This is a genomic window from Robbsia andropogonis (assembly GCF_034047095.1).
GTDB classification, from domain to species: domain Bacteria; phylum Pseudomonadota; class Gammaproteobacteria; order Burkholderiales; family Burkholderiaceae; genus Robbsia; species Robbsia andropogonis.
In genome coordinates this window covers 1211100-1268770 of sequence record NZ_CP139166.1, presented here as the reverse complement: position 1 = coordinate 1268770, position 57671 = coordinate 1211100, and the positions used below count along the sequence as shown (strand labels likewise).

The 57671-nt window shown below is 55.9% G+C and carries 43 protein-coding genes and 15 pseudogenes (1 of these 58 only partly in view); 28 read left to right on the top strand and 30 right to left on the bottom strand.

Features of this window, described 5'->3' with window-relative positions:
- Together xopAD and SJQ66_RS10380 are read left to right on the top strand one after the other, a co-directional pair.
- Positions 1-1922 (top strand): annotated as a pseudogene (gene xopAD / locus SJQ66_RS10385) (XopAD/skwp family type III secretion system effector) (it extends 5200 nt beyond the left edge of the window).
- A gap of 368 nt (positions 1923-2290) precedes the next feature.
- A complete protein-coding gene (locus SJQ66_RS10380) occupies positions 2291-2737 on the top strand; it encodes a GNAT family N-acetyltransferase (RefSeq protein WP_046153771.1) in 447 nt (148 codons plus the stop codon).
- A 262-nt stretch (positions 2738-2999) separates the two neighbouring features.
- Here the strand turns inward: SJQ66_RS10380 and SJQ66_RS29880 are convergent.
- A pseudogene (locus SJQ66_RS29880) lies at positions 3000-3121 on the bottom strand (IS6 family transposase); the annotation flags it as partial.
- 313 nt (positions 3122-3434) lie between these two features.
- Here SJQ66_RS29880 and SJQ66_RS10370 point away from each other — a divergent pair.
- A complete protein-coding gene (locus SJQ66_RS10370) occupies positions 3435-4304 on the top strand; it encodes a lipid-binding SYLF domain-containing protein (protein ID WP_320534024.1) in 870 nt (289 codons plus the stop codon).
- Between the two features lie 187 nt (positions 4305-4491).
- On the opposite strand, the pseudogene SJQ66_RS10365 reads toward SJQ66_RS10370, so the two are convergent.
- A pseudogene (locus SJQ66_RS10365) lies at positions 4492-4710 on the bottom strand (hypothetical protein); the annotation flags it as partial.
- A gap of 165 nt (positions 4711-4875) precedes the next feature.
- Positions 4876-6420: a methyl-accepting chemotaxis protein gene (locus SJQ66_RS10360; RefSeq protein WP_320534023.1), complete on the bottom strand. Its 1545-nt coding sequence runs from the start codon at positions 6418-6420 to the stop codon at positions 4876-4878.
- 317 nt (positions 6421-6737) lie between these two features.
- On the opposite strand from SJQ66_RS10360, the pseudogene SJQ66_RS29650 reads away from it, so the two are divergent.
- Positions 6738-7027 (top strand): annotated as a pseudogene (locus SJQ66_RS29650) (hypothetical protein); the annotation flags it as partial.
- A gap of 160 nt (positions 7028-7187) precedes the next feature.
- On the opposite strand, the gene SJQ66_RS10350 reads toward SJQ66_RS29650, so the two are convergent.
- Positions 7188-7856 carry an SDR family oxidoreductase gene (locus SJQ66_RS10350; protein ID WP_320534022.1) on the bottom strand — a complete coding sequence of 223 codons (669 nt, stop codon included), beginning with the start codon at positions 7854-7856 and terminating at the stop codon, positions 7188-7190.
- Between the two features lie 335 nt (positions 7857-8191).
- On the opposite strand from SJQ66_RS10350, the pseudogene SJQ66_RS10345 reads away from it, so the two are divergent.
- The 4 genes and pseudogenes from SJQ66_RS10345 to SJQ66_RS10330 form a co-directional block, all read left to right on the top strand.
- Positions 8192-8296 (top strand): annotated as a pseudogene (locus SJQ66_RS10345) (LysR family transcriptional regulator); the annotation flags it as partial.
- Positions 8297-8314: 18 nt separating this feature from the next.
- Positions 8315-8656 carry a LysR substrate-binding domain-containing protein gene (locus tag SJQ66_RS10340; RefSeq protein ID WP_320534189.1) on the top strand — a complete coding sequence of 114 codons (342 nt, stop codon included), beginning with the start codon at positions 8315-8317 and terminating at the stop codon, positions 8654-8656.
- Positions 8657-8667: 11 nt separating this feature from the next.
- Positions 8668-9744, top strand: a pseudogene (locus tag SJQ66_RS10335) (IS256 family transposase); the annotation flags it as partial.
- 59 nt (positions 9745-9803) lie between these two features.
- Positions 9804-9974, top strand: a pseudogene (locus SJQ66_RS10330) (LysR substrate-binding domain-containing protein); the annotation flags it as partial.
- 175 nt (positions 9975-10149) lie between these two features.
- Here the strand turns inward: SJQ66_RS10330 and SJQ66_RS10325 are convergent.
- The 3 genes from SJQ66_RS10325 to SJQ66_RS10315 form a co-directional block, all read right to left on the bottom strand.
- Positions 10150-11493, bottom strand: coding sequence for an RNA polymerase sigma factor (locus SJQ66_RS10325; protein WP_051504713.1), 1344 nt, complete (start codon positions 11491-11493; stop codon positions 10150-10152).
- 507 nt (positions 11494-12000) lie between these two features.
- Positions 12001-14550, bottom strand: coding sequence for a YbcC family protein (locus tag SJQ66_RS10320; protein ID WP_320534021.1), 2550 nt, complete (start codon positions 14548-14550; stop codon positions 12001-12003).
- 18 nt (positions 14551-14568) lie between these two features.
- Entirely contained in the window at positions 14569-16146 is a 1578-nt protein-coding gene (locus tag SJQ66_RS10315) for an NADH-quinone oxidoreductase subunit L (RefSeq protein ID WP_320534020.1), read from the bottom strand.
- Positions 16147-16245: 99 nt separating this feature from the next.
- Here SJQ66_RS10315 and SJQ66_RS10310 point away from each other — a divergent pair, with 99 nt between their 5' ends.
- The gene (locus SJQ66_RS10310; protein ID WP_024905995.1) at positions 16246-17163 is read left to right on the top strand and encodes a LysR family transcriptional regulator; all 918 of its coding nucleotides are present in this window, start codon (positions 16246-16248) and stop codon (positions 17161-17163) included.
- Between the two features lie 484 nt (positions 17164-17647).
- On the opposite strand, the pseudogene SJQ66_RS10305 reads toward SJQ66_RS10310, so the two are convergent.
- Positions 17648-19320 (bottom strand): annotated as a pseudogene (locus tag SJQ66_RS10305) (methyl-accepting chemotaxis protein).
- A 684-nt stretch (positions 19321-20004) separates the two neighbouring features.
- Here SJQ66_RS10305 and SJQ66_RS10300 point away from each other — a divergent pair.
- Positions 20005-20115: pseudogene (locus SJQ66_RS10300) on the top strand (IS5/IS1182 family transposase); the annotation flags it as partial.
- A gap of 74 nt (positions 20116-20189) precedes the next feature.
- On the opposite strand, the gene SJQ66_RS10295 reads toward SJQ66_RS10300, so the two are convergent.
- From SJQ66_RS10295 to SJQ66_RS10285, 3 genes are read right to left on the bottom strand one after another with little or no spacing between them, the layout of a single operon-like run.
- Positions 20190-21020 (bottom strand): SDR family NAD(P)-dependent oxidoreductase, encoded by an 831-nt coding sequence (locus SJQ66_RS10295; RefSeq protein WP_024905992.1) that lies wholly within the window; start codon positions 21018-21020, stop codon positions 20190-20192.
- Positions 21021-21067: 47 nt separating this feature from the next.
- A complete protein-coding gene (locus tag SJQ66_RS10290; RefSeq protein ID WP_320534019.1) occupies positions 21068-21868 on the bottom strand; it encodes a glucose 1-dehydrogenase in 801 nt (266 codons plus the stop codon).
- A gap of 18 nt (positions 21869-21886) precedes the next feature.
- Positions 21887-23026, bottom strand: a complete 1140-nt coding sequence (locus SJQ66_RS10285) for an alkene reductase (RefSeq protein ID WP_024905990.1) — start codon at positions 23024-23026, stop codon at positions 21887-21889.
- Between the two features lie 97 nt (positions 23027-23123).
- Here SJQ66_RS10285 and SJQ66_RS10280 point away from each other — a divergent pair, with 97 nt between their 5' ends.
- A complete protein-coding gene (locus SJQ66_RS10280) occupies positions 23124-24023 on the top strand; it encodes a LysR family transcriptional regulator (RefSeq protein ID WP_301291126.1) in 900 nt (299 codons plus the stop codon).
- A gap of 196 nt (positions 24024-24219) precedes the next feature.
- Here SJQ66_RS10280 and SJQ66_RS10275 read toward each other — a convergent pair whose 3' ends face one another.
- From SJQ66_RS10275 to ltnD, 8 genes and pseudogenes are all read right to left on the bottom strand, one after another.
- A complete protein-coding gene (locus SJQ66_RS10275; protein ID WP_320534188.1) occupies positions 24220-24783 on the bottom strand; it encodes an Hsp20/alpha crystallin family protein in 564 nt (187 codons plus the stop codon).
- A gap of 172 nt (positions 24784-24955) precedes the next feature.
- A complete protein-coding gene (locus SJQ66_RS10270; protein WP_046153780.1) occupies positions 24956-25363 on the bottom strand; it encodes an Hsp20/alpha crystallin family protein in 408 nt (135 codons plus the stop codon).
- A 27-nt stretch (positions 25364-25390) separates the two neighbouring features.
- A pseudogene (locus SJQ66_RS10265) lies at positions 25391-25833 on the bottom strand (Hsp20/alpha crystallin family protein).
- 252 nt (positions 25834-26085) lie between these two features.
- Positions 26086-26949 (bottom strand): 2-oxo-tetronate isomerase, encoded by an 864-nt coding sequence (gene otnI / locus SJQ66_RS10260; protein WP_024905986.1) that lies wholly within the window; start codon positions 26947-26949, stop codon positions 26086-26088.
- Between the two features lie 57 nt (positions 26950-27006).
- Positions 27007-28464: a GntT/GntP/DsdX family permease gene (locus SJQ66_RS10255; RefSeq protein ID WP_024905985.1), complete on the bottom strand. Its 1458-nt coding sequence runs from the start codon at positions 28462-28464 to the stop codon at positions 27007-27009.
- 177 nt (positions 28465-28641) lie between these two features.
- The gene (otnC, locus tag SJQ66_RS10250) at positions 28642-29289 is read right to left on the bottom strand and encodes a 3-oxo-tetronate 4-phosphate decarboxylase (RefSeq protein WP_320534018.1); all 648 of its coding nucleotides are present in this window, start codon (positions 29287-29289) and stop codon (positions 28642-28644) included.
- 4 nt (positions 29290-29293) lie between these two features.
- Positions 29294-30613, bottom strand: coding sequence for a 3-oxo-tetronate kinase (gene otnK / locus SJQ66_RS10245; RefSeq protein WP_024905983.1), 1320 nt, complete (start codon positions 30611-30613; stop codon positions 29294-29296).
- A gap of 133 nt (positions 30614-30746) precedes the next feature.
- Entirely contained in the window at positions 30747-31727 is a 981-nt protein-coding gene (gene ltnD, locus SJQ66_RS10240) for an L-threonate dehydrogenase (RefSeq protein ID WP_236693614.1), read from the bottom strand.
- 230 nt (positions 31728-31957) lie between these two features.
- Between ltnD and SJQ66_RS10235 the strand changes: the two genes are divergently transcribed.
- Complete coding sequence (locus SJQ66_RS10235; protein WP_046153793.1) at positions 31958-32782, top strand: DeoR/GlpR family DNA-binding transcription regulator; 825 nt, start codon at positions 31958-31960, stop codon at positions 32780-32782.
- 95 nt (positions 32783-32877) lie between these two features.
- On the opposite strand, the pseudogene SJQ66_RS10230 reads toward SJQ66_RS10235, so the two are convergent.
- A pseudogene (locus SJQ66_RS10230) lies at positions 32878-33761 on the bottom strand (IS3 family transposase).
- A 225-nt stretch (positions 33762-33986) separates the two neighbouring features.
- Here SJQ66_RS10230 and SJQ66_RS10225 point away from each other — a divergent pair.
- The 4 genes and pseudogenes from SJQ66_RS10225 to SJQ66_RS10205 all read left to right on the top strand — a co-directional run.
- Positions 33987-34553, top strand: coding sequence for a TetR/AcrR family transcriptional regulator (locus SJQ66_RS10225; protein WP_024905978.1), 567 nt, complete (start codon positions 33987-33989; stop codon positions 34551-34553).
- A 400-nt stretch (positions 34554-34953) separates the two neighbouring features.
- The gene (locus SJQ66_RS10220; protein ID WP_036013365.1) at positions 34954-35760 is read left to right on the top strand and encodes an alpha/beta fold hydrolase; all 807 of its coding nucleotides are present in this window, start codon (positions 34954-34956) and stop codon (positions 35758-35760) included.
- 82 nt (positions 35761-35842) lie between these two features.
- Positions 35843-36727, top strand: a pseudogene (locus tag SJQ66_RS10215) (IS256 family transposase); the annotation flags it as partial.
- Between the two features lie 277 nt (positions 36728-37004).
- Positions 37005-37322 (top strand): annotated as a pseudogene (locus SJQ66_RS10205) (IS21 family transposase); the annotation flags it as partial.
- Between the two features lie 353 nt (positions 37323-37675).
- Here the strand turns inward: SJQ66_RS10205 and SJQ66_RS10200 are convergent.
- Entirely contained in the window at positions 37676-38026 is a 351-nt protein-coding gene (locus SJQ66_RS10200; RefSeq protein WP_320534017.1) for a type II toxin-antitoxin system ChpB family toxin, read from the bottom strand.
- Complete coding sequence (locus tag SJQ66_RS10195; protein ID WP_024905829.1) at positions 38020-38271, bottom strand: AbrB/MazE/SpoVT family DNA-binding domain-containing protein; 252 nt, start codon at positions 38269-38271, stop codon at positions 38020-38022. Before SJQ66_RS10195 ends, SJQ66_RS10200 begins: the two co-directional genes overlap by 7 nt.
- Before the next feature lie 450 nt (positions 38272-38721).
- Between SJQ66_RS10195 and SJQ66_RS10190 the strand changes: the two genes are divergently transcribed.
- A complete protein-coding gene (locus SJQ66_RS10190; protein ID WP_024905830.1) occupies positions 38722-39450 on the top strand; it encodes an alpha/beta fold hydrolase in 729 nt (242 codons plus the stop codon).
- A 153-nt stretch (positions 39451-39603) separates the two neighbouring features.
- On the opposite strand, the pseudogene SJQ66_RS10185 reads toward SJQ66_RS10190, so the two are convergent.
- The 3 genes and pseudogenes from SJQ66_RS10185 to SJQ66_RS10175 all read right to left on the bottom strand — a co-directional run.
- A pseudogene (locus SJQ66_RS10185) lies at positions 39604-40101 on the bottom strand (IS3 family transposase); the annotation flags it as partial.
- Positions 40102-40132: 31 nt separating this feature from the next.
- Complete coding sequence (locus SJQ66_RS10180; protein WP_436286594.1) at positions 40133-40768, bottom strand: NAD(P)-dependent oxidoreductase; 636 nt, start codon at positions 40766-40768, stop codon at positions 40133-40135.
- A 21-nt stretch (positions 40769-40789) separates the two neighbouring features.
- Positions 40790-41407, bottom strand: coding sequence for an FMN-dependent NADH-azoreductase (locus SJQ66_RS10175; RefSeq protein WP_024905833.1), 618 nt, complete (start codon positions 41405-41407; stop codon positions 40790-40792).
- A gap of 109 nt (positions 41408-41516) precedes the next feature.
- Between SJQ66_RS10175 and SJQ66_RS10170 the strand changes: the two genes are divergently transcribed.
- Positions 41517-41951: a winged helix-turn-helix transcriptional regulator gene (locus SJQ66_RS10170; RefSeq protein WP_024905834.1), complete on the top strand. Its 435-nt coding sequence runs from the start codon at positions 41517-41519 to the stop codon at positions 41949-41951.
- Between the two features lie 42 nt (positions 41952-41993).
- Here SJQ66_RS10170 and SJQ66_RS10165 read toward each other — a convergent pair.
- Positions 41994-42407, bottom strand: a pseudogene (locus tag SJQ66_RS10165) (DUF3363 domain-containing protein); the annotation flags it as partial.
- A 57-nt stretch (positions 42408-42464) separates the two neighbouring features.
- On the opposite strand from SJQ66_RS10165, the gene SJQ66_RS29645 reads away from it, so the two are divergent.
- Positions 42465-42833 (top strand): transposase, encoded by a 369-nt coding sequence (locus SJQ66_RS29645; protein ID WP_024905835.1) that lies wholly within the window; start codon positions 42465-42467, stop codon positions 42831-42833.
- A gap of 33 nt (positions 42834-42866) precedes the next feature.
- Here the strand turns inward: SJQ66_RS29645 and SJQ66_RS10155 are convergent, their stop codons facing one another.
- The 4 genes from SJQ66_RS10155 to SJQ66_RS10140 all read right to left on the bottom strand — a co-directional run bounded on the left by SJQ66_RS10155 (position 42867) and on the right by SJQ66_RS10140 (position 45758).
- On the bottom strand, positions 42867-43241 hold the full coding sequence (locus SJQ66_RS10155) for a hypothetical protein (protein ID WP_024905836.1): 375 nt from the start codon (positions 43239-43241) through the stop codon (positions 42867-42869).
- A gap of 325 nt (positions 43242-43566) precedes the next feature.
- Positions 43567-44106: a hypothetical protein gene (locus SJQ66_RS10150; RefSeq protein WP_320534016.1), complete on the bottom strand. Its 540-nt coding sequence runs from the start codon at positions 44104-44106 to the stop codon at positions 43567-43569.
- An 86-nt stretch (positions 44107-44192) separates the two neighbouring features.
- On the bottom strand, positions 44193-44675 hold the full coding sequence (locus SJQ66_RS10145) for a hypothetical protein (protein ID WP_157685236.1): 483 nt from the start codon (positions 44673-44675) through the stop codon (positions 44193-44195).
- Between the two features lie 774 nt (positions 44676-45449).
- Positions 45450-45758, bottom strand: coding sequence for a hypothetical protein (locus SJQ66_RS10140; RefSeq protein ID WP_024905839.1), 309 nt, complete (start codon positions 45756-45758; stop codon positions 45450-45452).
- 423 nt (positions 45759-46181) lie between these two features.
- Here SJQ66_RS10140 and SJQ66_RS10135 point away from each other — a divergent pair, with 423 nt between their 5' ends.
- The 9 genes from SJQ66_RS10135 to SJQ66_RS10095 all read left to right on the top strand — a co-directional run bounded on the left by SJQ66_RS10135 (position 46182) and on the right by SJQ66_RS10095 (position 57524).
- Positions 46182-47048, top strand: a complete 867-nt coding sequence (locus SJQ66_RS10135) for a response regulator (RefSeq protein WP_024905840.1) — start codon at positions 46182-46184, stop codon at positions 47046-47048.
- Between the two features lie 53 nt (positions 47049-47101).
- Complete coding sequence (locus SJQ66_RS10130) at positions 47102-47605, top strand: putative pterin-binding protein (RefSeq protein WP_320534015.1); 504 nt, start codon at positions 47102-47104, stop codon at positions 47603-47605.
- Between the two features lies 1 nt (position 47606).
- Positions 47607-49427 (top strand): hybrid sensor histidine kinase/response regulator AtsR, encoded by a 1821-nt coding sequence (gene atsR / locus SJQ66_RS10125; protein WP_320534014.1) that lies wholly within the window; start codon positions 47607-47609, stop codon positions 49425-49427.
- Between the two features lie 691 nt (positions 49428-50118).
- Positions 50119-51549, top strand: coding sequence for a cytochrome P450 (locus SJQ66_RS10120; RefSeq protein WP_081765210.1), 1431 nt, complete (start codon positions 50119-50121; stop codon positions 51547-51549).
- Positions 51550-51572: 23 nt separating this feature from the next.
- A complete protein-coding gene (locus SJQ66_RS10115; RefSeq protein ID WP_320534013.1) occupies positions 51573-52517 on the top strand; it encodes a sulfotransferase domain-containing protein in 945 nt (314 codons plus the stop codon).
- Entirely contained in the window at positions 52511-53269 is a 759-nt protein-coding gene (locus tag SJQ66_RS10110; RefSeq protein WP_024905845.1) for a class I SAM-dependent DNA methyltransferase, read from the top strand. Before SJQ66_RS10115 ends, SJQ66_RS10110 begins: the two co-directional genes overlap by 7 nt.
- A 74-nt stretch (positions 53270-53343) precedes the next feature.
- Positions 53344-54039: a sulfotransferase family protein gene (locus SJQ66_RS10105; protein WP_024905846.1), complete on the top strand. Its 696-nt coding sequence runs from the start codon at positions 53344-53346 to the stop codon at positions 54037-54039.
- Between the two features lie 92 nt (positions 54040-54131).
- Positions 54132-54752: an adenylyl-sulfate kinase gene (gene cysC / locus SJQ66_RS10100; protein WP_253466016.1), complete on the top strand. Its 621-nt coding sequence runs from the start codon at positions 54132-54134 to the stop codon at positions 54750-54752.
- Positions 54753-55727: 975 nt separating this feature from the next.
- Positions 55728-57524, top strand: coding sequence for a leucine-rich repeat domain-containing protein (locus SJQ66_RS10095; protein ID WP_320534012.1), 1797 nt, complete (start codon positions 55728-55730; stop codon positions 57522-57524).
- Positions 57525-57671 lie beyond the last annotated feature (147 nt).

Here is a 57671-nt window from a genome sequence, read left to right as displayed (position 1 = left end):
TCTCCGCGGACCTGGCGCAACGATTCAGCGCGCTCGCGGACGCCTGGGCCGCGGCGACGGACACGCCGTCGCGCATTCACGCGATTCTGGATCACTATCCGGTGTGCCGCCTGTCGCACGAGCAGTTTCCCAACGGACAGCCCGGCTACGTGGACGACGAGCCGGAACTCACGATCCGCAACCTCTTCACCCTCGCCGTGAAGGTCGGCACCGATGCGTTGAAATCGGACACCGGCACCGACCTCTTCTCGACCCTCATGGAGCAATGCGGCGTCATCGAACGGACCTACCCCGACCGGGTACGGCAGGTGCCGCACACCAAGCGGACCGCGCATGAGTTTCGCGACAGCCGCTTCGATCCACAGCGCGCCGTGGTGGCGCTGAAGCGCATTCCCACGCTCGCAGCAGGCGTCATGGAGGATGCGGTGGGAACGCTTCAACAGGCGGGCTTACTGGCTTCACCGCCTACGCCGGCCGAACGGGTACAAGCGGCCTTGCCCGGACAGATCGACCGCGTGGCCGCGACCTTCCACGATCGCGCACGCGCGGCCCACGCGCGGGTCACGCCGCTGCTGCAAGCCAACCTGCGCGCGTGGGCCGGCCCCGACGCAGGGGCGGTGCGCCTCGCCGGACTCGAGCATGCCGTCAAATCGACGGGTTCGCTGCGGGAAAAGCTGATGTATCTGACTGCCGGAAAACAGCTAGGTATTTCGGACGCCGCCGCAGAGGTGAACGATGCCTTGCGCTACAGCATCGTGCTGCCACCCCAGATATTCGCAGCGGCATGCCGCCGGATTCTCGCGGGCCTCGATTCGCATGGACATGCGATGACCATGCGCACCAATCACTTCAACCATCGGGCCAGCGCGTTCCGGGCATTGAGCGTGACCCTGCAGGACCCGCACGACGGCCTGCTCTGGGAAGTCCAGTTCCACACGGAGCAAACCCTCGTGCTGAAAGAGCGCTATCACGATCTGTACAAACAGGCGCAACAGGCGAGACACCAGGGCGCTACGCCTGATGCAGTGCGTACCTTGCTCCAGCCAGCGTGGCGGGATTTCCATGCCGTGCCCATGCCGGCCGGATGCGACGAGATTGACGACTGGCAGCAGCCGGTCGAGACGGCACGGTCGGCACGCCCGCCCAGTGCCGATGATGGACACGGCGCGCAGCGTACGGTTGCGGCCTATCTGCAGCCGCTTGCCCGCCGCCTCAGCCTGCAGGCCCGTCGCATCGAAACACTAGTATCGCCTAAGCTACAAACAGTGCTGCAAAGCAGCGGCGGAAAGCTGCGCGAAGACAGCCCAGGCAACTGGCGCAATTTCCTCTTCAAAAAAGAGCGCTCCATCGCCCGCAAGATTGCGTTGTACCAGCGTGTCGAGCAGTTAGCACCAGAGCCGGCAGCGGCACGTGTGCGGGACAGTCTGCGCTACGAAGTCGTCCTGCCTGCCGAAGGTTTTGGCAAGACGGTCAGCACAATTCTCAAGATGCTCGAAAAGCAAGGCCCGAGAGCGATGCGCATGAAAAATGCTTTCATGCAGCCCGACGCGACTTACGCCGGCTTGAACGTCAACCTGCGTCTGACCAGCGGCAATTTGCCGGGGGACTTCGAAATCCAGTTCCATACGGCCCAGAGCCTCAGCACCAAGCTCAGGGGGCATAAGGACTACGAAAAGCTGCGTGAGTTGCCGCTTGCTAACACACACGACGAGTATGACGAAGCAAGCGCCGATTTCGACGCGGAGCGCGAGCGGCTACTGAACAAGATGCGCGAGGCGGCTGCGCGTGTCGCGCGCCCGCAGGGCATCGAGATGCTCGTTTCCTTCGACCACTATCCGGAAGCGCAGCCATCCGGTAACGGCAAGCGTACAGGCTCGGGTGCGAATAGGCCGCGTGAATCGGGTAAAGTCCAGGCAGCGTGAGTTGCTGTACGTGAAAAGAGACATGATTATTCTCGACGATCTTACCTATTTGCACCAGAGCCGGAATTACTTCGTCCAGGGTGTCGCCATTTCGCACGCGCGTCTTGCCACAGCGTGCACTTCATTCAGCATCAGCAATTAGAGCGGTCAAGCAGTTGAGAAACAACTGCGCGCCGCACGAATCTGACTGATTTTTTTTAGATCGACGCCAATACAAACAATTTCGTCCATAACGTCCTTCGGATGGACGATAGCGGGATGCCCGCCATGATGCAAAGAGTGGCGTCAGCACGGCGCGAGACTTTTATTGCCATTTCAGTTGCCAGATTGACGAGTAAATGTAATCTTTTGAATCTAGAGGCAGATCGATGCAGTCATATCCAAATTCTGAATACGGCGCGGTGTTACCCGAGCACCTGCGGTCAAGGCTTCCTGCGTTCGAAACGGAACGCTTCAAAGTCTTACCACTAAACCCAGGGCAAGCGCGCCTAATCGTTGAGGAACTGCTGCAGGATACACGCCTCGCTGAATATGTTACCTGGATGACGGACAAATCGCGCGACGGTGCGCATCGAGAGGCTTTCTTACTCCAAATGCAATGTGCGGCCCTTACAGTACTGGCATGGGGTATTGTCGAACGCGATAGCGACAAGTTCATTGGTGCTTTGCTTGCAAGGCCCACAGTTGGCGGTCTCGACTTGGAGGTTCTTTGTGAACCGTCAATGTGGGAACAGAATGTTACCGAGGAGGTTGCATATCTCGTGGCCGAGTGGTTAGAGGATCACTGTGAAGTCGAGTCTGTAAAACCGAACTGATCTTATATCTTCGAAAATCTTGTTGTGCAGGTCAGTGCGTTTAGCAACCGAATGCGCGCCGCCACGACATTTTTGCACAATGCATTTTCTCGTCGTCTTCACGGTGGCGAGCGAAGACCGGAAACATGTGATTTTCACTGCTTGCTTTCAAAAGTCAGGCGGATGTAAGCCTGCGAGCGTTGACTGCTGCCATGAGGCGAGCGAGGAGTTGGAGTCGGTGCGCCGCGGCGTCAGGCCTTTCTCACTTGCGCGAAAAACGCTATCGAATCGGACCGAAGGTGGTGAGGAAGCGCTGAGCACATCTCCGATCGCTGAAGCCGCGCATGCCGCGCTCCCGTTCTCGCGCGGTTGATGGCTGTTTTTGGCGCGGTTATTTGCGCGTGCGCGAGAGCCAGTAAGGCTCACCATTCAAGCGCTTGAAAATCTCGTCTATATACCAGGTCGTCACGATGCATCGGATGACTTTTATCCGACCTATGCTACGTTCGAGGAGCAGTTCGTCGATATGGCGAAAAGCTTAGCAAGAAGCGGCAATACTAGCGCACGGTAAGTTGATGACAATACGCAAAAACTGTTTGGGCATAGCATGAAAATCTTTGGCTTTTCTACTATAGGCGATCATCCAGAAACGTTCGATACGAACGAAAAGGCGCCCCGTCGCCGTTCGTAGCAAGCTGCGAGCGGACCGTTCGCAGCGTTGAAGCCTAGGCCAAAAAAGCGAGTAAAACCTGCCGGATATCAAGAACCGGTTGATTTTGCTGCTGGCGCTGAATCGAAACTGCGATCTCCACGCCAGCTTTCAGCAATGGAGCAAGTTCGCCAACCCGTGGAGGATCAAAAGTCACTTTTAGCAGCGTTCGGCACAGCCGCGCAACAGAATGCGTCGAGCGCCAAAGACATCGATGACGCTAACGAAGCTGCCCTGCAAGAAGCCATTGCGCGCAGTCTTCAGGAAAAAGCTTTTGGCATACTGGTCCAGCCGGAACTTGAGGTCATTCAACGCGGCGCAATCGATACAAAAAATCACGCGTCCAACGTCCTGGCAAATCATTCGACGGTGCACAGAGAGCCGTTTGAAGTATCCGATGACCAGCGGGCAGAGCAAATGTTGGCGTTTGCCGAACCCAATAGCGCTTTCAAGACTTACCTGGAAAGACAAAACCTGAAGGTGATCGCCAATCCGGGAAAGGGGAACAACTGCGCGATCTATGCGTTAGTACAACAAATCAGGCCAGATTTGAACCCCGAAAGCCTTGATCGGGAAGTTCGCCACCTGCGCGATCTATACGACACGGAACATCCATCCGACAAAAATAAGATGTTGTATCTCGATATCAGTAATGGCGGTGCAGCCAAGACGCTGATCAGGCTTGTAAACGAGCGATACCGCGCGAACATCCAGGTTGGTGTCGTCGAAGCAGGCATTGAGGCGGGATATCCGGTGACGCGCAAGAATCCTTTTTCTGCAAAGGGCGCCGGTAGCGCCTTCACGCATCGTCTCGTCGTCTGGGATCAGCAGGGCCACTACGAAGCTGTGACAGCCAAACCCGATCGTCTGTCCCGCTAACTATTTTGGCTATCCTGCAACTAGGCCGTAAGCGCACTGCGATACCATATTGACGCAGATGTTAAGCAGGCTTTTGCGGCCAGTTATGCGGTAAACAACCCGTCGATGTTGCATACAAGGTGCGAGGGCAAGCGCTGCAGGACGTCTTTGAGATAGGCGTTAGGATCATGCCGGTTGAAAACGCCAATACTCGGGCTTTGGCTGCAGGATAACTGCGAAGCTGATCCGTCACGATGCCGCCAGCGCCCGGGTGCCGTATCTATTCGTAGCTGGCGACCACGCCGCGCTCGCGCAACAATTCTTCGATACGGCGAAAACGCAACGAGAGCCGGAAATACCAGCGCACTACGAGGCTTATGAACGCCGGCAGGAAGCGATGGTCGTGATAAATAGACGAGGTTTTCACGCGTCAAGCTTACCCTACCGCTTCGACAACGTGACAATACCTTAGCCAGCGATACCGTACCGGTTGATGTTCAACCCTTAACTCAACGTACTGGGATAATAAGGGAGATTAAAAGATGTCACCGTCAATCGGTTATCCAACGAATAACGACGATCACTGACAAGATTACGTTTTAAAAACGCTTACTACTTCCACGAGCTGCTTTGCCTGTCCTTCCAGACTATTAGCTGCGGCAGCCATCTGGTCGACCAACGTCGCATTTTGGTGAGTTGCTCGGTCTATTTGAACCACTGCTTGCCCCACCTGTGAAACGCTTGAACTCTGTTCGTTGCTTGCAGTGCTAATCTCGCTCATGAGATGTGTGACGGTTTTAATGCTGCTCACGACTTCCTGCATTGTCGTCCCAGCTTCATCGACCAGCGCGGACCCTTGTTCAACGCGGCTAACACTTACCGTGATGAGGGCTTTGATTTCACTGGCTGCTTCGGCTGAACGTTTTGCCAAAGAGCGCACCTCACCAGCCACCACTGCAAAGCCTCGCCCTTGCGGCCCGGCACGCGCCGCTTCTACGGCGGCATTTAATGAGAGGATATTGGTCTGAAACGCAATGCCGTCGATGAGGCTGATGATGTCTGAGATTTTCTTTGAGGATTCGTTGATTTCCTTCATGGCTTCCACCACTTTGGAAACGACCACGCCTCCTTTTATGGCGATGCCGGATGCACTTTGTGAGAGTTGGCTGGCCTTTAATGCATTGTCTGCATTTTGCTTGACGGTTGACCCAAGCTCCTCCATTGAAGCGGCGGCCTCTTGTAGGGCGCTAGCCTGGTTCTCCGTGCGAGCCGATAAGTCTGCGTTGCCTTGCACGATCTCACTGCTCGCATTTGAAACGGATTCGGACCCCTGTCGCACTTGGGAGACTATCTGCAATAAGCTAGTCTGCATTGTCCCTAGTGAAGCCAGTACGCTACCAAGTGGAGCGGTGTCCGCTCCTCGTACTGGAATCAAGTTGCCGGTCGCACAGTTATGAGCCGCCTGCCGTAATTCGTCAGGCTCTGCGCCCAGCGACCGCACGAGATCACGGGTGATAAGCCAACCGGCGAATCCGCTGACCAAGGCGATCGCTAACGTCAATTCGATCATCGAATGAACGCCTGAAGCCGCTTTATCGGTCGATTGCTTGGATAGATTTTCGGACAGATCCATCTGCAATTGCAACGAGTCATCGACGGCCTTGAATAGAGGCATCTGACGATCACGCATCTCGCCAATCAATTGCTTGTTCGCGGCATCGATATCACCCTTATAGGCTAACGCTACCGTCTTATCCAAAGCATCATTGAATGGGCCAATCAGGTCGCTGACACTTCCTATTAAATCGCGGGCACTTTGAGGAGATATGGTGCCGATTAAAGAATCGATTATTTGCTTATTTAGATTCTTGATATTTTGCGCTTTTTTTAACTCGCCGTCGCGAAATGTTTGATCTCTGCTGATGAGAATATTGCGAACTTGATGCCCTTGCGCATTAAGGTTGTTTCGAAGTTGTTGGAGTTGACTTATTTTGATTAATCTGTTCGTTGCTACTTCATTCACGGCCACCGCCAACGAATTCATTCGTAGCGCAGCGTAAGTTGCAAGTAATATGCTAAGGATTACACATAAACCAAATCCAAATGCGAGACGCGAAGATAATGTTTTGTTTTTCATTAGGCAATTCTTTTATTGTTTAGGAATATTTATAATAATTGCCAAACCTACGTTTTCACTTCAGATTCATCAAACATCATACCTTTTGCCCAAATTGCCACGTGAGAGGAGGCCCATTGTGTTGCACCGGACGTATCGTCCGATTGACTATGTGGATGGTAGTTCTGTTTAGCCTTGGAAGGTAGCTTTATTCAACCAAGTAAAGCGATATGTGGTGGACCAACCACGCCGGATCGAGTCGCTTTGGACATGCAGGCACTGCCACGTTAGCAAAGCGATCCGGTAAGCTAGGCAGATGAGATCCTCGTCCATTTATCGCGGCCGCCCGCGTGAATAACCGCGCAGAAAACAACCATCAACCGACCCGAGCGCGCAGGCGCCGCATGCGCGGCTTCAGGGATCGGCGACGCGCCCAGCGTTTCCTTTAGAGCTTCGGTCCGATTCGACAGCATTTTGCTCTGAACAGGCACCGGGTGGCGTGGCCGAACATCGCAGCCTGCTTACCGGTCGCTTCGAATCGCGGCGGCAGGTCACTTGCGACGGCCAAAATCCGTCCTCGTTTTGCGCCGCGGCAGCAACAACCGGTTTTTTAGACCACGCTCGGTAACGTGACCATGCCTCTGAACCATAGCTGCGAGGAGCATTTCACGCCCTTGCTCCTGGCGTTGGACGCAACGGACGTGGACGAACCGGTTTAGGTGATCGATGACCACGTCATGTATGGCGTGCCAGCCATGAAGTCGTATGTGATCAGTTAGTCTAAGGGGCTATACATTGTCGACTGCAAGCGAAATGGCCTTATCGGCCTCCAGCGACTGCAACCGTTCGGTCAGTCCCTTGCTGATCGATGAATAAGCCGTTCCTCCTAAAGCAAGTCTTAACGGTACTTCCTCCTTGTCGGCCATGTCGATCAATGTCTCCACGACTTGTTCAGCTCGGCTGAAATGCGCAAATGCGTCGTCGCGGATCGCGTGACGCACTTCGCCAGCAGCGGTGTTTTCATAGCTATCCATCGACACTGCGTGATCGAGACCTGCGCCGAATTGGGTCGTGGTGGGGCCGGGTTCGGCGATGAGAAAGTCGATGCCGAAAGGAGCCACTTCCTGGCTGACCGATTGTATAAATCCTTCAATGCCCCATTTCGTCGCATGATAAAGACTGAAATTGGGATAAGCGATCGGACCGCCTTCGGACGACACCTGGATGATACGTCTACCCCCTCGCGCGCGCATACGCGGCAGTAGTGCGCGAATGAAGTGGATTGAGCCGGTCAGATTGGTTGCGTTTTGTAGGTCGATCTGTGCGTTGCTGACCTCTTCTCCCGCACCGAATGAGCCGTAGGTGGCGTTACTGACGGCCACATCGATGCGGCCGAAATGCGCGAATGCATCCGCAACGGCGGTTTTGATCTGTGCGGGTTCGGTAAGATCGAGCATTAGCACATACAACTGTTACCCATAACCCGCTTGCATATCGTCCAACGCGCCGGGTTGGCGCAGGGTGGCCGCAAGGCTATCGCCGCGCGCCAGCAAGCGTGCCACCATTTCGCGACCGAGACCCGTCGATGTGCCCGTAGTAAGCTAATCTTTGCGCATAGTTCCTTTCTCCTCGTGCGATGCAAACAATGATAGGCGCGAGCGGTTATTATGTTAATAATCATTAAATACACTGCATCAGTGAAAATATTTCAGCAGTGAAACGCCCGACACTCGACGATATGAACGCGCTGATGATAGTGGCTGAGCATCGCGGTTTCTGACGCGCCGCAGACCGGTTCGGTCTGCCGCCGTCGTCGCTGAGTCATACGATCAGAGGCCTGGAAGAAGCGTTGGGCACGCGGTTGTTGAATCGCACGACGCGGAGCGTGTCGCTGACGGAGGCGGGCAAGCAATTTATGGACAGCATCGTGCCATTGCTAATGCAGTTGCGTGGTGCCTCGGATGACTTCACGGGCGAAAAAGGGCGTTTGACGGGGACATTACGGATCAATGGCGACAAGTCTGCGTTTCGGTTGTTGCTTGCATCGGTCGTGCCGGCATTTCTAAGAAGGCATCCAGATGTTCAGCTTGATCTGGTAGCGGACGGCCGATTCGTCGATATCGTGGCGCAGGGTTTCGATGCCGGCATTCGTCTGGCGGAAGCGGTGCCGAAAGACATGATCGCCGTGCCGTTGAGCGTGGATACGCAATTCATCGCGGTTGCGGCGCCCAGATATCTTAAAAATAACGCGCCGTAGTACGCAATGGCTACCTGCCGCAGCGCGAAGTGTTGACGGGGGCCGGCCCGATTCCGGTGAAGGTGCCGAAGGTTCGTGGTCGATCAGGATCGGGTGCGAAGTTCAATTCATCGATTGTGCCGCCGTATGTGAGGAAGTCGCCGCGCGTGAGTGCCGCGCTGCCGTGGCTGTATTTGAAGGGCATTTCGACAGGCGACATGAGCGAAGCGCTGGGCGTGCTGCTGGGCGAGGACGCCAAGGGACTGTCGGCGAACGTGGTAAGTCGCCTGAAGGCGCAATGGGCCGATGAGCATGCCAGTTGGAGCCGGCGTGATCTGTCGAAATCGCGCTACGTCTATTGGTGGGTCGACGGCCTTCATACCGGCCTGCGTAGTGAGAACTCGGACGGGCAGTGCCTGCTGGTGATCATCGGTGTGAGGCCGGATGGGCGTAAGGAGCGTGTGGCAATCGGTGACGGGTATCGCGAGTCGAAGGCGTCATGGCAGGAGCTGCTGCTAGACTGAAGGGGCGTGGCCAGCAGGCCGGCCCACTACTGGCCGTCGGCGAGCGCGATGGGTTTCTGGGCTGCACTGGAAGAGGTGTTCCCTGCGACGCGATGCCAGCGCTGCTGGTTCCACAAGATGGGCAACGTGCTCAATGCGCTGCCGAAGTCGCTACAGGGGCGCGCAAAGGCAGACCTGCAGGCGATCTGGATGGCCGCAACGCGGGCCGACGCATACGCCGCGTTCGATCGTTTCGTGACGGTCTATGCGGCGAAATATCCGAAGGCGAGCGAAACGCTGAAGAAGGACCGGGAGAGCCTGCTGGCCTTTTACGAATTCCCGGCTGAGCACTGGCAGCATTTGCGCACGACGAATGCGATTGAGTCGACGTTCGCGACCGTGCGCCAACGGACTACTCGTACGCGCAACTGTGTATCGCGACCAACCTTCCTCGGTCTGGCATTCAAGCTGATCGAGGAAGCCGAGAAAACTTGGCGCCGCATCAACGGCCCTGAACAGATCAAGCTGTTGCTGGATGGCATTGCCTTCAGGGACGGCGAACCGGTGCAAGGCGATCAACCGGTTCAGCAGAAACTCGCCGCTTGAAATCACGCGCCTTTAGACTGCCCATACACCAGTCTTGACATTAGCTCGCCGGGCTTGGGCCCGCGTATGTGCCGGAAAGCTATGCGCAGGCTGCGCTGAGCGATGGCGCCTTAGTGACGGTTTTGGCGGACTGGTGTCCGCGCATACCGGGTTTGTGCCTCTATTTTCCGAGCAGCCGGCTGGTGCCGCCAAATTTGCGGGCGTTCATCGACATCATCCGCGGAGAATAAGTCGGGATTATAGGCAATCAGCTGCCGTAAACGTTAAGCACACCTGGATCGAGTAGATGCCCGTATCGTAACCGGGATTGTCGGATTTTATCACCCGCTCCCACACTCTTCGCTATGCTACGGCTACTGTCGCATAGCGACGGCCCCATTTTGCAAAGTTTGGCAAACCTTTGTATCAGCCGCCCAGGCTGTTTAGGGCAACGCGGAGCTTAGCTCGTGCCCGGTGCATACGTGCTTTTACCGTCGTAACAGGGCAATCGGTTATCCGCGCGATCTCCTCGACCGAGTGGCCAAGGATATAAGCCAACGTCATTGTGACGCGTTGTTCCTCAGGTAAAAGATCTAATGCTTTGCTGAGAATATCTGATAGATCATAGTCGGGGGAGTTTTGAATCATTAATTCCGTATCTAGCAGCTCGAATTCGTCGCGCCGATTGTTGCGCAGAGTTTGAAGTGCACAGCGGTAAGCGATGCTTGTAATCCAGGTGGAAACACTCGAATCACCGCGAAAGTCTTTGGCTTTTCGCCATACGACCATGAATGCATCGTTCACAATCTCGTTTTGTAGCTCAGATTTCCAAGTGAGACGGCTTAGAAAACGCGTGATGCGTCGCCGGTGGAGATGGTACAACCGCGCCAGAGCCGACGAATCGCCCCTTCCGACACAGTCGACGAGCCACCGTTCGTGACTCATTGTGTTGGGTTGGTTATGCAATCCCGGCGCCGTTGTAGATATCTGCTGTGTTACTTTTGCTATCTCGTTGCGTGCGATTTCGTAGGCGCGGTGATCCCCAATCTCGAGCATCGCACCGACGATGCCAGTAATCTCTCCATTGTCGTCATAAACCACGCCTTTATGGAAACGCACAGCACGTACGTCGCCAGCACCGTTGCGAACACCGGTGACATATACTTGCACACCCCCTTTTTCTAGTAAATCGAGGTCCGCTTTGTGATAGGCGACAGCGAGGTTCGATGGCGACACCTCGTAGACGGTCTTGCCAACGATAGCCGACCGATGCATGTCGAGAAAATTTTCGAATATGTCATTGCACCCCATGTAGAGTCCATTTGCGTCCTTAAAATACACGGGGGATACCATGCCGTCCGCATGACTCTGCAACGCCGAGAAATTGGCAACCCCGTCGCGCGCGAACCGCATCAATCTTAATTGATCACGGGCGCGAGATATGATTGGCTCTGGCTCTAGAAGGTCAATCTCGGTCACAACGTCGTTGGCGCCGCTGGCGATAAGTGAAACGATCCTCTCCGCGGAAGCATCCCTTTGCACGGCGATTAGATAACATTGGTCGTCGCCTCGATGCAATAACTTGGTGATTTGGTCGCCGGAATCGGTGCAAGTGCAATCGACGAAGATAATCGCCGGAAATAACTTGTCGGTGTTGATGTCGCTGAGATTCCGAGCACCGCAGCGTTGTAACGCAGAAGAAAAAGGGCGATCAACGGGACTCGACCAAAAAATATCTACATTCAAATTTACGTCGAGCGTCTGAATCATTTGTTTTCCTCATTTTTGGTCCCTGCGCGGCTCGCGATGAATCACAGAATGACTTCGATGAGGTTCCTCGGTTTATAAATCTGGAATTTCATGGCATGCCATGCCATGTCGTCCTACGTCTTAAATCCGTTGTGACCGCAGCTGCAGTATTCGCATCGATCTTGTATCTCTGCAGGAACAGAGTCGCTGAGATCTTGTTCGCAAGCTCTCTCCTAGGCGTGGATGGCGCATTTATTGAGAGGTAACCCCGAGCTTTGTGCACTTCTAGCATAGGATTTTTGTCATCAAACTTGCGCTTGCTCAATAGCGTCATTTTTTCATCGTGCAAAGTACTGTGCATCCGTTGTTAGCGCGGATTCGCACTAGAGCCAATAGGCACTTAAGGCACCTAGTCGTTTGCTATCTCGAAAATCAGGCTTAAGCGATGACGCCAAACATCGGCATCATCTTTGCGCTTCCAGCAACATTACGCTTTGTCACAAAAAAATTGCTGGAAGATGACAAAAATCAGGATTTCTCCAGCTGCAACGATGACCATGTTCCTCGCGAATACCGCAATAAGCCTGATTCATGGAAGCGCCAAAGATACAGCCACCCGTTGTCTAGCAATTGTTTCAAAACCTCGTGCTTTGCAATCACCGCGTCGATAGCGGTCTGGGGGGCGTCGATCACCACAGTTAGCCGCAATGGTTCGTGCACCCAGTAGTGGCCGTCATGCAAAGACTGGCGGGAAAGGCCGATACGCAAATCGCCGCCGTTTCCCTCGAAGACGCCTATTGCTCCGCCCACTACGTTATGCAGCAGTTTATTGCCGCTGCCTAACCTGCTCGGGTCACAAGTAGAAGCGTGGTATTGCCAATTTATCCAATGGGTAACCAACATTGGCGCCGTCATCAACATTTCCAGCAAGCTATTGTCAGGATCGAGATCGGCTTCGTAATCGTGTAAGAAGCAGCGGCCGTTAAGTATAGCGCCCTGCGTGCGTTTGCGCGACGCTATGACAAAGGCTGCGTTGCCCGCAAGCCCCCATTCGGGCCGGGTTTGTGCGCCATCGTTGGCCCGGCGAGACAACTGTAGCAGCAGGGTACCGCTAGGTGCGTGCGGGTTCAGTTGCAGAGCCGGGGCGCGTTCGCGCCTTACTTGGTCGCTAGCGTGTGCGAACACGACCTGCAGGCGCTCCCATTTTTGGCGTGATTGGGATGTCAGCAGATCCAGGTCGAACCCCTCAATGGCATCGGTCGTGGTATTGTGCAGGCAGGCGATAAAGGTCGTGCTGTCGGGAATGTCGACGCCCACGCCACGTAGCCCGTGTCGCACAGCAGGATCGTTGAGTAGCAGCGCTAAGCTGCGTGCATTGACTTCGCCTGTTTGGCCGCAGCAAGCGCCACAATCGAGCGTGGCCGCGTGCGCGTTATTTGCGGACTGGCTCCCGTGCCCGACAAGTAGTACCAGGGATGCTAAGTTTCGCTTCAACCCCATAGCGTGTAGCACGCGTGCTGCCAGCGCGACCTGCGCGTCGACGTCAACTCCTACTAATTTAGGGCGGCATACTGCACGATAGCGCGCTGACACGCCGTGCAAATCATCTCTGGCCCGATCGCTATGACCGGGCTGTAACCAGCGGTTGAGTTTTCCGAGATAGCCAACACCTATGGCTTCGACATACGAAAATGCCGAGCTTGGCCAGCGACTGGCCGCTTGCCATCGGTGAGCCAGCGCCAACCGGCCCTGGCGCGCACTGCTGGCAGCCTCCTGCATTACACCCTCGCGGGTACGGTCGCTGCTGTCAACGCGCATGATTTGGTCGGTGACCTCAAAAGACGGCGCGAGCAATCCTGGCAACTGGGGCCGCCGCGCCCTTGAAGCCAAAGGCGTGTAGGCGATAGGCAAACCAAAGAAACCGGCAAATCCGATGGTCTGAATGCCTGGCCACGTGGCCTCCAGCGCCCGGCGCATGGGCTCGCTGCGCACGTCGATACAGAAAGCGGCTTGAACTTCGATTTCCCGCGGCGGCAGGGGCGTTGAGCTGACGCTGTGCGGGTGTTGCGCCAGATCGCGCTGGTAGCCTGCTTCGAGAGCCACCTGCCAAATTTCGTCTATTAGTAGCGCGTTTTCTCCATTCTTGAGTAACTCCGGAGCGTCATTCCACGCTTGGTGCAATGCGGTGAACGCATCGCGGCTGGCGATGCTGTCTTTGGCGTCCAGCAAAAGCGCCCCCCAGGCAAGACGAATGGCCAGCAGGTGGCGCAGATCGGGCGTTTTCCCACCCTCCAGCCCTGCTTGCCAGTCGAGATAGGCGCACCAAGACGCCCATCCGTTCACTGTAAGCAACACTGACTCCAGATAGTCGGCCCACACCTCTTGGGGTAAGCCTAGGCGCTGCAGCACCCAGCGCTCTGCGTCTTCGGCACTGGCAGGTAACGCATCCACTGCAGCACCAAGCTTGGGCAGCCCCATCAACAAGCCAATACCGTGGTCGTGTTGCAGCGTTTCGCGCCAAAACGCGTACAAGTTTTGTGCGCGCTGCGGGCGCCAATCGGCCTGGTGCGCATCGAAGTAGGAGGCGCAGGTTTGGCTGACTTGGTGCGTAATGGCCTGGCGCCAACTAAGGCGGTGATTGCGAAAAGGGTCATTGTCCAGCACGTCAATCAACAATGGCAATTGCTTTACCGGTGAGGGCGATGCTAAGGCCTCGATACATTGTTGCGCCGTGATGTTTTGCCTTTGTGCCTCCGGCGTTTGGCACAAGGCCACGGCCAAGTCGGCATGGCTTATTCGTCCCGTCTGCCATGCACGCAACTGCTCATTGCGTGGCGGGAAGACTTGGATACCACCCAGTGCGGCCATGCGCGCAGCTACTTGGCGCACCGGCATCCCAATGCGCGACCAGTGGGGGTTGACGGCAATGGCACGGTCCAGAGGCCAGGCGGGGGCGATCGCGCGGCATGCCTGAGCGCAGGCTTGGTCGACCGCTGCGTGAAGGGCTCGCAAATCCGTGCTACTGCTGTTAGCCCGCTGCACAACTTCTGGGGGCACGTCGGTGGTCAAGGCATCCATTTTATACTCTCCAGGGTATCAGGCTTCAATCTGCGGGGGCAACTGCGAGGCAACCAACTCGTCACTGGTACGCGATGTCGGCACCCAATGCGCGGGCCACAATAGAAGGGCCAAGCGGGTATAGGCTTCATCCACGTAAAAGCCCGAGTAGCTCCAGCGTCTCCAGCGCTCAAGTCGTATGGGGGCGATTTGCAGCAGCGCCAAGCCGACATAGAGAGTGGCCATGCCTGCCAACGCGATCAGGCCTCCCATTGCATGTGGGGAATCTTGAAGTCCAAGGGGCAAGAGATGCGCGGCATAGGTCACGAGTGTGAGACCTGTGACTAAAAGTGTGCCTGAGATTAGTTGACCACTACGACAAGCTGCCCCCTTTGCGCCTGCTTGATTGTTCGACATCCATAGGAGCGGCGCCCAGGCCAGACCTAGCACCGCGCTCCACCACCACGGCCAAGCGGTCTTCCCGGCGAAGGCCACCAGGTTCAGCACGATACCCGCTGCAAGCAAGGGTGCTGCAACCAGGCTAGTGGTTGTTGGCGCGCTTGCCGTGTACAGCGCTTGCAGCCGGGTCTGCCGTACTACGGTGGAGGCTGATAGAAAAGCATGTGCTTTGTAGACAGAGTGCCCGATGAGATGTAGCGCCGCAAGGGTGTAGAGACCCAGCGCGCACTCTAGCAACATAAAGCCCATTTGCGCGACAGTAGACCAAGCCAACCTCACTTTAATGGTTATCCGCGTTAGCATTACCATGCCTGCTAGAACCGCGGTTACCAAACCAAAGGTCAGCAGCACTGCGCGTGCTAAAGCAGCGTGTTCCAGTAGGGGCGCGAATCGAATCAGCACGAAACCACCCAGATTGACGACGCCGGCATGCAACAGGGCAGAGACTGGTGTTGGAGCCTCCATCACCTGGATCAGCCAGCCGTGCACGGGCAGCAAGGCCGTGCGCAGTATGACCGCAAGCACCAGCATTATCGCGCTGACTTGCAATGCCAAATTACTATCCTGCTGTTGCGCGATTTGCCCCCATAAGGCCGACAGGGAGCCGCTGCCCACTTCCTTCCACGCCACTACTGCGGCACCTACCAAAAGTACATCCGCCACGCGGTCGGCGATGCGCTTCTTGAGTGCGGCCAGACGGGCAAAGGGGCGCTCAGGATAGAAGCACAGCAATGGTTGCAACGCCATGCTCACACCCGCCCACGCGACGATGAGCACCAGCCAATGATCAGCCAGCAGCAATAGCTGTACACAAGCAAGAACGGCGGCGAGCATCGCAACATAACGGCGCTGCCCCGCTTCGCCCTGCAGATACCGTGAAGAAAAGCTACCGATCACCGTGCCCAACCCCTGAACGAGGGCCATCAGCGAGAGACTGAACAGTGACGCGGTGATCCAGCCATTCGATACGAGGAGGGGAGGGTTGCCTAGAGTAATGGTCACCAGTGTCAGCACGAGAGTTGCAATGGAAAGCATCTGGAATCCTTTCCAGAGTGCTACGGGGGACCAGGATGAAAAACGGGCTACCGCGAAGGCGATTGTCATTAAAACGACAGGGGCCAACGCGCTGATTCCATACAAATTGGGAGGGAGATCCATCAAAAGCACCTTGTTAAACATGATGCACCGATGATGCTTATGAAGTATCGTTCTGTAAAATACATTGATAAGAATCTTTTAATCTCAAAAAAAGAACGTATGAAACTGCATCAGCTCAACTTTCACCACCTTTTCTATTTTTGGCGTGTTGCCAAGCTGCAGCATTTGACGCAGGCGGCAGAAGAACTTAATACCTCGCAATCGGCGGTATCGACGCAAATTCGCCACCTAGAGGAGCGAATCGGTGAACCTCTTTTTGACCGCGCAGGGCGAAGACTGGCGTTGACAGCCACCGGGCAGCTTGTACTTGCCTACGCCGACAATATCTTTGGCCTTGGCCAAGAAATGCTGGGGCGCTTGCAGGGTCACGCTGCCGGTATCACGCGGTTGCGCGTAGGCAGCGTGGCGACCATGTCGCGCAACTACCAGGAAAATTGGTTGCGTCCTTTGCTGGCAAATCCGAGTGTGACGCTTACCCTTGAATCGGGTTTGCTCGAAGGCTTGATCGAACGTGTGCTGCAGCATCAATTGGATGTAGTGCTAGCTAACGAGACGGTGCCCACCCACCCGAATCGCCAACTGCATTGTCGATTCTTGGGCAGCCAGTCGATTTCGCTAGTGGGCCCGGCCAGTCGGTGGCAACAGTGCAGTCTGAGCGTTCCGGGCGATTTGGATGGCCTGGATCTGGCGTTGCCCGGGCCGCGCCATGCCGCGCGTGCGCAATTCGATGCGTTGTGCATGTCGGCGGGTGTGTCGCCACGGTTGCGAGCGGAGGTGGATGATATGGCCATGCTGCGCTTGATAGCGCGCGACAGCGGTTGGTTGACGGTATTGCCGGAGGTGGTCGTACAGGACGAATTGCATTCTGGCACGTTAGTGACAGTGGGTCAGACACCCGAACTGCGCGAGAATTTTTATGCCATTACTGCCCCGCACCGGCACCACATCGAGGTGCTGGAACAGCTACTTCGATCCTCCACTTCAGCGCTAGCCGCGGGGCATTCCGCATCTCCCTGATCGCGCGGGCGCCTGTGAGCCATGGCTCGGCATTGTTACGTTGGTGAGTGTGGAGCGAAAAAACAGCGTTTTACGGGCCCGGATCAAACCCCGGACCGATCTCGGCCGCGGAGCGTCGGGTGATGCCACGATGCCAAGTGAACGGTAAGCTCGCGACGATGTTTGGTTGGTCTGCGGTGCCTCCTTGAAATAGGAGCGTCAATAGTCCGATGGAACGCCTGTTCGGTAGTCTGAAAACCGAGTAGGTTCCCACTGCATCAATGCAGTGATGGTGTAGGGTCGGCCGTCGCAGAGGCAAAACTTAACCCGGTGTCCGGTGTGAGTTGACCACTACACTGTAAACGTTCGAACTGTGTTTCGTGCCTTAACCACGGCACTAGCCGCGGTTAAGGCACGAGTGCCGTGCTACTGCTCGCAAGCGTGAGCACGAAACACCGGGCGTACATTTTCTCGAGAAACAGGTGTTCTTTCCGAGCGTGAACGATTACGCCGCCCGCCTAAACGCTTTGCCTTGGCGACTTGTATGACGGTAGTTGTGCGAAATGGAATCTTCTGCTATCGAAGACTGGTGCCCGATGGGCGACGCGCTGGCATCAGCACCGACACGGAAGATTGCCACCGAATCACGCAGCGCTTGTGCCTGATCTGCCATGGCGCGGGCTGCAGCGGTTGCCTGTTCGACCAGCGCCGCGTTTTGCTGTGTGACTTCGTCCATTTGGCTTACTGCCACATTCACCTGTTCGATGCCGATAGTCTGCTCGCTGGACGCTGACGCTATCTCCCCCATGATGTCGGTTACGCGCTTCACGGAGCGTACTACCTCGCTCATGGTCTGTCCTGCGTTATGCACCAGTGCCTCGCCAGCAGTGACATGTTCAACGGACGTCCCTATCAGTTCAGTGATCTCCTTTGCTGCGGCCGCACTACGTTGTGCTAGCGTACGCACCTCTCCAGCCACTACAGCGAAGCCTCGTCCTTGTTCTCCGGCACGTGCCGCTTCGACAGCCGCATTGAGCGCGAGAATATTGGTTTGGAATGCAATTCCTTCAATAACGCTAATGATTTCGGCAACTTTCGACGAACTTGTGGCAATGTCCTGCATGGTCGTGACGACTCGGCCTACCACTTCGCCCCCTGTGGCGGCTGTCTCCGACGCGGTGTTCGCGAGCGTGCTGCCTTGGCGCGCATTTTCCGTGTTCTGCCGAACCGTCGCAGTGATCTCCTCCATGCTGGCTGCGGTCTCTTCGAGGGATGCTGCCTGCTCCTCGGTACGTTGCGACAGGTCGACGTTGCCTTGCGAGATTTCTCCGGCGGCAACGGAGATGGATTCTGCGGACGTCTTGATGCCCGAGACAATATTGCTCAGATTTGTTCGCATCGCTTCCAGCGAAGCCATTAGGCTCGCGTTGTCATCTGCTGCGACGTGCACCTTCTGGGTGAGATTACCTTGGGCGATTTGCTGTGCCATTTGTTGGGCTTGTGCTGGCTCTCCCCCAGTCGCTTGAGGATGCTGCGGGTAATAAGAATGGCCAGGAACACACCCAAAATGAGCGAAAACCCGACGATCACCCATGCGGTGATTTGAATGACATGATAAGTAACGTTTGCTTCTTCGGTTGCTTGCGCATTGAGTTGATCCTCAAAGTCTGCTAGCTCATTCAAATGCGAAAGCCAAGCTGCTTGCTTTGGCCGTGCTTCTTACAGCAAGACTTTTATCGCTTCTGATGGGTTGTTCGCCAAGCCCAGGCCAATAGCCTTGTCCATCAAAGGCACGGCAGCGGCATTGTCTTCCTTGATTTGGGCGTAAAGCGACCTTTCACGGTCTGTCGTACCGGCTTCCGTTGCAAACATTTTGCCCAGCGCTTCTTCCGCGTTCGCATAAACTTTCTTTTGCCGCTCCACGCGTTTGGACTCCTGTGCGAGACCAGCCGGGTCCGTCAGTAGTGCGATGTTGCGAATGGCGATGGCTCGGTCCGCAACGGATGCTTTCATGTCTTTGGCATATTTTGATTAGTCGTTGTTCACGCGGGCTATGCTGTCGAGCCTGCTATGAATCGAAGATAGGCCGTAGAACCCTACAAGCGCGACCGTGACTAGTAGGAACAGAACGCTTCCGAAGCCTATTGCCAAGCGGGTTGATACTTTTGAATTGTTCATCGTATTTTGTAGATAACGTTAGCGACGCAACGACGCACACAAAATGGTGCCTCTTTTTTTACTGCCACGGCAGTGAGGGCGTTCGGTGTAAAAAGCGTGCACCTAATGCTGTTGGAGACCGACGCAACCTCTTCAGGTTGGCTAACGGCCCCGATCCGAGAGAATTGAGGGAAATTTACCATTTTTATCATTTCCGCCTTGGCAACAATCAAGAAATGATTATTATTGTTTGTTATGAATGAGTTTTTAATACCAGTCGCGCATACCAGTGGCGGAAAATCGTACGCCATTTTTATCATTTTTTGCGATGGAAAATATGCGAAACTTTGGCAGTGAGCCGAACCGTACATCGACACACACCGCCGTTTTCGCAACCTCGGAATCGCACGATGTGCGATATTCAATCGGTGATTGAATCCGTTGCCAGCTATCGTTAGCATCTTGCTACAGGCCATTGTCACGTTATCAAGCGCTGGGCGAGACAACGTCATGCACTGTCTGTTTTCAAAACACGGACGGATTTTGGCCAGCGAGCGCAGGGTGCTGCCATGAGACGCGTGCGACACCACGCATGATGTCGAACCTGAGATACGTTCTTAGAGGCCAGTTCAAAAAGAGCCCGGGGGGGCTGTTTACCTTCCCGTGAAACGGTTAATCTTGGATGCCTGAACAACGGATCAAGGAATGCCGGCACGTATCATCGATGCCGAGCCGTGGGCACTGGTCGAACCGGTACTTCCACTGCCCAAGCCGCGACGCAAGCGATACCCTGGGCGCCTGCCGGTTTCGGACCGGCGGCACGCAATGGCATCCTGCTCTTGCGCAATGCAAACGGCATACCGCGTCTATTTCGCGAATCGACACGGCATTCATTCCTGAAAATCGGTCGAGAGCATGAGCGACTTCCACTGCTCGGCAGTCTCCTGGAGTTCCGCAGCCTTCTTCCGGAATACCGCGTAGGCATCGGAGCCGGCTCCGAACTGGAGCGGGGGCTGGCTGCTCATGACCAGCTTCAAGATTGCTTGTGCGAACTTGACGGGATCACCCTGCTGCAGATGATTGTTGTCATCAAGCGCCCTGCGGTGCGCGTCTGAAGAGGCGGCGTAGTCCTCGATGACGATCTCGCCGTAGCGAACCGAGCTGCCGTCGAGGAAGTCCGTACGGAAGCGGCCTGGATAGACGCATGTCATTTGAATACCGAAGGTCGCGACCTCTTTGGCGACGCCCTCCGACCATCCAGAAAGAGCGTGCTTCGTGGCGCAATAGATTGATGAGCCCTCGAAGCCTTCGATGCCTGCGATCGAGGCAATGGTCAGGATGCGACCTGAGCGCTGGCGACGCATAATTGGCAGAATGGCCCGGGTGACGTCGAAGACCCCGAACACGTTGGTGGCAAATTGCTTTTCCACCGACTGACGGGTGACTTCCTCGAAGGCCCCAAGTTGGCCGTACCCGGCGTTGTTCACGAGCACGTCCACGCCACCGAAGTACCGGGCCGCATCTGCGGCAATGCCTTCGGTCGTATCATGCGTGACGTCGAGCCGGACCACATGCAGGCGATCCCCATAGCTTGGCAAGGCGAGCAAAATATGATCGGGATCGCGAGCTGTCGCGATGACTTGGTCGCCAGTGTCCAGAGCCGCTCGTGCGATTTCAAGGCCAAGGCCCCGCGCGGCCCCCGTAATAAACCAGGTTTTCATGTCTTCGATCCTCATTCAAATAAGGCGCCGACAGGGCGCCAGAGCAATCATCGGACCGAATAGCCGCCGTCGAACATGAGCATGTGGCCTACGACGAAGCTCGACGCGTCCGAGGCCAACCACAGCACGGCTTCCGCAACTTCGCTCGCCCGGCCGGTACGGCCGACAGGGTGGGCCGCGCGGATCGGATCCATCACTGAGTCCGAACCGGACAGTTCGATGAAGCGTTCGATCATGGGCGTATCGATGGTTCCCGGTCCAACGGCGTTGATGCGGATGCCCTGCTTGGCGTAGTCCAGCGCGGCGCCCCGCGTCAGGCCTAGGACGGCATGCTTCGAGGCCGTGTAGGTGCTTAGTCCGCCGATGCCGACAACGCTCGACATTGATCCCATATTCACAATCGTGCCTCGGCCTTGCTTGAGCATCTGGCGGATCTCGGCGCGCATGCACAACCAGAGTCCGCGCGCACTGACGTCGAAGACGTGGTCGTAGGTGTCGTCGGGTTGGTCGGCCAGAGGCTGCGAGTTCTGCGTTATCCCGGCGTTGTTGAAGGCGACATCGAGGCGCCCATATCGCTGCACGGCAGCGTGAACCAACCGCGCGACCTGCGCCGCGTCGCTTACGTCCGTCTGGATAAAGATCGCCTCACCGCCCAATTCGCAGATATGCACAACAGTTGGTTCGCCGGCATCAGGGTTCACGTCGGCAACGACGACACGAGCGCCGTGGCTGGCAAATGCGAGTGCCGCGGCCTGACCGATGCCAGAGCCCGCTCCCGTTATCAGCGCGACGCGCCCTCTGAATTCTTCATAACATGGCATGGTGATTCCTTCGAGTTGAATGTTCAATCCTGGCGGGTAGGCGCCTCAGGCTCGCGCCGCATCCACGCGATATGGCGGATAGTCGATGTAGCCGCGAGCACCTCCCGTGTAATAGGTGGCTCGGTCCGCGGGGCTCAAAGGCCAGTCGTGGCGCAGTCTCGCCACCAAATCAGGGTTCGCGATGAACGGTTGGCCAAAGCCGGCTAGGTCGATCACCCCATCCGCGATCAACTGGGTGGCTCGCGCTTTCGTGAGACCGCCATCAAGCATCAATGCCGTGCCCGGCGCGGCTGTACGCCACTGGCGAAGCAGACCTTTGATGGCGTCGCTGGTCGGACGCTGGCCTTGGGGCGTATTGAAGAAACCGGTCTGGTCCATGACATGGATGTAGGCGATTCGGCGCTCACCGAGCGCGCGCCCTAGCGCTATGTAGGTCGCCTCGCTGTCGGGGAAGATCGGCACGGAGCCGATGACGCCGAACGGCGTCAACCGGATCCCCACGCGCGCAGGACCGATTGCGGTGCACACGGCGTCCACGACCTCAAGAGTGAACCTTAGCCGGCCCTCCATGGTGGCGGCCGAATAACGGTCTGTCCTATCGTTGATGAGCGGATTGAGGAACTGGTCGAAGAGATAGCCATTGGCGGCGTGAAGTTCGATGCCGTCGAAGCCCGCGTCCATGGCGTTCCGGGCCGCCTGCACGAAGTCGGCCACCACCCGGCCAATCTCTTTGGTCGCCAGAGCCCGTGGCGCGGATGCTGGAAGGAATCCCACTTCGCCGTCGGCATTGCGTCCGAATGCCATCGCCCCCTCCGCACTGCGAGCGGTTGAACTGACGGGTGGCCGACCGCTTTGCTGGATCGATGTGTGGGAGATGCGACCCACGTGCCAAATCTGAAGGAATATGCGTCCGCCGACGCTATGCACAGAGTCGGTCACTAGACGCCAGCCGGCGATCTGGGCCGGGGTGAAGATGCCGGGATTGTAAAGGTAACCCTGGCCTTCGTTTGAGATCGGTGAGCCTTCGCCGATGATCAAGCCTGCGCTCGCGCGCTGGGCGTAGTAAAGGGCGACCCGCTCCGTAGCGGCATCGTCAGGGCCTCTTGAACGCGTCAGCGGCGGCATGACGATGCGATTAGGCAAGCAAAGGCCGGAAAGATCGAATGGACTGAAAAGGTCAGGCATGAAAGGCGCCTCCCAATGAACATGACCTCACTCTAGATGCTCCTGTAATATAAGAAAACTTTCTTTAATTCGTTTCACTGCGGAGTAAAATTCCTCCATGCCGATGATCGAGAGCCTAGGCGCCATGCGCGCCTTTGTGCATGCCGCTGACAAGCGCAGTTTCAAGGCTGCTGGCCAAATCGTTGGCTTGACCCCCTCGGCGGTAGGCAAGGCGATCCAAAAGTTGGAGGAACAGTTGTCCGTGCGACTGTTTCACCGTTCGACGCGCTCAATCACGATCACGGACGAGGGCCTATTGTTTCTAGACCGCTGCCGCCGCATCTTGGGCGAGGTGGAGGCCGCTCAGGCGGAATTGGGGCAGGCCGGCGCAGCACCTGCGGGCCGGCTCAAGGTGAGTGTCCCGGTCGAGCCGACATTGCTGCTGCCGTTGATGTCGGAATTCACCGTAGCGTATCCCCGGATCGAACTCGAACTCGACATCAGTGATCGGTTCGTCGAGGTCATTGATGAAGGTTTCGACGCCGTCGTCCGCTCGGGCGAACCAAAGGACAGTCGCCTTTCACACCGGCTGCTGGGAAGTTTCGGTTGGCATTTTGTGGCGTCTCCTGCTTACGTTGAAGAGAATGGGCAGCCACGCGACACTTCGGACTTGCAAACGCATCAATGCTTGCGCCACCGCTACCCGGAGACCGGGAGGTTGATGCACTGGCCCGTGGATGCCGACACGGAACTGCCCGTGACGATCACGGCCAACATGATGGGCCCTCTGCTGGACCTCGCATTGCGCGGGCGGGGTATCGCGTATTTGCCATCCTTTGCGGTGCGGCGTGCGATCAGCGAAGGACTGTTGGTGGAATTACTGGCCGGGCAAAGCCAAGAGCGGGGATCGATCAGCTTGCTGTGGCCGGCTAGCAAGTACCCTTTGCCGAAGCTGAGAGTCTTCGTGAACTTCGTTGCAGCCCGAATTGCAAGCGAGTTCACCGCTATCACCGCTTGAGCGGTGCGCAAGTGATTTTCGTCGAGTTATCGGTTGAATTTCACGCAGCCTTGACCACCCTTATTTGATATCACAACTGCAGACCCGCTCCTATCTCAATGCATCCTCGGGAAACAGTTGCATGCCGATGATGCGCACAAGCACTTGGTAGCTGTATATGCCTCTATGCATTCGCTACCAATGCGACTTGCCTTCCCTAGCCGATATCGATAATGTGGCTCGCTGATCGCGATAGTGCCAATTTCGGTACGGTCAACGTGAGCACGCCGTTGTCGAACTTTGCCAGGGTGCGATTGGGGTCGGCATTTTCCGGCATTGGGATCGTGCGCACGAAGCATCCATAGGCGCGCTCAAGCCGATAACAGCCATCTTCCTCGCTGTGCACGTCCTGTTTTTTCTCTCCGTGCAATACAAGCGCCCCATCCTCCACAGTGACTTTCAAATCTTCCCGCTTCATTCCAGGGAGCTCCGCCGTTACCCGTAGCACCTTGCCCTCATCCACCACGTCGATCCTGGGCTGGAAGCGCGATGAACTGAAGTCGCCAAACCATCGCTCGAGCGCGCTATGGCCTGCGAACGGGTCAAGAAAGAATTCCTCCACGGCCCGCCATTGATCGCGCGAGAAAAGTCGTAACATGTCAGGCAACGAAGCTCGCGACTGTTCGTTCGGCGAAGGACTTTCCAGGTTGTCAGCATTGGACGTGTGCCCCTTGCTACGAAAGAACTTGAAGGGATTCCACTTCTTCAGGTCGGTGTTCATCATATCTTCCTCTATGGTCAGGCGGGGGCACGGGATGTTGGGTGTTTCACCCAGTCCGAGACTTCGCGGCCTATCGACCCTCAGCATCCCGCATCCCGACCGCTAAAGTCGGAAAGTGTCGGTCACAGACTCCGCTGGTTTTCCCCAAATAGTTGCTGATCTCGTGCGGACCTCAGCCCGGACGCACTTCGATGCGGCGTGGGAGAGCTTCCTCGCGGCGCGGTATAGTCAGCTTCAGCACACCGTCCTTTGGGTTTGCATCGATTTTCGTTGGGTCAAAGTCGGCACCGAGTGAGAACGCCCCCGCGAAGTGCGGCTGACGAATCTCCGCATGCTGCAGGCGCAGCCCTGCAGGCGTGGGTATCACTGCCTCCGCGTCTATGTATAAGGTGCCATCGTGTATCTTCAAATTAAGCCGATTCTTTGTCACGCCAGGTACATCCGCCCAAAGGGTAACGCCCTGACTGTCTTCGAAGATATCCACCGGCGGTGTTAGCATGATCCGACGTTGGGGCTGGTCGACATCGCGTCGGACCACTCCAGTTTCATCTTTCCTTGCAAGTTCTGTCGTGTCGTTCATGATATTTTCCCAGTTGAGAGATGCGTTTCATTGAACCGTGATGGCCCGCGGTTTTGACGCCTCTCTTTTAGCAATACTTACAGTCAAGCAACCATTTGTATACTGGGCCGTGACTTTGTCGAGGTCCGCATGCTGTCGTAATTCAATGACACGCCTAAAAGCCCCGACAAACCGCTCCTGCGCATAACTACGCGCGTCATCGCGGGTCGCGCCCGGGTATGCTGTCTGCCGCTCGCCGCAGATGGTCAGCAGCCCATTGTCGATGGATACGTCGAGGTTTTGGGGATCGACACCCGGCGCGAACGCGACAATCTCAATAGAGTCGTCAGTCGAGCCGATGTTCACCTGCGGGAAGGCCCCGAAGCGCGCCGAACGAATACTGGAAGGGAACCCGCCTAAAAAGCTCGCCATCTGCCGTTGCAGGCGGTCGAACTCGCCGAGAAGATCTCCCCAAAGTAGAGATCGCTCATGGTCATTTCCTCCTTGGAATCAGCAGGAAGACGAACCGGCCTACGCGCTCCAGTCCGTCTGCCCCGCTATTGGCAAACAAATCGAAACACGCAGCGCGCCAGTATGCTGGCGCGGCTGCCTTAGCTGAATTCAAGATAGGATTTCGCGCAAAAATTTCAAGGGCAATATTGGGATTTTTTGTTCTTGAATATGGCTGCTGATTATTACAATCAGTTGGCGGTAATGCTAGTTGCCAGCGGTGGCCTGGGTATTCACGGCCTGTTACATGCAAATGCTGCGCTCGCACCGCCGTCACCAGACCCCGCTCTTGTGGTTGTCGAGTATACGCCCGCTCGACGCCAGTCCCGTAACCATTGCAGTCCCTCGCTGGTGTTCCCGCGTGGGCGATACTCGCAGCCGATCCAGCCGGTATAGCCTAGTTCGTCGATTAAGCGGAACAGGTGAGGGTAGTTCAACTCACCCACGTCAGGTTCATGACGCGATGGTACACCGGCGATCTGGATGTGACCGATCCCGGAAAAGTCCCGTCGCAGTTTCATTTCGATGTCGCCTTCGACTATCTGGCAGTGATAGCAGTCGAATTGCACCTTGAGATTGTCTGCGCCTACCTCCTTGCAAATGGCTTGCCCTTCATCCTGACGACTGATGAAATAGTTTGGCATATCGCGTTGATTGATTGGCTCCAACACGATCGTGATACCTAACCGCTTTGCTTGGGCCGCAGCGTGGGCAACATTTTCGAGATAAACCGCACGATGTTTGGTGCGCGTCGCTGCTTCAGTATCTGGTAGCAAGCCCGCCATCACGTGAATGCGATCGTTGCCAAGTACCGCGGCGTAATCTAGCGCGCGCACGATGCCATCCCGAAACTCCGCTTCGCGGCCCGGAAGCGAGGCGAGCCCGCGTTCGCCTTTCGCCCAGTCTCCAGGTGGTGCATTGAACAGCGCTTGTTGCATGCCGTTGTCGTCAAGTCGACGCTTCAATGCCGTCGCGTCGTACTCGTAAGGGAACAGATATTCGACGGCGTCAAAGCCGTCGGCACGTGCGGCGGCAAAGCGGTCAAGGAAGCCGTGCTCCGGATACATCATGCTGAGATTGGCGGCAAAGCGGGGCATCGTTCCTCCTACTTGAAAATTACCTATTCCAGAACAGCGGATCGTCCGCATTCCGATTTACACAAACGGCCAGATTACCAGGGTCATCAGGAAACCAAGCGTGCCCAGGATCGTCACCAACAACGTCCAGGTGCGCAGGCCGTCGCCGACGTTGAGTCCCGCAAGCTTGGTGAAGATCCAGTATCCGGCGTCATTGACATGCGACATCGCGAAGCCGCCACCGCCCATTGCCAGGCATAGCAGTGCCAGATGATTTTCACTCAAGTTCAGCGAATGCACCATTGGCGTCAAGATGCCTGCAGTGGTCACCAGTGCCACGGTAGTGGAGCCTTGCACCGCACGTAACAAAAGGCACAGAATGAAGCCTAAGGCGAGAACCGGCAAGCCCGTCGAACGTAGTGCATCCGATACCACTTTGCCGATCCCTGTTTCCACCAGCACCGAGCCGAATACCCCGCCAGCGCCGGCGATGAGGATAACAATCGCGACGCCGGGGATTGCAGAGCCGATGACGTCTGAAACCTGGTAGGCGCTCCAGCCACGGCGTACGCCTAGCAGCCAGGCGCACAGCAAGGTGTCGAGCAATAACGCGACTAATGGTGCACCAAGAACAATCAAGGTCTGGCGTAGGATAGACGTCGACGGCAACATCGGGGGGACCAAGGTGCCGACAAGGATCAGGACGATCGGCAATAGAATCAGCGACAGGATCAATCCGAATCCCGGCGGCGGCGCGGCCGGCAGGCGAGCCGCCAATGCGCTGGCGCTTTCGTCCAGGCTTCTGCTGGTCATCGCGGTTTCGATGTGCGGCGTCTTATAGACGTTGTTGGACCAATCGACGAGGTCCTCATTGGTGATATGCGCACCATAGACTTCTGCGCGAACATCGTCGCTCATCGGATAAATCTTGCGCGTCATGCGTCCTGCAATCACATATCCCACGAGGCAAAGGATCAGCACGATCGGCAGTCCGAACATTAGGATACGCCCTAAATCCGCGCCCAATTGCCCCGCAGCGGCGACGGCGCCTGGATGCGGCGGCAGGAAGGCATGCACCGCAAGCAGGGAGGCGCACATCGGCAACGCAAAAACCAGAAGCGGCTTGCGTGCTGTGCGAGCAACACCGTAGGCCAGTGGCATGAAGATGATCACGCCGACTTCGAAGAATACCGGGATGCCTACAACAAAGCCGGCGATGGCCAGTGCCAGAGGCGTGCGGCGTTCACCGAATTGCGCAATCAGTCGCTTCGCGAGTACCTGGGCGCCACCCGACAGTTCCACAATGCGTCCGATCATGGCCCCCAGGGCAATGATAATAGCGATGTGGCCGAGCGTCTTGCCCATGCCGCCTTCGACTGTGGCGACTAGCGCCGCCGGTTTGACGCCTGCCACCAAAGCAACGACGATACTGATCAACAAGAGCGCGACGAACGGCTGGAACTTGAAACCCAACACCAAAACCAACAGGAAAAGGATGCCACCTAGGGCGGTCGACATAAGGAATAAGGAGCTCATACCATATGTCCCCTTGCGCCGACGGACGATGCGTCCAAGTAATCGCTTGCATAGATGTGCCTAGCGACGCAGTGTTGATACCAACTCATCTTTGAAAAGTCTCCGTCCGGAATATTGTTTTACGCTACGCGCTGCTTGCATTCCCCGCGTCCGATGCCTGGCGGCACGTCGCGATGCTTACCACTTCGCGCCGAATGTCTGTTCGATTGCTTTAAGGTGTTCGGTCGACAGCGGCGCCGGTTTCGGATTGCTCATCAACCAGAGCTGTGCCGTCTCTTCGAGCTCTTCTAACGCATAGCTTGCCTTGGCGACCGAGCTTTCCCAGATGACCGGACCGAGACGTTCCAGCATGACCCCGCGGACGCTGTTGGCCAGTGCAGCGACTTGTTCAGCGACTTCAGGCGCGCCTGGTCGCTGATAGTCGATCAACGGAATGTGACCCACCTTCATGACCTGATAGGGTGTCAGCGGAGGCAGGATGTCATTTTTGCGCCAGACGCCGGCGAGGGTCAACGCCACCAGATGGGTCGAATGGGTATGCACGACGCCACCCACGCTAGGATTGCGGTCATAGACCTGGCGATGCAATGCCAGGGTCTTCGACGGCTTATCGCCCGAAACCCACTCGCCCGCCAGACTCACTTTAGCGATAGCGGCCGGATCGAGGAGCCCAAGGCATGCGTCCGTAGGGGTGATCAGCCAGCCGTCTTCCAGCCGTGCGCTGATATTGCCCGCGCTACCTACGGTGTAACCACGGCCATACAGCAGTGCTCCGACGTGCGCGATTTCTTCGCGCAGTGCGTTTTCTTTACTCAAGGTCTTCATAGCGTCAAGCTCCGTGCACCAGCGGGTTTGCGAGTCGTGCCAGCGCTTTTGCGAAGAAATCGCGCGTGCCAAAATTCCCCGATTTGAGCGCCAGCGCGAGTTGATCGGCGTTGCTGTCTGTAGCGGTTTTGCTGACCGTGACGGGGACGCCAGGATCGATCTGCGGTCCGATCTGCAACAGTTGGACGCCAAGCGCCTGAACAACCGCACCGGACGTTTCTCCTCCGGCCACCACGAACCGACGTACACCGGCATCGCGCAAGCCAGCAGCAATCTGACCGAGCGCCTGTTCGACGATGGCGCTTGCGTGTTCGACGCCCAGTTGGCGCTGAACTTCCTTTACCGTATCGGCGTCGCTCGTTGCGTAGATCAACACTGTCTGCGCCGCGCCTTGCGCAAATGCCAGTGCGTCATCCACCACTGGCTTGCCCGCTGCCAGGGCAAGCGGGTCGATCTTGAAAGCAGGGCGCCCGCTTTCCCGCCATGCGGTGACCTGGCCAATTGTCGCGATGGACGCGCTTCCGGCTAGGACGACTTCGCCGCCACCCAAGGCGGGGACGCTTGATGCATCGGTAGCGGGAGCGAGCTTACCTGCCTTGCGGAAGTTGCTGGGTAACCCCAACGCCATTCCCGACCCACCTGTGATCAGCGTCAGATCGGCACATGCCTCACCGAGCACCAAGAGATTTTCATCGGAGACCGCATCGGCTATCGCCATGCGTACCCCTGCTTCGCGCAGTGCGGCGATCCGTTCGCGAACGGCGGAAACGCCTTGCATGATGGTGTCGTAGCGGATCAACCCAACTTTTGACGCGGTCTGGGCCTGCAGAACGCGAACAAGGTTCGCGTCGTGCATCGGAGTGAGGGGATGGTTCTTCATCCCGGAGTCGCTCAGGAGTTCGTCTTGAACGAACAAATGGCCGCGGAAAATCGTACGGCCCGTTTCTGGGAAAGCCGGGCAAACGATTGTAAAGTCGGTGGCCATGTCCGACATCAGCGCATCCGCAACCGGACCGATGTTTCCCTTCGCTGTCGAGTCGAATGTCGAACAGTATTTGAAATAGAGCTGCTCGCAACCGAGCGTGCGTAACACGGCAAGTGCTTTAAGCGATTCCGCTACCGCTTGCTCGGCCGGGATCGTGCGGGACTTCAGCGCGATGACGATCGCATCGGCATCGAAGTCGGCGGCAGCGCCGGCGCTGGGAATGCCGATACTTTGCACGGTACGCATGCCGTTGCGCACCAGCATATTGGCCAAGTCGGTCGCGCCGGTGAAATCGTCGGCGATACAGCCCAGCAGCGGGCGATGTCTTTGTTGGGGCATATCGTTTTTATCTCTCAAAAAAATACGCTTGCTGTCTGACGGTGCTGTACGCTGGCACTTGTTGGATCAACGTCGGTCGTGCGCGCGAGCGACAGGCATGCCGACGATCCGGGCAACGTCGTTTTGCTTATTCTTATTCTTCGTCGGTGGCTACCGGCAGCGTGATACCTGGGAAGATCTTGATGACTGCGGAGTCATCTTCGCGACCGAAGCCCGCGCTCGAGGCTTGCATGAACATCTGATGCGCGGTGGCCGACAGGGGCAGCGGAAATTTGCTCGCACGTGCGGTGTCCAGCACCAGTCCAAGATCCTTTACAAAAATGTCGACGGCCGATAAAGGGGTGTAATCTGCCTTTAGGATATGGGGCACCCGGTTCTCGAACATCCACGAATTGCCGGCACTGTTGGTGATCACTTCGTACAGCGCATCCGGATCGACACCTTCGCGCAGACCCAGCGCCATCGCCTCGGCGCTCGCCGCAATATGCACGCCGGCCAGCAACTGATTGACGATTTTGGTTTTGGAGCCCAGGCCATGCGTGTTGCCGAGCCGATAGATCTTGCCGGCCATGGCCTGTAGAACCGGATCTGCGATGGCGTACGATTCCGCCGGACCGGATGTCATCATGGTCATCTCGCCCGATGCCGCTTTTGCCGCACCGCCCGAGATCGGCGCGTCCAGGTAGAATAGACCTTCATCGCCGAGTCGCTTGCCCAACGCGATCGCGAATTCCGGAGCGACCGTGGCACAACCGATAACCAAGGCACCCTTGCGAAAAGAGGCGACCATGCCGTTTTCACCGAACAGGATCGTTTCCGTTTGATCGGCGTTCACAACCACGGTAATGACGACGTCGCACGCAGCAGCGAGCTCGGCAGGCGTAGAACATCCCACGCCACCCTCCGATGCGAATCGCTCAACCACGTCCGCGCGAACGTCGCACGCATGGACATTGAAGCCATTGCGTAGCAGCGAGCGGGCAATGCCGAGACCCATTGCACCCAGACCGACGACACCGACGTTTTTGCTGCGCATGCGTGAACTCCTGAGAACGAGAGAAAGGCCCTGCCGATCGCCGAGCTGAAGAGATGCGTGAACTCGGTGAACTTTAATGTGAAATTATAAAAAAATATAACATATTTGAACATCAAAAGGCACTCGATTGGCATCTTATTTATGAATACAGTGCAAGTAGTCGCTGAAAAAGCTGTTTTCAGAGCCTCGTGTGAACAAATGTTACGAAATTGACCCGTCACGGTCTTTGAGGTAACGTAGGTGTGAACAAACTATCGCGGCGACCACTTTGTGAAGTGCGTCTGTCGGAATCGCAAGGAATCGATCGCATGCCACCGGGTGATGTAACGGGCGCCGCTCAGGTAGCGCCGATGATTCCCGATCAGCGTCGGGAGTCGATCTTGCGTCAACTGCGGCAGCACGGTGTCCTCAGCGTGCACCAGTTGATGGAAATGTTTGGCTGCTCGCACATGACCGTGCGCCGCGACATTTCCGTTTTGGAGCGGGAGGGGCATGCGTACTCGGTTCCGGGTGGCGTTCGTATCGCAAGCCAGCTCAGCGCGGAGCCAAGTCATCAGCTCAAGTCGATGGTCGAGCCCGCGGAGAAACAGGGTATCGCACGTTGCGCTGCGGAGATGCTCCAGACGGGTATGACGGTCTACCTCGATGCAGGGACGACGACGCTGTCCATAGTGCCGCACCTTGCGAAGCTAGAAAACATGACTGTCATCACCAACGATTTTCCTATAGTCGAGGCATTGGTCGAGTCGCCCCACGTAAAGGTGATCCATGTAGGCGGGGTTCTGGACCATTCGAATCGCTCCAGCGTCGGACCGTTGGCAGCTGCCACGCTATTGCACCTCTACAGCGATATCGCATTTATTTCTAGCAGTTCGTGGGATCTGCAACGCGGCTTGACCACGCCTGCTGCGTTGAAAGTGGAAGTGAAACGCGCCGCCATGCACTCAGCATCGCGCACTGCGTTGGTAACAACCAGTTCCAAATACGGTACCTTCGGCACTTATAAAATTTCGCCGCTGGAGGATTTTGATCTAGTCATTACGGATTCGGCGCTGCCCGATGCGGTGGCGGCCCGGCTGCGAGACGCGAACGTGGGATTGGTATTGGCTGATCCGGTCGAAAACCTGGGCTGATCTGAGCTTGCGCTAGACCGCGAGTGGATCTGTCGGCTCCGAGTTATTTCTTGGGCACATTGGACTTCCCCCGGTCTGACGGACAAATCGGACCCTCACGCCGAAGCCATTTCAAAGGCCTCGGGACTGACGCCACCCAGATGACTGTGGCGTCGGGTTCGATTGTAAAAGACTTCGATGTAGTCGAAGATATCGGCGCGCGCCGACGTCGGCTTCATCGACCAGCCGATGACCTTCCGAGAATAAAGGTCGACGACGACCGCCAAATACAGCCAACCTTGCCAGGTGCGGATGTACGTGATGTCGGTGACCCAGACGGTATCAGGCTTGGCGACCTTGAATTCCCGGTTCACCCGGTTCGGTGCCAAGATGGATGGACGACCGGCGATGCGCGGCGGCGACTTGTATCCACGGACAGCCGTAATCTTGTTGGCCCGCATGATCCGCGCCACCCGATTTCGACCGCATGTCTCACCCGCTTGACGTAGGTCGCCGTACACGCGCGGCGCGCCGTAGACGCCGCCACTGGCAACGTAAGAATCTCGAATTAGCTCGAGCAGCCGACGATTAGCAATAGCACGATTTGATTCGGGCTGGTGCAGCCATTCATACAAACCAGTGCGCGACGCCTTCAATACACGGCACATCGTTGCAATGGGCCACTCGCTGCGGTGCTCATTGATGAAGCGGTACTTTACTCGGGCTCCCTGGCAAAGTACCGCGCGGCCTTTTTTAGGATATCGCGCTCCTCCTCGGTGCGCCGCAGTTGCGCGCGCAGTCGCAAAATCTCGCTCTTGGCGTCGATCAGATCGGCCGCCTGCTTCTCGGTATTATCTGGTGCGACCGCTTTAACCCATTTGTAGAGACTAGGAGTCGATACGCCAACCCTGGCGGCCACCTCAGCCACGGTATACCCACGCTCGACTACTTGCCTGACGGCCTCTTCCTTGAATTCCGGTGTAAATCGCTGACTGCTCATGCACTTCCTCCTATGCTCAAATCATAGGCCAGAAATGTCCGCCGTACCGGGGGAAGTCCATTATTGAAGAAAAAGTGCCTCGGCTAGTTAGGGAAAGAATCAAGCCGAAGGGTAGATAGTTCGATCCAGATCCTGTTAGCTAAACGCACACAGCGGCGATGCACCCCGCGGATACATTCGAATTTGTTGTTGACAATCTATCTTTCAGTAGATAGAGTTGCGTCTATGGAACCGAAATCAACTGTTCGAGATCAAGTTTTGAACCACGCCATCACGCTGATGATGCTGCGCGGGTTCAATGGCTTCAGCTATAAGGATCTTTCGGAACTGGTAGGGGTTAAGACCTCAAGCATTCATTACTACTTCCCAGCGAAAGATGATTTGGTACTGGAGGCGGTAGCGCAGTACAGTAAAGAAGTGCTTGCGGCAGTATATGCAATCGACACGACGTTGCCTGCGAAAAGCCAATTGCGGAAGTATACGACGCTATTTGGACGAACCCTTGGTGACGGCGATCAAATTTGTCTGTGTGGTATGTTGGCTGCCGACATTGCATCATTGCCGACAACGGTTCGCGTGGCTGTTCAAGCTTTTTTTGAAGCCAATGAACGGTGGCTTGCGCAGTTGCTGGTACGCGGCGTTGCGGATGGCACTATGGCGCAGCTGGGAAAACCTGAGGCATCGGCTAAGACTTTGTACGCGGCCTATCAGGGTAGTCTTTTAGCGAGTAGGCTGTTTCAAACAAAAAGCCGACTCGTGGATGTTGAGGCGACGTGGCTGGCAATTCGGTAATTGGGTTTATGGGAGATTTCGGTAATGGAAAGCGAGATGTCTTGTTGGGTTCATGTCGTGTCGGATTATCTATCTATAAATAGATAGATAAAGCAGTTTGGTGTTATTTTTTCTGCCTATATCTATCTTTGAGTAGATAGATTATCTTAACTATGCATCTGGTTGCATTGAGGTAGCCAGGTGTAAATTGGAGAAAGTCATGTTTTCAGATATCGTTTCGGGTGACCTCAAGACATCGCGCCGCAAGCTTTTGTCGGCCAGCGTCGGAATGGTTGGGACGGTAGCCGCTGCAGTCAGTTTGCCGGCAACTGCAGCGGCAGCAGTGCATGGCGCAGGATCCAGCGCAGATGCGTATGGTCACCGTCGTGACGAGAGTTTCGTCCAGACGAAAGATGGCACTATGATTTTCTATAAAGATTGGGGTCCAAAATCGGCTCAGCCAATTGTTTTCCATCATGGATGGCCCTTGTCGTCCGATGATTGGGATGCGCAAATGTTGTTCTTCGTCGGCAAAGGTTATCGCGTTGTCGCGCATGATCGAAGAGGGCATGGGCGCTCGACGCAGGTGTCGGAGGGGCACGACATGGATCATTACGCGTCGGATGCGGCTGCGGTCGCTGAGGCGCTGAATTTGCGCAATGCGGTTCACATTGGGCATTCGACAGGTGGCGGGGAAGTCGCGCGATACGTGGCGAAGTACGGTCAGCCGTGGGGGCGTGTCGCCAAGGCCGTGCTGGTTAGCGCGGTGCCTCCGCTGATGGTGAAGACACCAGGAAACCCCGATGGCTTACCCATCGAAGTGTTTGACGGTTTCAGGAAAGCATTGGTGGAGAACCGTGCACAGTTCTTTATGGATGTACCAAGCGGACCGTTCTACGGCTTCAATCGACCCAATGCCAAGGCGAGTCAAGGCGTGGTTATGAATTGGTGGCGTCAAGGCATGAACGGAAGTGCGAAGGCCCACTATGAGGGGATCAAAGCTTTTTCTGAGACTGACCAGACGGCTGACCTTAAAGCAATCACGGTGCCCACGTTAGTCATGCATGGCGATGACGATCAAATCGTACCGATAGGAGACGCGGCTTTGAAGTCAATCAAGCTGTTAAAAAATGGGACGTTGAAAGTCTATCCGGGCTATCCGCATGGAATGCTCACAGTCCACTCAGATGTTTTGAATGCAGACCTCCTTGCATTTATTCAAAGTTGAACAAAAGCATAAAAGATTGCGATACGTGGGACTGTCAGGAATTTTGTGTGTGTGAGGCTACCATTATGGAAATGGAGCCGTTATGCCACGCAAACCCAAGACACCACCCCGCGAACTGCCGTCGATCCCTAAAGAGCTTATCGACCAATTGGCCTCAGGTCCGATGACGGTGGGTTCAATTGAGGACCTGTCTGCTGCCTTGAAGAAGGCGCTCATCGAGCGTGCCTTGGGCGCGGAACTTGGTCAGCATCTGGGCTACGAGCCTGGGGCCGAGAAGCCGGCCACGGCCACGAATCAACGCAACGGGCACAGCGCCAAAAAGGTGCTGACATCCGATGCTCCGCTGCATTTGCAGATTCCGCGAGACCGCGATTCCAGCTTCGAGCCGATTCTGATCCCGAAGCACGAGCGCCGTTTTACCGGCTTCGACGACAAGATTATCGCCATGTACGCGCGCGGTATGACGGTGCGCGAGATTCAGGCGTTGTTGCAAGAGCAGTACGGCACCGAGGTGTCACCGGAGTTCATCAGCTCGGTCACCGACGCCGTGATGGACGAGGTGCTTGCCTGGCAAAGCCGTCCGCTCGAACCGATGTATCCGGTCGTCTTCTTCGACGCTTTACGGGCAAAAATCCGCACCGATGGCTTAGTGCGCAACAAGGCAGTGTATCTAGCCCTGGGCGTGCTGCCGGACGGATCGCGCGACATTCTAGGCCTGTGGATCGAGAACACCGAGGGTGCGAAGTTCTGGATGAAGGTCTTCAATGACTTGAAGACGCGTGGCGTGCACGACACCCTCATCGCCGTCACCGATGGCCTGCTGCCCGAAGACACGAAGGTCGGAACCTCGACGTGTCTGAAGAATATGGTTGAGCAGGACCAGCGAAACATCAAGCCCAGAACGCACGTGATGCTCGGCTTCAAACGGTTCAGAAATGCAGCGGCAAGGATCTCGGGCATCGAATTGATGTATCGCATTCGCAAGGGTTAGTTCGATCTGACCAAACTCGGTGGGTGTTCCGGTCCATCGTGACCAGTGATTCCGGTATCGTGATCGGCCATTCAAATTCAACGTGACCGGTGATTCCGGTCGAACGTGACCGATTTGGGGTGCCACCGGAATCACGGGTCACGATACCGGAACGGCGTTGTACAGCGCCGTGTTGGTGTTACGCATATTGCAACCGAAGCGTTACGCTGCCAGTTTTCTGCTGGAGAACGGCGTGCCTGCACCAAGCATCAACATGCATAAAATCAAAGACGTATTGCGTCTGAAGCTGGACGCCGGGCTCTCACACCAACAGATCGCCGCCGCCCTCGGCTTATCCAAAGGCGTTGTCACCAAGTACGCCGGCTTGGCCACCACGGCCGGCCTGCACTGGCCCGCCGTGCGCGAGCTCGACGAGAGTACACTCGAACGCCGCCTGCTCTCAGGCCCCCAGGTGGCGCGCGACTATGTTCTCCGCGACTACGGCCGCTTGCATCAGGAACTGCGTCGCAAGGGCGTCACGTTGATGCTGCTATGGGAGGAGCACCGCGCAGAGCACGCCGACGCGCGGACCTGTCACTGCCGGATAGATACTCCCCATTTTCGTCGAAGTAATTTTCCGTTGGTTAAGAGCCATTTCATTCATGCGGCGTGGTCTGCCGTTGGTAAAGGAAGGTCATGCGCGTGGCAGGCAGATCATCAGGAAAGGCTGCGAGTTCCGGATAGTCATTCAGCTTGATACATAGATCGCCGCCCCGCTCGTCGGCGTCGATCACATGCAGACAGCGCTCGACGCCCACAAGCACGTTAAACTCGCGGAGCGTAACCCGAGCGTCGTACTCCCGGCCATGAGTTGCCGACACCATCCACAAATTTCGCCCAAATGATCCGTTTCATCGTGATGTTTTCCTACTTTTTCGTTATCGATTAGTCGATGATGGTCTGTAGTCGCGCGAGTGCATCCTCAACTACCTCAATCGGAGCTTGCTCGATTTTGCGTGCGCCGCGCGCATTAAGGTCCATCATCCGAACCATATTCACGAGAGCAACGCCTTGCGTTGCTGTTCCCGATCCAGATAGAGGCACCGCGAAACCAGCAAACCGGGCGAATTCGCCCACCTGCGTGATCGGCGCCACCAATGCTACGCCAAGCGCATTGAACGAGGCAGGGGAGAGGACAAGGGCAGGACGAAAATCGCCCTGTTGCTCTCGACCGACAGTCGGATTTAAACTGACACGAACAATGTCGCCTCGCTCAAACTTAACCCGTCTTACCATGCTTCGCGCCCTATGGCTTCCGCGCCTTCCCAGGTGCCAGCATCCGCCGCTATGGGCGCTTTAGGATCACACCGAGAGACCAACTCGGCCAACGAATACTTACGACGGGCAGGGGCGAGAAAAACGCCGTCTGGCCGAACGTCTGCGTTGAGGGAACTACCAATCGGCGCGTTAATTTGCTCAAGCAATGCACTAGGCAAGCGAACCGCCGCGCTGTTGCCCCACTTCTGAATTTTGAGTTCCATTCGATTCCCCTTCAGTTGATCCATTGTAGATACATCTTCCGAAAAATTCAAGCGTTTTGTATCTACAATGGATCATCTTTTTTTTTGGCTAGCTATTGGCCAATATCGATTGCCGCAATTGCGGCGCATATCTCCCGCGTCGAGACATCGATGTGCGCCGACAAATGGTCGATATGTGCTTTTGCTAGCTAAAGATATAATATTTCGATGAATTCAGTAGGTTAGCCGTATGCCTATCACATCGACAGCGTATTCAAATTCATCGGTTGGCTTGTCATTATGCGGAGCGGTGGATTCTGCGTGATGCAAGTGACTGCCGACGGGTCGCCGAACGACCAGAAACAGACAATCGACACGGTGATCGAAACGGTTGACAATTTCAGCAACGGCTCGCCACTGGTCGCATCGAGCGGCGGCTCAGTGACTTCAATCCGTTCACACTTAACAAACATGCACAGCGTTTTTCCCGTCGTTTTCGTTCACGGCTTCATCGGCACGCTCGATGTCACCGCCTATGAGTTGCCGCATGCCACGCCCGATCTGCTTGGGTACGGTGAGCACCAAGGTGTTCCGTTCGACGCCATATCCATACCGGGCCAAGTCGAGCACCTTCGAGCGTTCGTGGACGCTCGTTTTGGAGGCAAACCAGTTGATGTAGTTGGCCATTCCGTTGGCGGTGCGGTCGCCATGCTGTTCGCGAGGACTTACCCTGAGTACGTCCGCAGGATCGTCAATGTCGAAGGGAATTTCACGTTGGGCGATGCGTTCTGGTCAGCATCGGTAGGACGCATGAGCCAGAAGGAGACTGACGCCATGCTGGCCGACTTCCGCGCCGACCCATTGGCGTGGATCAGCAGTTCCGTCACCACGCCGACTCCGCATCTCGGCAGGATTGCAGCTCGGTGGCTTGCTCATCAGCCAGCATCCACTCTCCGTGCCATGGGTCAATCCGTAGTCACGACGACGGGCAACGATGGTTACCTTGGTTTGCTCGAGCATGTCTTCGATCAGCATCCTGTGTATTTGCTTTCCGGTGAGCACTCCCGCAAGGGCTGGAATGTACCGGACTGGGCACTGAAAAAATGCGCCGGAGATTACACGATTGCAAACAGCGGGCATCTGATGATGCTCGACGACGACGTCGAATTTGCATCCGCGATCAAGCGATTCCTGGCCTGATAAGTGGTTGTCGACCGCGCGCTGCCCTAACGGATATACTTCGCCTGGGCAACCTTCGGCGCACGCTTTCTCTACGATCGCATAAAATTTGAGAATGGCGTCGAAGACCGCTTTCGAGATGAACCACGCCGGGATTCGTGGAGGCGGGTTGGTTTAAGTTAAGGCTGCCTCGGTTACGTTAATTTTGCCGTGGCGGTGATAGTTTGCCTCAGCTTCGGCTGGAGGGATATATCCGAGTGGCCCCATCAGATGACGATGATTGAACCAAGCGACCCATTCCAACGTGGCGACTTCCACCAATTCGCACGTTTTCCACGCGCTGCGTCGGTGAATTATCTCGGCCTTGTACAATCCGTTGACGGCCTCGGCCAGCGCATTATCGTAGCTATCGCCGCGACTTCCAACAGACGGCTCGATGCCAGCAGTGCTCAGACGCTCACTGTAGCAAATCGAAAGATATTGCGATCCGCGATCCGAATGATGTATCCATTGCGCATCCTCTGCCGGGCGTCGGGCGTAAAGTGCCTGCTCCAATGCATCCAACACGAAATCGGTCGTCATTGGCGAACTTACGCGCCATCCCACAATGCGCCGCGCAAAGACATCAACGACGAACGCTACGTACAACCATCCCTGCCAAGTAGATACGTACGGTTCAGAACCTTGTCAAGACGTTCCTGCGTCAATGTTTAGCGATGCCGGGCGCGGCACGTATGAACTGCTTGTCGGTCACTTGATCAACCAGGAACTTCGCAAGATTGCCTCTGGAGAGCTTCGCGCTGAGTTTGGTCGTTCCATACCAACCCACATTCACACCGCCATCGGCAGGGCCATCCTTGAGGTTCGGGGCGCGTACCAGCGTCCAGTCAAGATCCGAATTGGCGATCAGTTCGCCAGTCGCCTTGATATCCTCATACCCCTTGCGCGCAATGACTTTGAACAACAGCGCGAACGCATGGGTGCTGAAGGCAAAACCATCTTTTGGATCACGATAGGCAGCGGTAGAAATCTGGATCAGGCGGCACACGCCTGCGTGCTTCATCGCGGCGATGATGTGGGTCAAGCCGTGCATGACCGGCTTATCGCCTTGCACCTTGAGACTGTTGGGACCCAGGGTGCTGATGACTGCATCGGTACACTGGATGCACTTCGCTATCGCACTCCGGTCTTGCAGGTCGCCGACAACGATTTCTACTCTTCCCGCGAACGACGCGAGTTTCTTGGCGTCGCGCGTATAGACCGACAGCGTGTAGCCACGCTTCAAGGCTTCCTTGATGATGTGCCTTCCCGTCGGCCCGGTCGCACCGAACAGCGCGATGGTTTTTTTCCGGCCATGGGATCACGCCGCCTTCGCCAACAAGGCTTTGATGGCCGTTTCGGCGTTGGCGGTGGTGGTCTTCACCGCGTCGGGGCCGAGAACCGTGCCTTCGACGCGCACCACTGCAACGTCGGTCAGGCCGATGAAACCGAGCAGGTGCAGCAAATAGTTGGTCTGGAAATCGAACGGCGCCCAGGTGCCCTCCGAGAACACCCCTCCCGCAGCGGTCACGAGATAGACCTTCTTGCCAGTGAGCAGCCCTTTCGGCCCGGTGTCGCCATAGCTGAAAGTGACGCGTGGCCAAGTGACGTGATCGAACCACGCCTTGAGCTGTGAGGGCAGGCCGAAGTTGATCATGCCCGAACCGAGCACGATCACATCGGCGACTTTCAACTCATCGACCAACTCTTGCGCGACCTTCACCGCCTCGAGCTGTTCCGGTGTGCGATCTTCAGGCGACGTGATCCGGCCTTGGATGTAGGCCGGCGTGATGTGCGGCGGCGGATTCGCGGCGAGGTCGCGCACGGTCAGTGGGCCGCCCGAGCGGGCTTGGATGCCTTCAGCGATTTCGGTGGCAAAGCGGGTGGAAAGGCTGTCAGCCCCGCGCGGGCTGGACGTGACAAGCAGAGTATGACTCATGACGGCTCCTAGCTATAAAATAAGAACTGAGTCGGATAATGATCCTGACATACCAATTCATACACGGGATGGTATGGTTCCTGCCCTGTCCTCACAAGAAGGCACACGCATGTCACTTAGTCACATCGAGCTACCTGCTGATATGCCTGCACCTGATGCCGGCGGCTGTGTGGCGACCCGCGAAATACTGGATCGCATAGGCGACAAGTGGAGCCTCTACATCGTCGCCATGCTCGCCAATGGCCCGCGGCGCTTCAACGAATTGAAGCGCGGCATCGACGGCATTTCCCAGCGGATGCTGACGCTGACCTTGCGCGGACTGGAACGCGACGGACTGATAACGCGAACGATGTTTCCGACCATTCCTCCGCGCGTTGATTACGAACTTACTGACATGGGAAGAACGTTGTTGAAGTCTGTCATGGTGTTGGTCAACTGGGCGAACAAGAATCAAGTCGCCATTGCCGAAGCGCATAAACGTTTTGACGAGGGGCCGGAGCCAGATCAGGTATTGATTCAGGGCGTTGTCTACCAGCGTCGATAAGCAAGCTCCCAAGCTGTTAGGTTTGCGCAAAATGCCGTCGCGTCATCCTACGGACTGCCCGCGCTGGCGCCCGATTTCCCACGACACACCGCCGCCGCGCACCGTGGCGACGCGCTGTTGGCCTAGCTGCCGTTCGATCACTGGTTTTCACGGCACCAGCGAGAAGCCCACCCCGTCATCGAGCATCGCGTAGCGGCCACTGGCGAGCACGACCAAACGCCGGTAGATGCCAACCACGCGCTGCCCGTCCGTGAGGGGGCGATGCGCCAGGCCGCTTTCGGCGGCAATGTCCTTCGCGGCCTACGCCAGCTCGCGCCCGCGCAGCGTCGCGAGCAGATTGCGCGCGAGGACGACGCGCTGCTCGGCCAAGCCCTGTTCAGTCAGAAAGTCGGCGCGCTGGCGTAGCGCGTCCTTCACCTCGGCCCCAAAGCCCAGGTCGCCCAAGCCTGACCTGCCCCGGGATGCTGAGACCAAATTGATCTAGGATAATGGCGCATCGAGACGGAGTGCGTCATGAAGAAGAGTCGATATAGCGATGAGCAGATTGTTCGGATATTGCGAGAGGCCGACAGCGTGCCAATCGCCGAGGTGGCGAAGTGGCACGGCGTAAGCGACGCATCGATATATGCTTGGCGCAAGCTTTTTGGCGAGATGGGCAGCGACGACGTAAAGCGGCCGAAGGCATTGCAGGTCGAGAACAATCGGCTGAAGAAGTTGGTCGCCGAGCGCGCGCAATTCCGTTTGGAGTTACGAAAAACGATTCAACCACTGCCATTATTGCTAGAACCGAGCGGTCTTAGGAAAATGGGCGGGTCACATTCCCGTGGGTTCAGTATTACTGTGTTGGTCACATCTAGCGAGCTTACCCGATCGCACCCATAATGTGACCATCCCTTTTCAAGCTGCGGCGCCTTCTCAGTCGCAAGGCCCCATTCCCATGATCAGCCCGTTTGGTCCAGAACCTATTGGGCGCATGCAATTTGATTGTTTAGGTTTTTGCAGCTCGTGAATCATTTGCTTTCTTTGCTCATAAGCCACGTTGCTATCGTAATCGTCCTTGTCCTGCTGTATTAAACGTCTTCTCTCCGCTGCCTCTTTGGGGTGCGTTGCCTCCCATTTCTTTTCGTTTACAGTTTGCGAATCAAGGTTTTTCTGCATCGGAGCGAGCTGCTGTTCAAGTTTTGCCTGCTCAGCAGCAATTTGCTCCGGCGTCCGTGCCGCCATCGCGCAATTAATGGATGTGCCGGTAGTTAAAAAGAAAAGAAGTAAAAAAGCTGTCCAGTATTTCATATGCGCTATTCTATAAATTAGGAGTGCAGATAAAGTCTATTTCGTCGATACGTATTGATTCGAGCGACGTTCATTATTGCTTTGCGGGATTCCTCACCGATTCGACTACACAGCTCACTGCAAAAGAGATGAGAAAAAGCGCGAGGCTCGACAACTGTTTTGAACAATACATCGAAACTCCATTGCGAACTGGCGTCACAAAACACCACTTTTAAATCACTGGGGTGCTAACGTGACAATGTCCTCCGACCTTCGATAATTTGCCATGATAAGCGCTGTCCAATCATGAATCGCATTTCGAGAAATATCTAATAAGTATTACTTATTAGATATTTCTCGAAATGCAAGTGTTCAGCTTAGCATAAGCGGCTTGAAGCCCAACAAGCTTGGTTTTGAACACTTCATTACCATCCAGTGAGACGGTGATGTTATCAGCGTCGGATTTCTGAGTAAACATTGAGGACATTTTCACCAAAACTATAAGCGTTCCGTGATCCGTTTGGCTCATCGTTTTTTGAAGGGCTGGCCAGTTAAAAGCACCATCACTTCCATGCACCGCGAGCGTCACTTTCCTCATTTCCGGAGTCGCAGGAATGGCGGGGCTATCGAACCACAAACTGCCCGTATCGGCCTTTGCCATCTCGGCATCGAGAGGGCCGTGAATAGAGTAGGTTTCTTTTAACGTGATGAAGTTGACGGAACATTGAAATCCGTCGTTGTGCGCATTGTATATCAATACCCAGAGGTAGCCGTCACCTTTATCAAAAAGTTCGTGACCAGTAGGACCAGCGCTTCCGCCAAGCGCGCCAGTGGAAGTCGCCGTCGCCGTGCCTATGGCCTGAACTATTAGGAATGTAGTTATCACGATTCTTAATTTCGACATTTATAATACTGACCGTCAATGCTTCGCCGTTGAGATGTGCGTTACAAGCTTAGTGATCCTGAACTTCGTCAGTTGCAAGGCACCATACCCATAATGAGTCCATTTGGACCTGATCCTACAGGGCGATAGCACTGATCTTCCTGTTTGACCGGCGGCCGATAGTCGCGAGCCATACGCTTTTGACGCTGAGCCCCTTCAGTCGCTTCCTGGTCGGCTTGGCTTTGAACATCGTGCGCAAATCTGCGACGAATTTCCGCCTTTCCTTCAGGTGTCTTGTTATAGGCATCGGCAGCCTTCGCTTCTTGCTGAAGGCTAAGCTTGTAAAGCTCCACCTCTTCCGAGGTCATCTTATACTTGCCCTGTCCGAAGACGAGATAGTTAACAATTGCGCATGCCATTAATGCGGCTGCAACAGCATATACACTGCTTAAAAACATCCTGGACTTCCTTGTGTCGTGGTTAGGCATTCTCACGTCAGCCGAAAGTGGATGGCGAAAACGGCATTTTTCTACGCCCGTTAAAAACGCGTACTGACTTTTTCTGGCACGCATGACTGCCGCCGAGATCGTAGGCGAGCGAACTGTTCCTTCTATAACGGGCAGTAAAAACGCCACCTTTTCGCGCAGACCACACGAAGTAAACGTACCCCTCATTGACCGCATAATGTCATGGAATTCCAACGTTCCCCCATCGAGCGGCGAAACCCGTGAGATCAATAAGATTCTCGCCAATCCCATCCGCTGAAACCCCTAGCGTCTCCGCGGGTGCGCCAGCTCTGTTGACCCAGAAGGTTGAGTATCCAAATCTTTTGGCGTCGGCAACGTGCCAATCACAAAATGCGGCAAACATGATCGTATTACGACTTACCCCCATTGCTTAAATGCCCATTTGATACGCTCTTGAGTCTGGCTTGAATGCACGTACTTGATGCGTCGACAGGTGCGACTCAAAAAATCCATCGAGTTGCGAATTCGCGATTCATCTGTCTAGCATGATTGTCGTTGGATTAGCGAGGATAGCGAAACGGAGGCTCTGCCGCTTCGTTTCCACTAGCACAGGCAGCACATCTGAATAATTAATATTATTAATCTTTTAATTTAATATATATTAAATTTATTATTTTATATATAAATATTGTTGGAATTTTATTGCTATCTAAACAGTATCCATTCTTTTTACTCAAAGCGACTTATCTTTGGTGGTACGTCTTAAAGTGTCGCCTAGCGCGAAAATCAGCTAGGCGACAATCGCTAGTGGCCTTATTGTAGACGGTCTATCAGTAGTGCTACATAGCAATATCGACAGCCGCTATTTCGCCATGGCCGTCAGTTCCACCATCCCTGTCCTGAGAAACCGCAGGTCAATTCCTCGATGCCGCTGCGCCAATACCATGGATCTTCACAAGAATCGACAAGCGCCGTTTGCAACTGATGTGGCTCCCGTGTTGTCATTTCCGATACGGCCGAAAACGGCGTGCGGTTTTGCAGGTACGTCGCAGAGACCGGAATGGAGGATTCAATCACTTGCACAGCAGGTAACGATTGCTTCGCCGAGGCGATCGCCAACGGTGAGCCCAGCAGGGAGCATAGACCGACTAACGAGATGACATGATTGACAACGCTTAAACGACTCATAGCTATCTCCAGAACTAATGCGCGGTTAGATTTACTTCGGAATTCTCTACCCCATCGAAAGCCAGTTAAATTAGCATGCCTATGCAATTAAAGCGAACGTCTCAATCTGGTTATTACAGTTAGCTGACCTGTAGCCTGGATGCTTGCCCCAGTAAGCGCTAAAGTGTCGACAACCTCAACCTCAGCATGTGTCAGATAAACGGAGATCATGCCCTTAGCGCCTTGCGCATTGTCACGTCTACCGCTCGCCGCCGTGCATACTGATATCCGTCCACCCTACAGAGCATGTCAATTAAACTTGCTTGATATGCAATCATAGTGAGGAAAATTAAGATGTCAAGGCGAATTTCTACTTATAGTTTGCATGACGCGTCACTTTCGCTATGATTTTTCTCTTTTACACCTCTTACTATCTCCATCCAGATGTCCCATAGCGAGCATTCCAACGTCGATCGCATGACTGCTGACAAGGTCCGTGACCTCCTGAACCGGAATGGGATTCCACCGAGAAGTCACAATACAACGATTTCGAGCGTGCTAGGCCTCAGTTTCTCCGTTGTCACGCGCAAGATGAAAGGCTTGATTCCATGGAACCTGTCGCAGTTGCAGGACATTGCAAGGCATTTCGGCGTGCCACCCGCGGTCCTGCTCGACGACAGCGTGGCGCAGCCAGTAGAGGCCGAAATGATTGACGCGACGCTCGTGATCGAGTCGCGGCGTTTTCGCTGCCGCGCCGCCATCTCGAAAAGCAGCAGCCAGAGCGAAACAAATTTCGTTGCACAGCAGTCGTTAGGAGAATGGATCGTAACGGAGCAGCAAAATGTTGTGGGCGAGGGCCACACGTATCCAGTCGACCTTATTGAACTGCGGTCGGCCGAGCAGAGCGTGTATGCGGTGCGCATCGCCGTAGTGGACGACTCCCGGGATGTCGCTGAAACGGTATGCGAGTATTTTGCCGAGAAAGGCGTGAATGCGATTCCATACTACGATGGTGATACGTTTCGCAGTGCAATGGGAGTCGAGGATTTCGACGGCTACATCCTCGATTGGATGCTCGGTGACCAGACTGCTGCCGAACTTGTACGTGATATCCGCTCGAGTGAGAATGGCGACGCCCCGATCTTTCTTCTGACTGGCAAGATGGCAACTGGGGAAGTAAGCGAGGACGATATTGCATACATCGTGTCGAATTACAACGTCCGTTGTGAAGAAAAGCCGGTGCGCCTGCCCATCCTATTCGCCGAGGTGGCACGTGAATTGAAAATCGCGCTGCCGGCTGCCGCCAACTGAGTCCAAAGCAAGAACCGGTTGGCCATTATCCACAACAACACCGAAGAGAAAACATGCGAATTTCTATTATCTGGGCCAGGAGTATGCTTATGGCCTGCCTTCTTGGCATGGCGGCCGCATCTTGGGCGACGTCGTCTTTCACGCTCAATGTCAGCGGCAAAATCGGCCGGACCAACCAGCCGGGCAAAACTGCATACGTATTTTCTGAGAAGGCGCTCATGGCGCTTCCGCAGCATACAATCGTCACGTCAACAAGCTGGACGCCGAAGGCGACCTTCACCGGCCCACGCCTGTCAGACATTCTGAATACGGTTGTCGCCCGCGGCTCTCAGATTGAACTCATCTGTGTTGACGAATACACGTACACGATTCCTTTGTCGGACGCGGACAAGTACGGCGTAATCCTTGCCCGGACGATGAATGGCAAGTTGCTCAGCAACGACAGCTACGGACCGCTTTGGCTTATGTACCCGCGTGACCAGTATCCTGACGAACTGAAGACACCACTTGGCGAGGCCAAGTTCGCGTGGCAAATTATCGGTCTGATCGTGAAGTGACATGAAACGTTGGCGGTGGAGAAACAGAAAAATTATCTTGGCCCTCAGTTCATTGTGGCTTGTAGGATGCATGGTGTGGGCGTTTTTAGTCGGGGATCTGCTCGCCACCTCGGTTAGCGAGGGCGTACGCGAAGGGCCACTCGAGGGAGTGTTTTGGACCGCTGCGCAATACCGGAACGTCTATGCGCGGTTCGAGCGCCAAATGATCCTTTACGCAACGCACGAGGACGACAATTTCGACCATTTGCAGATACAACTCGATAGTCTATTGGCATCGTTCGGATTCTTACAGCGTCCATCCGAGTTGTCCGAGTACTGGTTGCGCATACCGCGCGCGCGCGACGAGATAAACACGCTAGGCGAGTTCATGATGCAACTGAAGCACCAAGTGCCGCTGCTGTCCGCTTCGCCTGAGAACACGCATCACGTGCTTAACGAAGTCAATGCATCCTGGCCCAAGGTTAACGAGCTCGCCAACTACTTCCGCGCAATCGAGATTGAGCAGCGCGACTTCACGTTCCATCAATTGAAGGAAAAACAGCACGCTATACTCATTCTTGGCATTGTGCTTGGCGTACTACTGTGCGCGCTGTTACTGCTGCTTTTCTACACGATGCGTACGCATGACGATCTGTTCGACCGGCAGGAGGCAGCACTCGACGCGGAGCGCAAAGCGTCCGATCGTGCGCTTGAGATGATAGATGCGAAGAATGCTTTCCTTGGTATGGTCAGTCATGAACTGCGCACGCCACTGCAGGCGCTTTCTGGGTCGATCGAAATCTTGCTGGCGCGCTCGCAGTCAGACGCAAATCTGAAAACAATCCGGCGACTGCATAATGCCGCGCTATCACTCGAAGCGCTTGTCAAGGACTTGACGGACTACATTAAGCTACGCTCAACGAAGCGGCGCGCTGAACTGGAAACTGTCGGCATGGCGTCACTGCTCGCCGAGACACTCGATCCGTTTCGCGAGAAAATCGCGACGCGGCAGATAACGTTCACCCAAAGAATAGAACCGTGTGGACTCACGATTCGCTCCGACCGCAAGCTGCTGCGACAGGTGCTGTCAAACCTGGTCGAGAACGCGCTCAAATACACACTCTCGGGATCGGTCCACGTGTCGATCACACTCACCAACGCCGCGCCTAATCAGCAACTGAAGATCGCTGTACGTGACACTGGTAGCGGCATCGCACAGCAGCATATGTCAAAGATCTTTGAGCCGTTCTATCGCGCGAACAACGTGGTTGGACTGCACGTGGACGGCATCGGCATAGGGCTCGCCGTCGTTCGAGAAATCGTCACGACGCTGCGCGGGCGTGTAGATGTGCGCAGCGCACTAGGAGAAGGGAGCGAGTTCGTGGTAACGCTGCCGACGGAGCTGTCTAGTTTGGAGACGGCCGGTCGGCCAAGCCACGAAGCGCCCGCGTTGCCGCAAGCGGCTTTGCATCGGCACTGTAGAGCACTGGTAATAGACGACAACGACAACGCACGCGAAACGCTCGGTGCCATGCTATTAACCCTCGGCATCGATGCTGATCTGTGTGGCACCGGGCAAGACGGCGTGGCGCGCTTCGGCACGGGTCGCTACGATATTGTCGTACTCGATCTGGAATTGCCCGATCTAAGCGGCGTCGAGGTAGCGCGGCTCATCCGTACGATCGCACCGACCGCCGAGGCCGACTTCCGGCCGGCTATTCTCGGCGTTAGCGCTTACGAATCAACCGCGCTGCGTGCAAGTAAGCACTTGTTTGACGAATTCCTGCCGAAGCCCGTCCATCTGCGCGAACTCGGCTCGCTCATTGAAAGGCTTCTTTCTTAACAGTAAGTGATAAATGACCGACGCCGTACCGAAGCATCATGGCGTGTAAGAAAAAGGTTTCCATCAATTAGAAGGAAACCTTTCATGACCGATTAAGATTCGGGGTTACGTGTTTTACTACGCCGCAGTGATGGACGCGGGCGCTACGACGAAGAATCGAAGCTGGAATGGGTCAAGGCGGCACTTCGATCTTACGTGCCAATATGCGCTGCGACACCTCTTATTGTCAAATCAGCGAGCAACGAGGTACCTTATGCAAATCCATTCTTTCCACGAGCGCGTGATGATCGAAGTCCCCAAGTCCTCTTCGGCCAAGGGCGCCGGTGCTGGGTCTTAGCGCGGCAAAACGCTACATTTGCACCTCGCCCTCACTAACGTCAAGAATCCTAGCTCGCATGGTGGCGACGCTCCTGTCTTTGTCCTAGATTTACTACCAGGCGTGGATATTGAGAAAATCCACGATTAATTTTTGTTCATGGCAAGACGAGGCAGTATCGCGCTCAATCCATAATTCGTATGCTAGACTAACCTCGATTGCTGCGCATAGTGTTTGTGTTGCAATCACACTCTCAATTCATACCATGAGGTTCCCCATGAAAAGCATGATTGGCGGGATTACGAAATTGGTTCGCATGTTCGGTTGGCAAAAGCTGGGTTATATCTACACCTACTAAGTCCCGCGCGGCAAAGGATGGGGTCCTTGTCTAACCTTTGCCGTGCCGCTCAAAGCGAATCCGTGATCAGCTATCAGCGTATTCCTCCTGGCCCTAAAGGCGGGCCGGTCTTGGGTAACCGTATTGCGTTTTCGCAAGACCCGTTGAGTTTCTTGCTTAATTGTTCGAGAGAATATGGGGACGTGGTTCGCGTCGCCAAGCAGACCTACTTTGTCAACCGTCCCGATCTGATTCACACGATCTTCCACAATAAAGACGGTACCTTTTCCAAAACCGATCCATACGATACGACTCAGAATCATTCCGCTTTTCCGGCTTCGGTGATGAACAGTTCCGGATCGGAGTGGGCCGATAAGCGACGCAAGCTTCGACCGGCATTTCAAAGCGATCCGATTCTTCAGAGTGTGGAGCAAGCCAGCTCCGCCAGCCATTTGCTTCTTGCTTCATGGCGCCAGGAACCGCTAAGGTTTGATGTGCGTGAAGACATGGTGCAACTCTGCATGGAGATTGGAAGCCGCTTTTTATTCGACGGTTCCGCTGATCCGCGCGAAACCAAGCGAGTCTTGGATACGGTCGATGCGATCATGAAACTGATGCGCAGTCCATTCCGGCTTCCGCTTTGCATCCCCACGCCGAACAACCTGCGCCTGCGCAGGTCGCGGGCCGAGTTGGGCGAGACGATAGGGGAGATCGTCGAACGCTACCGCCGGTCGCCGTCAAACCGCGTTTGCCTGCTCGGCACGATGCTTTCTGAAGGAGAGCACGGGGATTCAGCATGGGTGCGCGACGAGATGGCGACGATGATCATGTCCGGCCTCGAACCCCTGGCCGCTGGTTTGACCTGGACGCTCTACTTGCTGGCATCGCACGCCGAGATCAGACGCGAACTTCAGTATGAAATCGACGCGGTGCTGCAGGGTCATTTGCTCGCCGCTTCCGACATCTCTAGGCTCCCGTTCACCGAGGCAGTCGTCAAAGAATCGCTTCGGCTGTATCCGCCGGCATGGATGACCGGGCGCGTCGCCACACGTGATTGTTCGCTCGCCGGCTTCGAGGTTCCCGCTGGAACGTTGCTCACGGTCAGTCAGTGGGTCAGCCATCGCGATCCGCGCTATTTCGAGAGCCCGGACGAATACCGGCCGCATCGTTGGCTCGATCAGACAGATATGGCCGGTTTGCCAAGCTATGCCTACTTCCCTTTTGGCACCGGCCCGCGCAAGTGCATCGGCAGCCATCTGTCAATGACGCAGATGATCGTCGTTATTGCGTCGCTCATGCACGGCTTCGATATCGAGCCGGTACCGGACACCAACGTTCGACCTTATCCTGCGTTGGTGCTTCGTCCCATAGGCGTTCGCTTACGTGCGACGCTGAGACGTTGGCCCCATGCCGCGCGCGCGAATGCCAATTCGACTAGCCCTGGGCGTTGCCCCCGAAACGAGCACTGAACGAGATCGAGACCGAGGCCAGGATGAACGATATACGCTACCCGGAAAAGCAGCGGGAGTACGAAAACAAGTTTTTCGATTCGACGGTCTGGAACGATTTCCGGTTCCGGGACGACGATATCGTCATTGCCAGCTATGCTAAAGCTGGTACGACACTGCTGCAGCAGATGGTGGCGCAACTGATATTTGACGGCGCGGAGGAGACGGATGTTTCCGTGATATCGCCGTGGCTAGACTCCGTTTTTCCGGAAAAGCAGATCAAGCTGGACCGCGTGGAGTCGCAAACTCACCGTCGTTTTTTAAAAACGCATCTGCCGGTCGATGCGCTTGTCTTCTCGAAAAGCGCTAAGTATCTCTATATCGCCCGCGATGGCCGCGACATTGCGTTGAGTCTTTACGATCATCAGTTGGCAATTTCTCAGAATGCTCAGGCGAGCCTGGACGCATCGACGGGACAGACGGGCCGTTTGCGAGTTGTTTCCGCGCCTCCCTCCTCGGTCGTTGCTTATTTCAACGGCTGGCTGAACATGAATGGGCAACCGTTCTGGCCATTTTGGGAAAACGTGCGCTCATGGTGGGCTGTCCGGCACCTTCCCAATGTGCTCTTCGTGCATTTTGCGAATCTCGTGAACGACATGCCGGGAGAGTTCCGGCGAATCGCGGAATTCATCGCAACTCCGGTCGACCCGTCGCGGTGGCCTGAGCTATTGAAGCACTGCAGCTTCGACTACATGAAGCATCACGCGGCGCGATACGTGCCGCAGGGTTCGGGTCTCTGGAAGGATGGCGGCCGTGCATTCTTCAGCAAAGGACAGAGCGGACGGTGGCAAGGCGTATTACCGCCCGAGTCGAGCGACGAATACGATCGTCACGCCACGGCTGAGTTGGGCAAGGATTGCGCCCGGTGGTTAGCGACAGCGGAGCGGGCGATTTTGCAACAAAGCGATGGGGGCTGCCGGACATGCTGAATGCCGCGCCGACTAGCTACGATTCCTACGCCGCGTTTTATGACAGTTGGCATGATCGCTGGCCGGAGAACTCGAAGGCCGATTGTGTCGAGACACTTTCGCGGATCGCTGGCGGCGCAGACGTGCTCGAGCTGGCAATCGGCACCGGCCGGATCGCGTTACCGTTGTCAGCAAAAGGCCTGAATGTATATGGCGTGGACAATTCGACCGGAATGCTCGATAAACTCAGGGAGAAGCCGGGAGCCGAGCGGTTATCGGTGGTATGCGGGGATTTTGCGGATGTTCCGCTCGATGGGCCATTCGCTCTGATCTACGTGGTGATGTCTTTCGGCTACTTGCTGAGCGCGGAGGAGCAATTGCGTTGCTTCGAGAACGTCAGCAAGAAGCTGACCGGCGACGGTGCGTTTGTCGTTCAGACAGCTGTCCCAGGCCCCAGCATATTCAACGGCGCGGGTAGCCTTGACGACGTATTCGACGTGCCCTCGGCGGATGATTCAGAGAACGATTCAGTTATGCTTATGTGCTCCAAGACGGACTTGGTGCGCCAAGTGATCGACCAACGCGTGATCGTGCTCGGCGAAGCGGTTCCGCGAATCTATACGCATCGGCGACGGTATGTCTGGCCTTCCGAATTGGATCTGATGGCGCGTGTTGCAGGAATGAGGCTTCACACGAGATGGGGCGGCTGGAATCAGGAACCGTTCAACGCGAAAAGTCGAACGCAAATCTCCGTCTATAAGCGCGTCAGTTGATGCGGTCGCCGGTTAGCGAGGGCAGAGCCGGCGGAGGATTTCAAGGTGGCATGGCCGGGATGGGGAGCGTCGAATTGGCATTGAAACTAATCGGGGCAGGGCTGGGGCGCACAGGGACGCTGTCATTAAAGATTGCGTTGGAATACCTCGGCTTTGGTCCCTGCTATCACGCTATGGAAGTTGGCGCTACAGCACGAAAATCGGTGCCGTTGTGGATCGACGCGATACAGGGAAAGCCGGATTGGGATGCGATTTTCGATGGCTACGTGGCCACGGTGGATTACCCCGGCTGTTGTTTTTGGCAAGAGTTGCTGACAACTGCACCGGATGCAAAGGTCATCCTTTCGGTCCGCGACGCCGATGATTGGTTCGAATCTGTCCACCAGACCATTTTTTCCCAGGCGAGCGGAGCGTCTCTTTTCGGGGAATCGGGACAAGCGTTGAGTCGGTTTCTGAGGCGGGATTTTGGTGACAAGATCGGCGATCGTGCGTTCATGACCGACTACTTTCGGCGCTGGAATCAGGCCGTCATTGATGCCGTCCCAGCAGAGCGACTGCTCGTGGTTTCATCGGAAGCAGGTTGGGCGCCGTTGTGTGCGTTCCTGGGCGTGGCTATTCCGGAGCAACCCTATCCTCGTTTGCATGGGAGAGCAACGGGTACGCAGAAGCGGGCGCTTCCTTCGGATCCCGCTGAGCGGGAAGCCCGGCTGCGCAATTATTTGGACAATCTCACGAACCGCACCGGTACCCACAGCATACGGGCTGATTAGCCTGGCGCACGTGCACTCATACGCAGACTGCCTTGCTTTAGCATGCTACTGAACAGTTGGCTACGGACTTCTTACGGAGGCAGGATTACTCCATGGAACATCATCTAGCAGCGATCCGCCATATCAAACTCGCGTCAGGCTATGTCAGCTTGCGTGACAGGGCAGCGCTATTGAGCCAGGAACCGTTGACCGTCTGGCTCACAGGGTTGCCTGCATCTGGCAAGTCGACTATCGCTTATGCGCTGGAGCGCGAATTGGTCATGTTGGGTCACGCGTGCTATGTACTGGATGGTGACAATGTGCGTCACCGCTTAAACCGCGACCTAGGGTTCTCCGATGATGACCGCAACGAAAACATTCGCCGGGTGTCGGAGGTTGCGGCACTCATGAATGATGCTGGCCTGATTGTTATCACCTCACTAATTTCGCCCAGGCTCGCCGATCGCGAAATGGCGCGCGCGATCATTGGGGAAGATCGCTTTGTGGAGGTATATGTGTCGACATCACTGGACGTGTGCGAAAGCCGGGACCCGAAGGGCCTTTATGCAAAAGCGCGCAGTGGACAAATTCCGGCCTTCACCGGTGTTTCCGCACCCTATGAGGCACCTCTCGCGGCTGACATTGTGCTCGATACCGCGCATACTCCGGTCAAAGTCTGTGTGTCCAGGCTTGCGTCCCTGGTATGGTCGAAGTTCGACAATCAACGCGGATGATACAGCTCAGATAATGTCGGAAGAAGTGCACAATTGTCCCAGCGCTTTGCCAGCATCGACGACAGGCGATCGCAATGATTTCGACTGCATCGAGGTTGACGATGTTGATTCGCTTTATAGCGGATGGGCAAGCAAAGGTACGCTCATTCTGACGTCATTAACATAGCGTCCTTAAGAAATAAGAGAGTCTATTATTTGCGACCATGGACTGGCATCGGTCTGTCGTTGGGCAACTTATCGATGCAGCCTAAGACCAGATCAGCCTACATAAAATCTTGAACATGAACAAACACGCAATTTTTTCCGCGCTTGTCATCGGCGTGCTAGCGTATCTCATCACGTCGGGCGTACGGCATCTATCCGAGAGTGGCCGAATCGGACGATCAAAGTAGATAAGGTACACGCTGACCTTGGTCCCCATATTCATCGCCGTGCTCGGCGTCAAAGCATTAATCGGCTAGTCGTTCTACTGTGGGCACCCATGAATCTCCTCGAGATCACTCGAACTGAATGAAGTGCGCTACCTGCAACTACCCTGCATTTTGCACTGGAGTGTCAATCACTTCGTCGTAAGCGCGACGTCCGCCCCTTCTGCACAGTGCGGGCAACGTGCGGTTCGTCGATGACTGCCAGGAAACAATGAAGATAAGGGAGTGCCACTTATTGGTGACAGTTTGGCCTGCCAGCCTTACCTAGCACCGGCTTAGATGATCGGCCTTGCGTTTATAGAACGACCAAAAATTCTCGACCAGATTCTGATCGAGAATCTGGTCTTTCTTGGCGAAAAGTTGCGACACCGCGCGCCTTGGAACTGAAGGACCAATCCGCGGCGTGAGTACCGTCACGTGACAATGTCCAAGCAAGTTTTGCTCAAGGGCCCATGCGACGCCTACGGCTGGACGCGCGTCGCTTCGCTTTGCTACCGCGTCGCAGCGCCGCTTTCGATGAAATGCCCTTTTTCAATAGAGGGTAATCATGGACACACGTATTGGCATGGGTGAAGCAGGCGGAAGCGGTGCGACCAGCGCTCCGGACAATGCCCCGTCATCTGCGACGGGCCGGCAACGCCCCGTCTTGACGAGCAGGATGTCTTCGGCCGAAGGTCCGCTACAGGGTCTGGGACGCCGTTTGCCGGGCACTCCCGAGACGCTGCTGCGCGGCTTCGGTGAACAGATGGGATGGGAGAGTCGACGGGCACTTCGGCTTGCGGCAGGCAAGCAGCACGATCCAAGAGGACTCGTGCCAGTGCTTCACCGCGTAGCAGCGTATGGCACACGGTCACTTCATATCACGGAGGCGGCCGATATCGAAACAGCGTTGCGGATCCACGGCGCGGGTGGGATCGACGACATTACCTTATCAGGGGAGACCGTTACCGACGCGCACCTGGGCAAACTGCCGCGCAACCTCAAATCCTTGCGCCTGGAAGGCTGCACTAACGTCACGGCAGCGGGGCTGCGATCACACCTAGGGGAAATGAAACAACTCGAGACAATATCGCTACTGAACGGCCGTCACGACGACGATGCACTATCGTTCCTCGGTGCATTACCTCGTTTGCAGCATATCGACCTGGAGGGCAATCGCGCGACGCACACTTCCGCCCGCATGTTCGCACAGCATCCGGCACTCAGATCGCTTAACTTGAACGACAATCCCTTCGGGGATACTGGCACGCGTATATTGACCGATACGGCCGTTGCGCACGGAAGCAGTAAGCTCACATCGCTAGATGCCATGGAGTGCGATGTTCACGACGTTGGCGCACTCGCGCTCGCCGAGCATCCCACGCTAACGCGCATCAATATTGCGGCGAATCATGCCAACGACGCGGGGGTACGTGCGCTGCTCGCCAATCCACGCCTCCGCGCCCTGGATGTCAGTGCGAACGCCTTCGGCATGGCGGTTTTGCGTGATGTGGCAGGCAACACGACGCTGGAGCATGTCGGACTTCGTTCAGTGGGGCTCGACGATCCGGAAGCGCGAGTCATCGCTACAAACACCCACCTGCAATCGCTCGATGTTTCGGGAAATAACATTTGCTTCGACGGCGCGAGAGCACTTGCCCGTCAACCTACACTGCGTGCACTGGATATCGATGAAAATCCTATTGGCAATCTAGGGCTTGAAGCACTCAGCGGCGCGCAACTCAACACGTTGCATGCGCGTTCATGCGGCATTCTCAGGGATGGGGCAATCGCGTTCGCCATGCGGAATCGCACCGTGCAAACGTTGAGCTTGAGCTTCAATGAGGTCGATAGCGAAGGCATCGCGGCATTCGCGCGTCATCCCTCTGTGCGTCATCTGGAAGCCATCTGTTGCAATGTGGATGCTCCCGGCGCAGCGCTCATTGCGCAAAACCCTCGACTAAAAAGTCTCGACCTCAGCTTCAACCGTCTTGGAAACCAGGGTGCACGTGCATTGGCGGCGCATCCGTCGATGGAAAATCTCCGACTCGAACGCACCCGAATCGATGCATCAACCTTGGTATATTTTGCTAAGAATCGAGCGTTGAAGCGTCTGGACTTGAGCAGGAACACGATTGACCGGGGACTTGCGGCGGCTTTCGGCACGCACCCGACAATGCAATACCTTGCGCTCGATGATGTGGGGCTGCCTGAGTCGGAGGCCCGCGATTTAGCGAAGAATCACCGCCTGCTGCGGATAAGCGTGGCAGAAAACGGGCTCAGCGCTGAAGCCCTGCAGCAACTTACAAAGCATCGGGGTGACCGCAATGAGTGGCTAATGGCAACCCGCCCCTTAATCATTTAAAGATGTGTCTTACGCCGTCCCTTGGCATATCGGTACCGGCAGCATTAATTCGCCTGCGAGCTTGGCATAATAAGCCGTGCTGGTTCCGCGCGGTGGGGCGGGGATCAACATACGTCTGCGGCCCACTTACCTATTATGAGATCTCGA

What these genes read in the sequence shown, in the direction of transcription:
- SJQ66_RS10380 (WP_046153771.1), top strand. Translation starts at nt 2,291, where the DNA reads ATGCAGTCATATCCAAATTCTGAATACGGCGCGGTGTTACCCGAGCAC.
- SJQ66_RS10360 (WP_320534023.1), bottom strand. Translation starts at nt 6,420, where the DNA reads ATGAAAAACAAAACATTATCTTCGCGTCTCGCATTTGGATTTGGTTTA.
- SJQ66_RS10350 (WP_320534022.1), bottom strand. Translation starts at nt 7,856, where the DNA reads ATGCTCGATCTTACCGAACCCGCACAGATCAAAACCGCCGTTGCGGAT.
- SJQ66_RS10340 (WP_320534189.1), top strand. Translation starts at nt 8,315, where the DNA reads ATGGACAGCATCGTGCCATTGCTAATGCAGTTGCGTGGTGCCTCGGAT.
- SJQ66_RS10325 (WP_051504713.1), bottom strand. Translation starts at nt 11,493, where the DNA reads ATGATTCAGACGCTCGACGTAAATTTGAATGTAGATATTTTTTGGTCG.
- SJQ66_RS10320 (WP_320534021.1), bottom strand. Translation starts at nt 14,550, where the DNA reads ATGGATGCCTTGACCACCGACGTGCCCCCAGAAGTTGTGCAGCGGGCT.
- SJQ66_RS10315 (WP_320534020.1), bottom strand. Translation starts at nt 16,146, where the DNA reads ATGGATCTCCCTCCCAATTTGTATGGAATCAGCGCGTTGGCCCCTGTC.
- SJQ66_RS10310 (WP_024905995.1), top strand. Translation starts at nt 16,246, where the DNA reads ATGAAACTGCATCAGCTCAACTTTCACCACCTTTTCTATTTTTGGCGT.
- SJQ66_RS10295 (WP_024905992.1), bottom strand. Translation starts at nt 21,020, where the DNA reads ATGAAAACCTGGTTTATTACGGGGGCCGCGCGGGGCCTTGGCCTTGAA.
- SJQ66_RS10285 (WP_024905990.1), bottom strand. Translation starts at nt 23,026, where the DNA reads ATGCCTGACCTTTTCAGTCCATTCGATCTTTCCGGCCTTTGCTTGCCT.
- SJQ66_RS10280 (WP_301291126.1), top strand. Translation starts at nt 23,124, where the DNA reads ATGCCGATGATCGAGAGCCTAGGCGCCATGCGCGCCTTTGTGCATGCC.
- SJQ66_RS10275 (WP_320534188.1), bottom strand. Translation starts at nt 24,783, where the DNA reads ATGAACACCGACCTGAAGAAGTGGAATCCCTTCAAGTTCTTTCGTAGC.
- SJQ66_RS10270 (WP_046153780.1), bottom strand. Translation starts at nt 25,363, where the DNA reads ATGAACGACACGACAGAACTTGCAAGGAAAGATGAAACTGGAGTGGTC.
- otnI (WP_024905986.1), bottom strand. Translation starts at nt 26,949, where the DNA reads ATGCCCCGCTTTGCCGCCAATCTCAGCATGATGTATCCGGAGCACGGC.
- SJQ66_RS10255 (WP_024905985.1), bottom strand. Translation starts at nt 28,464, where the DNA reads ATGAGCTCCTTATTCCTTATGTCGACCGCCCTAGGTGGCATCCTTTTC.
- otnC (WP_320534018.1), bottom strand. Translation starts at nt 29,289, where the DNA reads ATGAAGACCTTGAGTAAAGAAAACGCACTGCGCGAAGAAATCGCGCAC.
- otnK (WP_024905983.1), bottom strand. Translation starts at nt 30,613, where the DNA reads ATGCCCCAACAAAGACATCGCCCGCTGCTGGGCTGTATCGCCGACGAT.
- SJQ66_RS10235 (WP_046153793.1), top strand. Translation starts at nt 31,958, where the DNA reads ATGCCACCGGGTGATGTAACGGGCGCCGCTCAGGTAGCGCCGATGATT.
- SJQ66_RS10225 (WP_024905978.1), top strand. Translation starts at nt 33,987, where the DNA reads ATGGAACCGAAATCAACTGTTCGAGATCAAGTTTTGAACCACGCCATC.
- SJQ66_RS10220 (WP_036013365.1), top strand. Translation starts at nt 34,954, where the DNA reads ATGATTTTCTATAAAGATTGGGGTCCAAAATCGGCTCAGCCAATTGTT.
- SJQ66_RS10200 (WP_320534017.1), bottom strand. Translation starts at nt 38,026, where the DNA reads ATGGTAAGACGGGTTAAGTTTGAGCGAGGCGACATTGTTCGTGTCAGT.
- SJQ66_RS10195 (WP_024905829.1), bottom strand. Translation starts at nt 38,271, where the DNA reads ATGGAACTCAAAATTCAGAAGTGGGGCAACAGCGCGGCGGTTCGCTTG.
- SJQ66_RS10190 (WP_024905830.1), top strand. Translation starts at nt 38,722, where the DNA reads ATGCACAGCGTTTTTCCCGTCGTTTTCGTTCACGGCTTCATCGGCACG.
- SJQ66_RS10175 (WP_024905833.1), bottom strand. Translation starts at nt 41,407, where the DNA reads ATGAGTCATACTCTGCTTGTCACGTCCAGCCCGCGCGGGGCTGACAGC.
- SJQ66_RS10170 (WP_024905834.1), top strand. Translation starts at nt 41,517, where the DNA reads ATGTCACTTAGTCACATCGAGCTACCTGCTGATATGCCTGCACCTGAT.
- SJQ66_RS29645 (WP_024905835.1), top strand. Translation starts at nt 42,465, where the DNA reads ATGAAGAAGAGTCGATATAGCGATGAGCAGATTGTTCGGATATTGCGA.
- SJQ66_RS10155 (WP_024905836.1), bottom strand. Translation starts at nt 43,241, where the DNA reads ATGAAATACTGGACAGCTTTTTTACTTCTTTTCTTTTTAACTACCGGC.
- SJQ66_RS10145 (WP_157685236.1), bottom strand. Translation starts at nt 44,675, where the DNA reads ATGCGTGCCAGAAAAAGTCAGTACGCGTTTTTAACGGGCGTAGAAAAA.
- SJQ66_RS10140 (WP_024905839.1), bottom strand. Translation starts at nt 45,758, where the DNA reads ATGAGTCGTTTAAGCGTTGTCAATCATGTCATCTCGTTAGTCGGTCTA.
- SJQ66_RS10135 (WP_024905840.1), top strand. Translation starts at nt 46,182, where the DNA reads ATGTCCCATAGCGAGCATTCCAACGTCGATCGCATGACTGCTGACAAG.
- SJQ66_RS10130 (WP_320534015.1), top strand. Translation starts at nt 47,102, where the DNA reads ATGCGAATTTCTATTATCTGGGCCAGGAGTATGCTTATGGCCTGCCTT.
- atsR (WP_320534014.1), top strand. Translation starts at nt 47,607, where the DNA reads ATGAAACGTTGGCGGTGGAGAAACAGAAAAATTATCTTGGCCCTCAGT.
- SJQ66_RS10120 (WP_081765210.1), top strand. Translation starts at nt 50,119, where the DNA reads ATGGGGTCCTTGTCTAACCTTTGCCGTGCCGCTCAAAGCGAATCCGTG.
- SJQ66_RS10115 (WP_320534013.1), top strand. Translation starts at nt 51,573, where the DNA reads ATGAACGATATACGCTACCCGGAAAAGCAGCGGGAGTACGAAAACAAG.
- SJQ66_RS10110 (WP_024905845.1), top strand. Translation starts at nt 52,511, where the DNA reads ATGCTGAATGCCGCGCCGACTAGCTACGATTCCTACGCCGCGTTTTAT.
- cysC (WP_253466016.1), top strand. Translation starts at nt 54,132, where the DNA reads ATGGAACATCATCTAGCAGCGATCCGCCATATCAAACTCGCGTCAGGC.
- SJQ66_RS10095 (WP_320534012.1), top strand. Translation starts at nt 55,728, where the DNA reads ATGGACACACGTATTGGCATGGGTGAAGCAGGCGGAAGCGGTGCGACC.